This is a genomic window from Myxococcus sp. AM009, from assembly GCF_013372605.1.
GTDB lineage: Bacteria > Myxococcota > Myxococcia > Myxococcales > Myxococcaceae > Myxococcus > Myxococcus vastator.
In genome coordinates this window covers 56637-114307 of record NZ_JABXEP010000007.1, presented here as the reverse complement: position 1 = coordinate 114307, position 57671 = coordinate 56637, and the positions used below count along the sequence as shown (strand labels likewise).

The following is a 57671-nucleotide window of genomic DNA, read 5'->3' as shown; positions in this document are numbered from 1 at the left end:
GGCCGCCATCCGCCTCCGGGAGCAGCACGAGCGCATCGTCCACATCGACGGCGAGCAGGGCATCGAGGCCGTGACGACCGCGTCGCTGGTGGAGATTCGCAAGCTGCTGGCCCGCAAGCGCTGAACCGGGCTGGGCTGGTTCCTCCCTGCGACGCCAGCCCCCGCGTTCAGCTGTCCTGCTTCAGGTCCACGTGAAGTTCGGCCCGTCGCTGGCGACCTCTGGCATGGCTCTCCCCATGTCGAGCCCCGGATCCAGGTGGTGGAAGAGCGGGAGCAAGGCATAGGCGGCGCCGCCGTAGTGCGCTCCGTACGTCGCCAAATGGTTGAGGTTGTAGTTCGCCGCCACCTCGATGGTCGTGGGGTGGACAGCGTATCCCGGGTTGTAGTGGTTGAGCAGGTCCGTCAGCGCACCCTGCGCGACGTGAGGGGAGTCGACGAAGGCGGCGATCTCCCCGTCGTACTGCATGCTGCGGAAGGACCAGTTGGCGGTGCCACACACCAGCCAGCGGTCATCGAAGACCGCGACCTTGGAGTGCACATAGACGTTACCCGCGCCAGCCGGGTTGAAGCAGGAGTAGAAGTGGAGATCCCCATCCACCGCGGTGATTTTGTGAAGGGGCACCGTCGTGGTGGGGTCGGCCAGGGTCGGCTTGAACTCGATGCAATCTCGTTCGAGCCACCGGTTCCTCAGTCCGGGGGTCGGACTGTTGGTATTGAAGCTGTCCACGACGTTCCAGGTGGCACACGTCGTGCGGTCGATTTGCCGGGCCGTGCCCGTGTCATCAAGGTAGCTGACGATGCGGCAGTAGGGCGTCCCATCGGGCCTCCGGAAGCGCAGCACCATGTGCAGCCAGGCACGGCGAGTCATGTAGGCCATGGAGCCGCCCTGCATGGGCACGACGATGGCGACCCTCAGCTCGTGACCCGCGAGTCTTCGCGCCTCATGGCGTCGATAGACGGCCTGGACCAGGTCGGGGTCCGCGAAGTGGTAGTTCTCGAAGTAGAGGTAGTCGTCCGCCGCGTTGATTCGCTCGATGACCGCGTCTCGGATGTGGCGGTAGCGGGTCGACCCCACGGAGCGCGTGAGCGCGATGCTCACGCTGCGGTTGTCAGGGTGGCGAGTCTGCCGGGTGGTGTTCTCGTGGATGCTGACGGCCTGCTGCTTCACGGTCGTGCTGGACCAGTAGGCGTAGTTGCGCGCCACGACGTCGCCGCCGCTCCCAAAGGCGTTCCATACCCATTGCGTGGCCACGTCGTTGGTCCTTCTCCAGCGCCGCATCCACTCCGCTTCGACGTCATCGGTCACCGGGCCTCGGAGGCGCACGGCGGTGTCGTGCCAGGTCTGGTCCCCGTGGTGGTCGTGGGGCGCGAAGTAGTGGTTGGAGAGGTTGAGCCCGCCGACCAGGGCCGTGCGCTGCCCCGCGATGGAGACAATCGCGATTTTCTGATGGTTCGCCGCGCCGACGAGGTCCCCCTCGTAGTGCTCCAGGTACATTCGCGCGCGTCCCACCTCGGGGCCCGTGGCGATGGCGTCGGTGTCGATGCGTCGGATGGCTTCGGCGAAGGACTCGTTCGCCTTCGCGACGTCGTCCGCCATGCCGTTGAACTGCCGCTCATGCTTCGGCGCATGCCAGGCGATGACGTCGACGTCGTGGCCCGCCCGCACGATTTTTTCGATGTAGGTCAGCAGGCGGTGAGGGGGCTGCTCGAAGCAGGTCGCGTCGCCCACCGTCACCGAGGGCTCAATCATCCAGAAGGCCAGACGGACATACGTGTTCGGGTCCGGCGGCGCCTGCCGGACCTGCTCCAGCAGCAACCGGAGCTCGTGGAAGTACGCCTCCCCATCCAGGATGAACACCACCTCGTTGTCGCCCGTCTCGGCGGGCGTGGTCACGTAGGTGAAGGCGTTGTTCAAGTTCGCACGATGGGGCTCGTCGGGGTTCTGCACGGAGAGGTCGACCGCGCCCGCTGCGTGTCCCGGAAGCCGGACCTCCAGGTGCTGGGCATCGACGAACCTCACTCCAGTGAGCTCGGTGCCGCCCAGGAAGACCCGCGCGCCCTCGGTGAAGTTCTGCCCGGTGAGCGTGACCCACCGGCCACCGACAGGGCCTCGCGCCGGAGCCACCGAGATGAGCCGCGCCGCGTCCCGGTAGGTGTAGAGCCCGGCACCGATGACCGCCGCGGCGCCTGGGTTCGTGACACCGACATTCGAGGCGACCCGCACCCCACCCATGGGAGGAGGGGGCCCCAAAGGGGTCCTCGCGGTGATGGTGTTCGGCGACACCACCCGGACGTGGGTCGCGGGTTGCCCCTCGACCGTGACGGTCGCGCCTTCCTGGAAGTGGTCGCCCGTGAGGGTGAAGGGGGTTCCTCCATCGAGCGGGCCCTGGCGGGGCTCGACAGCGCGGACGACCGCGAGCCCCTGGTAGACGAAGCCACCGGCGACCTGGTTCACCGCCCCGTTGTGGCGCACGGCGATGTCGACCGGCCCGACACCGGCGCCCACGGGCGTGGTGGCCGCCAGCTCCTGCGCTGAGCGGCGGACGAGCGCCGCGGCGGCGAGCCCTCCAAACTCCACCGTCGTCCCATCCGCGAAAGGGCCGCCGCGGAGGACCACCACGGTCCCTCCCGCGAGCGGGCCGACGGCGGGCTCGATGGCGGTGATGGGCGAATAGGCGAACCCGTTCGCGAGGGTGAGCGCGCCCCCGGGGTTGTGCACCTCCAGGTCCACCGTCCCCTCGACGTGCGCGGGGGTGGTGGCGGCGAGCTCGTTGGCCGAGCGCCAGACCACCCCCGTCGCGGGGACTCCCCCAAGGGTGACGGTCGCTGCCGGGTCGAAGCCGCTCCCTCGGATGACAAGGGCCGTTCCTCCCGCGACAGGGCCCCGGCTCGGCTCCACGGCGCTGACGTCCGAGTAGGTGAAGGCGTTGGCGAGCGTGACCCAGGCGCCGCCCGCATTCTGGACTTCGACATCCACCATCCCCGCCGCGTGCGCGGGCGCGGTGGCAGTGAGGGTGCTCGCGGAGACCCTGACGACATTCGTGGCCGCGACCCCTCCGATGCGGACGTTCACCTCCGCGGCGAAGTGGTCGCCCGTGAGCGTGACGGCTGTTCCACCGGCCGTCCCGCCTCGCGGGGGTTGAACCCCAGCGGTCACCGGGGCGCCAATGGACTTGAAGCGCCGGCGCAAGGTCACCGCGGCTTCGCCCGGGTTCTGGACGACGACATCATGCTCGCCCGCTGGAAGGGCGGGGGCCGTCGCGGTGAGCGTGTTCGCGTCGCCCCAGACGGTGGGCAGGGCGTTGACTCCGCCGATGGTCACGACGGCGCCGTTGGCGAACCGCTGGCCTTGTACCGTCACGACCGTGCCACCGGCCGCCGGTCCCAGCACGGGCGTGATGGCGGTCAGCGCCGCGCCGACGTACGTCAGTCCCCCCGCCAGCGTGCCAACGGGTGCGGCCCCGACGGTGACGACCACGTCCGCGGCCCCGGCGGCACGCGCGGGCGTGCGCGCGGTGATTTGCGTCTCGGACTGAACGACGACGTGGGTCGCGGGTGCGCCTCCGATGGTGACGGTCGCACCCGCGCCGAAGTACTGCCCCTGGAGGGTGATGTCCGTCCCACCTGCCAGCGGCACCTCGCGCGGACTGACCCCGGTGGTCGCCGGGCCACTGTAATGAAAGCCATTGCCGCAGCGCCCCCCAGCGGTGCGCGCCGCGCTGGTCCAGACGTCCACGGGTACCGCACCCACGGGGTTGGCAGGTGTCTGACAGGTCAGCTCGGTGTTGGAGATGATGTTGACGGCGGCCGCGGCAGCGCCGTTGAAGTCAACCACCATGCCGGCGATGAAGCCCCGGCCGGTGACGGTCACCTGGGTGGCGCCCGCGCTGGTCCCCGCGTCGGGACTGCACTTGCTCACGACCGCGTAGTATTCGAAGAGGGTGCCCCATGAGGCCGACGTGCCGTCGGGGTTCGTCGCCGTGACGGTGACCTGTCCTGCCCGCTCCCGCTTGGGCGTGCGCACCCTTATCTGGGTGGGCGGCGTGACCTGGACGACCGTGGCGCTGGTGCCCCCAAAGGTGACCGTGGCCCCCGCCTGGATTTGCGTTCCGGTGAGGAGGACCTCCTCACCTCCGTCCACGGAGCAGCGGTCAACGCTGAGATGGGTGATGGTGATGGGCACGCTGGTTCCCTCGGGCCATGCGTGCACGGCCCATGCTTGCCGCGCCGTTGCTAGGCGAGGTGTTTTTCTTCGATGGCCGCGCGGGTGCTTGCGTCCGGCTCGCCGGTCACCGTGAGCTTTTCATCCCGCTGAAAGTCCTGCAGCGCGCGGCGAGTCAAGGCGCCCAGCTTCCCCTCATCCTTGTCGCAGGGATAGCCCAGGTTGGTCAGGCGCCCCTGCACTCCAGAGAGGGTGTCGAGCGGGTCGAGGTGGGCCGCGCGGAAGACGAACGTCTCCCGTTCGAGCCCCTGGCCCAGGGTGACCCGGACCTCGGTGGTGGTCGCTGAAACGGACTCACGCACGAAGCCGTCTCCGTCCGTCTTCCCCGTGCGCTCCTCGGTGCCATTCGGGCCGTCAATGGCTATCAGATAGGACTCTCCGCCTCGGGGCCGGTCCTGCCGGTCCAGGAAGCGGATGCGCAGCTCCTCGGCCGCATCCTTGCGGCGGATGCGATAGGCGTTCGCGGGCGCCACGTCCCGCAGCGCGAGCCGGCGCGGAGGGAGGATGACGGTGTCCCCTGGCAGGAGGATGTTCTTGTTCTTCCGCCGGCGCTTGAGGTCGCGGTTGTCCGGCAGGTCCCAGACGGTGTCCGCGTGGAGTCCATGCTGGTGGGCGAGCGTCGAAAGGCACTCGCCTTGCTGGATGACGTGGGCGGTGGGGCCCGTCCGCGCCACGGGGCGCGGCGCCGTCCAGCCTGCTTCGTCGCGGCAGGCGGCCCGCTCCGCTGGCAGGGGCGCACTGCCGATGAGCTCCCAGCGGTCCTGGTCCAAGTCGGGGAGCCCGAGCTGATACGTCCCCGGAGCGAGGCCCTGGAAGCGCAGCGTCCCCGCCGCATCGGTCCTGGCGGACAGGGCTTCGGTGGGGCTCTTGCGCAGCTCGATGAGGATGTCGTCGAGCGGCTTCCCCTCCATGTCGACGACCGTGGCCTCCAGCGTCTGCAGCGCCGCTTTCATGCAGGGCAGGATGACGTCGCCCCCGGCGGAGCTGGACGTGGCGGCGGCCTTCGCGGCCTTCAGTTGGGTGAGCTTCGCCGCGCTCGAATCCTGGGGGCTGGGAGGGGTCTGTCTCGGGCCACAGTTGCTGAAGTATGCCCGCTCCGGGTCGAAGACCGCCGAGGGCTTGAAGACGATGTCATGCGCCATGGGAGTTCCCTCCGCCGCGTTACGCGTCGATGCCGAATTCCGCGCGTGCCTTCGCGTTGCGCGCGGACGTCTCCAGCCGCCGCTGGAAGCGGGTCTCGACCCTGTTCATCCGCTCATCGGGTTCAAAGGTCGTGTCGGAGAGGGCCTCCGCCACCCAGGGCTCGTCCAGGTCGAAAGCCCAGCCAAAGAGGGCCGCGAGCCCGACGAAGCGCGTCTGCAGCTCGCCACTGGCGAGCCCGTAACCGCGGGCGCGCGTCAGCCCCTTCCGGAGCTCCTGTCGTAGCGAGTCCCCGGGGACGTCCTTGACCTCATCCGGGAAGTGGGTGTGCAGGTGCATCACCAGCTCTTCGATGAAGTTCGTCTCCCTGACGTCGCGCAGTGCTTCGACCTGTGCGTCACGGATGCGCACTTCACTCTCCCGGCGTTGCGTGGATTGAACGCTAACGGACAGTGAAGGCGAGTTCAAGCACGGCACGGGTTGACTGCCTTCGAGACCACCGGCGCCAGCGTCCAAGGCCCGTGGCGCGCGGGTGCGCTGTGAAGGGCTTGCGTCAAGTCACCGCGTGGCGGCGACTCCACAGGGCGTGCTCCTGCTCGATGAGCTGCACGGCGCGCGTGGTTCCGTCTTCCTCGCGGATGTGTTCGCCCAGCGCCGCTGCTTGAGCCCGCACCGTTGGGGACAGCGCCGTGCGGATGGCCTCCGCCAGACGTTCGGCCGTGAGCGCCTTCTGGGGCACCGGCGAGGGCCCGACGCCCGCGCGCTGGACGATGTGCCCCCAGAACGGTTGGTCGCCAAGGAAGGGGCAGATGACAGTGGGCCTGCCAGCGCGCAAGCCCGCCATGGTGGAGCCGGCCCCGCCGTGATGCACCACCGCGCTCATTCGAGGAAACAGCCAGTCATGCGGCGCGGCCTCCAGCCTGAAGACGTCCGGCGGCAGCGCAGCCGTCTTCAAGCCTCCCCAGCCCGTGGCCAGCACCGCGCGCTCGCCAGTCAAGGCCAGGGCCTTCAACACGGTGGCGCCACGCGCCTCCGCGTGCGCCGCGCCCATGCTGCCGAAGCCGACGTACACGGGAGGCGGCCCTGCCTCCAGGAACGCCTGGAGCTCGGCGGGCGGCGTCCAGCCATCCGTCTCGTCGAGGAACCAGCAGCCCGTCGCCTGCACATGAGGAGGCCAGTCCGCGGGCCGCGGCAGCAACTGCTCGCTGTACGCGTACAGCGCCGGCACCGCGGAGCCATCGGCCTTCATCATCGGGTCGGCGAAGCGTGAGCGCGGCGCGAGGCCCAGGGTCTTCACCCGGAAGTCGTTGGTCGCGCCAGCCCAGACCACGTTGGCCAACGTGATGAGGCGGTAGCTCAGCGCGTTGAGCCATCCGCCGAGCCGAAAGCTCGGGATCATCGGTACTGGAAATTCTCGCGTCGGAGTCAGCGGCAGCGGCATCGCCAGCAGCTCGGCGGCCCCGAGCTTCTCCGCGATGTGGTGACTGCCGAGCGCCTTGGAGTGGTACACGAGGACGTCCGGCTCGAGCTCCCGCGCCGCTCGCCACTCGTCCTCCAGGCCCGCCCGGATGATGGCGCCGAACCCCTTGAAGAGCCGCCGCTGCTCGGCGCGCGTGGGGGCGCGAAGGACCGCCTCCGTCAGCTCCAGCACCGCGTTGTCCATGTGCGCGTACGGAACGCCGTGGCGCTCCACCATGCCGCGAAACCCCGTGGGCGTGCAGAGCGCCACGACATGGCCACGCGCCATCAGGGCCTTGGCGAGCGCGACGAAGGGTTGAACATCACCTCGGGTGCCGTAGGTGGAGATGAGTACGCGCATGGAAGTTCCTCTCCGGAGCCTGGTCAGATTGGCACGTTAGCCAACAAGGTGACTCCTTCTCTGACACGGGGGGCGCCAAGGCGTCGCTCAGCACCTCCGGGGCGAACCTGACGCGGCCGTGACGCAGCACCATTCCCAATCGGATTCGACTAGAATCCCGCCCCTTATGGAGCGGACTGGCGCAGCGGCGGTCATCATCGGCAACGAGGTCCTGACGGCGAAGGTCCAGGACCTGAACGGGCCGCACCTCATCCAACGCCTGCGTGAGGTGGGCATCCCGCTGCTCTCGGTGGAGACGGTCCTTGACGACGTGGACGCCATCGTGGACGCGGTGTCCCGGGCCCGGCGCAAGGCGCGCTACGTCTTCACGAGCGGCGGAATCGGCCCCACACATGACGACGTCACCGTGCGCGCGGTGGCCCTGGCCATGGGGCGGAAGGTGGTGCGCCTGCAGGAGATGCTGGACCTCATCATGTCCCGCGCCACCGAGGAGCGGCAGGTGACACCGGAAGCCCTGCGGCTCGCGGATGCCCCGGAGGGCGCCGTGCTGCTGCACCAGTCCAGCACCTGGTTCCCCGTGCTCACCGTGGACGACGTCTTCCTGCTGCCCGGCGTGCCGCAGTTGTTCCGGATGCAGTTGGAGACGGTGCTCGCGCGGCTGGGCGGGTCGCCCGTGGCGGTGAGCAGCCTCTACCTCCGGCTGGGCGAAAGCGACATCGCCGCCGTGCTGGACCGGGTGGCGCTCGACATGCCGCATGTGGCCATCGGCTCCTACCCGGAGTTCGACACGGCCAAGGACTACCGGGTGAAGGTGACGGTGGAGTCCGCCCAGCGCGAGCCCGTGGATGACGCCCTGACGCGCATCATCACCGGCCTGCCAGAGGGCGCGGTGGTGCGGCGGGAGTAGGGCTCCCGCCGCGCTCCAGGAGCGCCTACAGCCCCAAGCCCAGCCGCTGGCGCAGCCGGAAGAAGTCGTCCGTGAAGGCCCACGCCAGAATCGTGCGCAGGCGCTCGACTTCGCGCACGGCCTGAATCATGGGCTCGGGCGTATCCAGCCGGGCGCCCGCGAAGTTCGGGTCCTCGCGCAGCACCATGCCCAGGCCCACCGCCACGTCGGCGCACATCAGCAGGCCCGCGCGGTCCGCCGAGTAGTCGATGGCCTCCAGCCAGGGCGCCAGGTCCACCTTCTGCGCTTCGCCCAGCGACATCGCCGGACTCTCCAGCGCCTTGAGCGCCTTGCGCGGGAAGGCCCGCTTGAGCTGCTTCACCGACTCGTCGTTGCGCCGGCCCAGCGCGCTGAACTGCGGCGCGTGCAGGCGGATGGCGCTGCCGAAGAGGTCCGCCGTCTCTCCCTGCGACAGCTTCTCCAGCACCGCCGTCTTGTTGAGCAGCCCCAGCGCCGCGCGGCCCAGGAGGAACTTCTGCTCGCGCGCGTTGAAGCGCCGCACCACGTCCTGACCAATGCACACCGACATGGGCTCCGTGGTCTCCAGCACCGTCAGCCCGCGCCGCGCCTGGTAGACCTCGAAGCTCTCCACGCCGAACACCTGCGCCACGGCGCGGATGGCCTTGTACACGGCCGAGTCCGGCTTGAGCCGGTCCGCCTTCGGGTTGACACCCACGATGTCGAAGTTGGGCGGGTACACCTTCTCCAGGTGCTCACCCATGGCGCGCAGCACCTCGAGCAGCGGGCCCCGGGCCCCCGGGTGCATCAGCACCGAGTCCACGTCCGTGTGCGTCAGCGCCTCGCGCGCCTCCTGCGCCAGCCGCGTGCGGGCCTCCATGTAGAAGGCCAGCTCCACCTCGTTGGCGGAGCGCAGGAAGTGCAGCGCCGCCGCCGCGCAGAACGCCTTGTCGAGCTGCTTCAGGCCCTCCCAGAGCTTGAAGAGCGCATGCAGGCTGTCCACGCGCGTCGGGTCCTGCCGGAGGATCTGCCGGTGCTCCTCGATGGCCATCGGCACCGAGGCCGAGTCCCGCGCGTACAGCTCCGCGAGCACCGCGCGGGCCTGGAGGTTCGCGCCATCACCGTCCACCACCTGCCGGTACAGCGCGGTGGCGCGCGCGGGCTCGGACAGCGGCCCTGCGTACAGGTCCGCGGCCCGCATCCGCAGCGTCGCGGCGCGCTTGGGCTCCGCGGCCAGCGGGCCCGCGGCCTGGGCCTCCAGGAGCTGCGCCAGCTCCGGCAGGTTGCGCGCGCGCTCGTAGAGGACCACCAGCCGGTCCACCAGGGTGGGGTTGCCCGGAGACAGCTCCAGCGCTCGGCGGTAGAGCGGGGTGGCCGCCCCCGCGTCGCCCAGCCCCTCGTCATACGTGCGCGCCAGCTCCAGCGTGAAGCGGGCCCGCGGCTCTGGCGGCAGCTCCTGCTGGAGCAGCTTGTGCAGGCAGTCCACCGCGCCCGCCCAGTTGCGCGCCTGCGTGTGGAGCCCGGCCAGCCGCTCCAGCGCCTCCAGGTGACGGGGCAGGGTGGCCAGCACCGTCTGGTAGTGCGCCGCGGCCCGGCTCGGGTCGTTGAGGTGCGCCGCGTACAGGTTCCCCAGCGTCATGTGGAGCTGCGCCAGGACGCGCGGGTCGCCGCCCAGCTGCACGCGCTGGCTCAGCATGGCCGCGGCCTCGGGGTACTGCTGCGCCTCCAGCAGCAGCGCGCCCCGCAGCTCCAGCGCCTCCGGGTGCCCCGGCTGCGCCGACAGCGCCTTCTCCAGCAGCGCCAGCGCCCGCGCGCCGTCATTCAGCGCGGAGTGGTGCAGCCGCGCCGCGCTGATGAACGCCGTGGCCGCCGCCAGCCCGTCCCGCTGCGCCAGCTTCGCCTCGGCGCGCCGCTCCTGCAGGGCCGCCAGGTCCGCGGAGCCACCGCGCTGCGCCAGCAGCTCCTCCAGGCCCGCCTGCGCGCCCGCGTGCAGCGGATCCTTCTCCAGCGCCTGCCGGTACAGCGCCGTGGCGCCGTCCGGGTCATTCAGCCGGCCCACGGCCAGCTTCGCCGCGCCGAGGAGCGCCTCGATGGCGCCGCGCGGATCTCGCGACACCCGGGCCTCGGCCTCCCATGCGGCGCGGGCGCCCGCGAAGTCGCCCCGCTTCAAGGCCACGCGGCGAGCCCCCTGAAGCGCGGGCAGGCACTGCGGCTGAAGCTCCAGGGCCTGCCGGTAGAGCGCCGCCGCCCGCTCCAAATCATTGAAGCGCGTGTCCGCCAGCTCGGCGGTGCGCAGCAGCATCTCCAGGGCCTCGTCGGCGTCCTGCGCGGATGCCAGCCGCATGGTGTACATGCGCGCCAGCCCCGCGGCGTCACCCGCCTGCCGCAGGCCGCGCTCCAGCAGGAAGGCCAGCCGCGCATCACCCGGGTCTGCCTCGAACGCGCGCTTGTAGGCCTCCAGCGTGCCCTCGGCGGGGCTGCGGTCCAGGTCCACGGCGGCGGACAGCCGCAGGGCCGTGGCCAGCCGCGGGTCAGTCACCCGGTCGGCGATGCGCTGGCGCAGCTCGGCGCGGCGCGGCCGGTCCGAGGCGCGGATGCGCTCCAGCAGCGTGAGGGCGGTGAGGTTGCCGGCGTCCAGCGCCAGCACGGCCTCGCAGCACTGGGCCGCGCGTGAGGGCTCCTGGAAGCGGTCCAGGTACAGCCGCGCCAGCTTCAGGTACGCCGTCACCTTGGCCGCGGACGTGCTGCCCACCTGCGTCTCGCGGTCCAGGATGCCGACCAGCTCCTTCACGTTGTCCTGCGCCAGGTACAGCCGCTCCAGCGCGCGCAGCGTGGCGGCGTGGGCCGGCGTCAGGCGCAGCACCTCTTGATACGTGTCGATGGCCAGCTCGGGCCGCAGCAGCTGCTCTTCCCAGATGGCCGCCGCCTGGTAGAGGGCGTTGGCGCGCTCCAGCGGGTCGGTGCGGTTGGCGGCCTCCGCGCGCAGCACCTCCACCAGGCTCTCCCACGCGGCCTGCGCGCGGTAGATGCGGGCCAGCGCGCGCAGCGCCGGGAAGTAGCTGGGCGCCAGCATCAGCGCCTCGTTGTACGAAGCGATGGCCTCGTTGTCCTGGTTCAGCCGCTGCTCGTACAGCTCGCCAATCTTGTAGATGAGCGCGGCGGCCTGCTCGGTGGACGCGGAGCTCTCCGACTCCGCCCGGTACATGTCCACCAGCTTCTCCCACCGGCCATCCTGCGCGTACAGGCGGCCCAGCGCCTTGAGCGCGGGGAGGTAGGACGGGGACAGCGCCAGCACGCGCTCATACGCGGCGATGGCGCCCGCGCGGTCCTTGAGGTGCTCGTCCAGGATCTCCGCGTTGCGGTGCAGCAGCGACAGCACCTGCTTGGTGTCGCCCGCGAGCGACGCCTCCAGGTCATGCGTCTCCAGCAGCTCGCGGAAGCGGCTGGCCCGCTCATGGAGCCGCGCGAGGTTGCGGATGGTGGGCAGGTGGTCCGACGCCAGGTCGAGGATGCGCTTCATGCACTCGATGGCGTGGTCCAGATCGCCCAGCCGGTCCTCGTACACCACCGCCATCTTGTTCAGCGTGGTGATGAGCTGATCCCGGTCGCTCGTCTGGAGCAGGTCCTGCTCGTACATGGCCACCAGCTCCGCGAAGCGGCCCTGGCGCTCGTAGAGGCGCGTGAGGGCCTTCTGCGCGGGGAGGTAGCCCGGCTGCAACTGGAGGCAGGTGTTGTAGCGGGAGATGGCGTCCTCCTGCCGTCCCAGCCGCTCCTCCAGGATTTCGGCCGCCTTGTACATGCGCGCGGCCTTCTGCTTCGCGTCCTCGGCGGCGGCGACCTCCGCGTCGAAGACGGCGACCAGCCGCTCCCAGTCCTGCATGCGGTAGTACAGCTTGCCCAGGCCCGCCAGCGCCGCCGCGTGGCCGGGGATGCGGGCGACAATGGCCTGATACCGCGCTGCCGCGTCCGACTCGCGCTTGAGGTCCTCCTCGTACAGCGCGGCCAGCCGCAGGTTGGTGGCCACCAGCTCGCTCTCGTCGTTGAGCGAGCCCACGCGCGCCAGCAGCACGTCCGCCAGCTCCTCGAAGCGGCCCTGCGTCTCGTAGATGCCGGCTAGCTCGCTCAGCACCAGCGGCTCGTTGGGGGACACCTGCCGCGCGGCGAGCAGCGCGGCCAGCGCGTCGTCCTTGCGGTTGTTGCGCTCGTAGACCTTGGCGATCTGCAGGTACGCGGGCGCCGCCTGCGCGCCCAGCGCGGCGGCCTCCGCACCCAGCGCGGCGAGCAGCTCATCCACGCGGCCCTCGCGCTCGGCCAGCCGCTTCATGGCCGCCAGGAGCAGGAGGTCCGACCGGTCCAGCGCGAAGGCCTCGCGGAACAGGGCCGCGGCGCCTTCCTTCTGCTTCAGCCGCTCTTCCAGCAGCAGGCCCGCGGCGGTGAGGTAGTGCGCGCGCAGCGCCGGCTGCTGCACGGCGGCGGCGATCAGCCGGTACACCTCCACCAGCGCGGGCGCGTCATTGCGCACGGCGTAGACGGACTCGAGCTGGGTGAGGACGACGACGTCCGTGGGCCGGCGCTCCAGGCACTGCTTCAGGCACGCGGCGGACTCCTCGTCCCGCGACAGGCGCTCCTGGAGGATGATGCCCTTCTCGAAGAGCAGCGCGGCCTGGTGGCGCGCGTCGTCGGTGGCCGCCAGCTCCGCGTCCATCAACTGGAGCACCATCTGCCAGTTGCCCACGTCCGCGAAGAGCCGGCGGGCCGCGCGGATGTTGACGAGGTAGCGCGGCGCCAGCTTGTAGGCGTTCTGGAACGCCACCGCGGCGTTGCGCGGATTCTTGAGCGGCTCCTCCCAGAGCAGGCCCACCTCATGGAAGAGCAGCGCCGCCGAGTGGGGCTCCGAGACGCTGAGGGCCTTGGCCTCGCGCTCCAGGGAGGCGATGCGCTCGCGCGCTTCGTCCTCGGCTCGGGTGTTGGCGGCGGCAGCGGGCGCGGCGGTGGCCTGGGCCGGCGTCTCAGGGGCCGGAGCGTTGGGGCTCGCGGGCGCGCCAGACACAGGCAGGGGGGCCACGGGAACAGTGGTCCTCGGGACGTCGTTGCGCTCGCTCATGGAAACCCGGCTCCGAATGGCCAATACGGGGGAGGAGGGATTGGCCATCGCCGGTCGTAACATGCGCTTGGCTAGTCCCTCAACTTCCCGTCTTTCCTGGCGATTTGGGTGCCAGCCACCCCAGGGGACGGGCAGGCGGACCCTGCTCTGGAGCTACGCGCCGCCTATTTGCGTCGAGCGCGCCACTCGTCGCGGCTCTGCCCCCAGCGGTCGACGCGGATCGTGTCGTGCGGCGGTGGCATGTGTGCCGGGCCCAGCACGCGCGACCCCAGCCGGAGCGCGACCTGCTGGGACGGGGTGTTCTCCGGCACGATGCAGTGGATGACGTCGGTCCAGCCCAGGTGGTCGAAGGCCCAGTCCATGGTCGCCGCCGTCGCCTCGGTGGCGTAGCCCCGGCCCCAGAACTCGCGGAGCAGGCTCCAGCCAATCTCCGTTCCCGGCCAGCCCTCGGGCTTCCACGGGCCTACCCGTCCCACCCACGCGCCCGTGGACTTCTCCAGCACGGAGAACATCGCGAAGCCCTGGAGCGACCACGCGCCCGCCATCGCATACAGGTTGCGCCACGCCATCAACCGCGGCTGGACGCCTCCGATGAAACGCGCCGACTCCGGGTCGGCCGACAGCGCGGCGAAGCCATCCAGGTCCTCGGCCAGGGGAGGCCGCAGGAGGAGACGCGGCGTTTCGAGCACGGGGCCCTTGCTTGCCAGGTGAGACATCTCAAACGACCTCAGAGCTGATATTGAATTCGAACCGCCAACGCGGGAGCGACGGCCGCGCGCCTGCAAGCCGGGCCGGCACCCCTCGCCGTCAAATGACGTCTACCAGATGCGGACGCGCTGTTCGGGAGCCAGGAACAGCGTCTGCCCGGGCTTGACGTCGAACGCGCCGTACCAGGCATCGAGGTTGCGCACGGTGGCGGTGCGGTACGGGCCCGGCGAGTGGCCGTCCGTCATGATGATGCGGCGCAGGTACGGCTCGCGGTAGCTGGTGCGCCACACCTGTCCGAAGCCGAGGAAGAAGCGCTGGTCGCCGGTGTAGCCGTCGATGACAGGCGCGGGCTTGCCGCCCAGGGAGAGCTGGTAGGCGTCATGGGCCACCGCCACGCCCGCCATGTCCGCGATGTTCTCTCCCAGCGTCAGCTCGCCATTCACAGCCAGGTCCGGCAGCGGGCGGTAGGCGTCGTACTGCGCCGCCAGGGCCTTCCCCGCAGCCTGGAACTTCGCTTCGTCCTCCTTCGTCCACCAGTTCTCCAGCTTGCCGCGCGCGTCGAACTTCGCGCCCACGTCGTCGAAGCTGTGGACGATTTCGTGACCGATGACCGCGCCGATGCCGCCGTAGTTGACGGCCGGGTCCGCGTTCGCGTCGAAGAAGGGCGGCTGGAGGATGGCGGCCGGGAAGATGATGGAGTTCTGCTGCGGTGAGTTCAGCGCGTTCACCAGCTGCGGCACCATGTACCACTCCTTCCGGTCCACGGGCTGGCCCAGCTTGGCGACGTTGCGCTGGTACTCGAAGCGGACGGCGCGCTCGGCGTTGCCGTAGGCGTCACCGGCCACGATGTCGAGCCCCGAGTAGTCACGCCACTTCTCCGGGTGACCGATGCTCGCCTGGAGCGTGCCCACCTTCTCCTTGGCGCGGGTCCGCGTGTCGGGCGACATCCACGTCAGCGCGTCGATGCGCTTCTCGAACGCGGTGATGATGTTGCGGACCATGGCCTCCGCCTCCGCCTTCACCTCCGGCGGGAAGTGCTTCGCCACGTAGAGCTTGCCCACCGCTTCGCCCATGGAGTGGTTGGTGGCGTCCACGCCACGCTTCCAGCGCTCCTTCAGGGCCGGCGTTCCGGTCAGCGTCTTGCCGTTGAAGGCGAAGCTCTCGTCGACGAAGGCCTTGGGCAGGTACGGCGCCGCGCGGGCCACCGCGTGGAAGGCCAGGTAGTCCTTCCACGCCTGCAGGGGCTCGCTCTGGGCGAGCTTCGACAGGGCCGTCAGCGCGCTCGGCTGCCAGACGATGAACTGCTCCTGCGTGCCCAGTCCCGCGGCGGCGAAGAACGCCTTCCACGCGAGGCCGGGCGCGCGCTTCGTGAACTCCGCGCGCGGCCAGGGGTTGTTCGCCTTGGAGATGTCCCGCGTGTCGACCTGCGACACGTGCGCCTGGGCCATCTTCCGCTCCAGGGCGAAGACGCGGCCCGCGCGCGTCTCCACGTCATCGAAGCCGGCCAGCTTCAGCATCGCCGCGATGTGCGCCTGGTAGCGCTCGCGCAGCTCCGTGAAGCGCGGGCTGTCGGCCAGGTAGTAGTCCCGGTCGGGTAGCCACAGGCCGCCTTGCAGCAGGTAGGGGGCGTAGCGCGACGGCTCGTTCAGGTCCTCGGCGACCCAGAGGCCGAAGAGCCGGTCCGTGGTGACGTCGCCCATGTTGAGCGCGTCCACGTCCGCGCGCAGGGTGGCGCCCAGCACCGTGGCCAGCTGCTCGCGCTGCCCGATGGCGGCGATGCGCTCCAGCTCCGGCTTGAGCGGCGTCACGCCCCTGGCCTCGATGGCCGCCTCATCCATGAAGCTGGCGAAGAGGTCTCCCACCTTCCGGGCCTCGCTGCCCTCGGGGGCCTGGCGCTGCGCCTCGATGAGCTCGCGGTTGCGCTGGTCCGCCTGCTCCGCCAGCGTGGTGAACATGCCGTAGCTGGAGCGGTCCGGCGGAATCTCCGTCCGCCTCACCCAGGCGCCGTTGGCGAAGCCGTAGAAGTCGTCGCCCGGCGCGATGTCGCGGTCCATGCCGGAGGAGTCGAAGCCGAAGGTCCCATACGTGGGCTTCGGCTTGGACGCGGGCGGCGCGGCGGGCGCCGCGGCGACAGGGGCGGGCGGCGCGGCTTTCTCCGCGGAGGTGGAGGACGCGCAGGAGGTGAGCAGGGCCGTGGTGCACGCGGAGGCCAGCACATGCCTGGCGCCGGGGAATCGTCGGTGGGGAGGTGTCAAGGGTTGCTCCTGAAACAAGGGGCTGCGAGCCGAAGACCGGGGATATAGACGGTCTGACATCCGAAGGCGCGGGCCGAACAACGGATTCAGCGGTTTCATCCCGAGCGGGCAGACCTTCCGCTCGGACCCGCTCCGCCACAGTCGCCGGACGTGCGGGCCGTACCCGAGGGTCGCGTGACGGACGCCTAGGTTTGCAGGGAGCCGGTGCCGCGATGTGTCCGCGCCCCGACATCCTGGAGGCTCCCATGCGGCTGTTGTTCCGAATCACCCCCGTGCTGTTGGGGCTGGCGCTGGCGGCCTGCTCGGGCATCCGCGTCAACACCAACTACGACCCCAGCGCCGTCGAGCGAATCGAGGACTTCCGCCGCTACGCCTGGCTGCCGCAGCCCCAGGGCAAGGACGCCCGCGTCTACAACGACATCGTCGACGTGCGCGTGCGCATGGCGGTGGACCAGGAGCTGAAGGCGCGCGGCTACCAGAAGGTGGACATGGGCGCGGACCCGGACTTCTTCGTGGGATGGCAGGGGGCCATCGACACCAAGGTGTCCATCGACACGGTGGACTCTTTCTATGGCTACCCCTGGGGCCCGTACTGGAGCCCATGGAGCTCCTTCTACGGGCCCTATGGCTATCCGTACGGCATGGGAGGGCCGCGCACCTACGTCCGCGAATATGACGTGGGCACGCTCATCCTCGACGGCGTGGATGCCCGCGAGCAGCGGCTGGTCTGGCGCGGCACCGCCCAGGCGGAGCTCCACCGCGACCTGTCTCCCGATGAGCTCCAGAAGAAGATCAACGACGCCGTGCACAAGCTGCTGTCGCGCTTCCCTCCAAGTCCGGAAGCGTCCTGAGCCGGCCAGGCAGGCACTCCCGCGCGTTTTCGGTTGCGAGCCCCCAGGCCGGTCGTCAGTATTAGACCAGTGGTCCAACTGGCGGTCTAGGGCGGGTGTTCGATGAATGAAGCGACGGGCTCGAAGCACGCCGAGCAGTGGGCGGCGCACTGGTACGCGGTGGCGCGGTCACCGGCGCTCGGGGAGGGACGGCCCTTGGGAATCCAGCGCCTGGGGCGGCGGCTCGTGCTCTGGCGGGACGCCGCGGGCGAGGCCCACTGCGCGGATGCGGCCTGTCCCCACCGGGGCGCGGACCTCGGGCTTGGACGCGTGCGGCGGGGGGTGCTCGAGTGCCCCTACCACGGCTTCCGGTACGACGGAGGCGGCGCCTGTCTGGCCATGCCCTGTGAGGGCCGTGACGCGAAGCCCTCGCGTGGGCTCGCGCTGCGCTTGCATCCGGTGCGGGAGGCACATGGGTTCATCTGGGCGTGGCTGGGGGGCCGGGCGCCAGAAGCCCTTCCCGCGCTGCCCTGGTTCGCGGACGCGCCGGAGCCTGATTCGAGCAGCGCCGCGGTGGAGGAGGTCTGGAACGCGCGCTTCACCCGGGTCATGGAGGGGATGATGGACCTCCACCACTTCCCCTTCGCGCACCGGCGCTATGTCCCGCCGGGCTACACGCGGCTGGACCCCTACGAGGTCCATGTGGATGCGGGGGCCATCCGCACCGTCGGCTGGCTGCGCAAGGAGGCGCGTCCGCCTGGGACGGGGTTCCGGTTCGACATCGACGTGGGCTATCCGGGCGTGCTCCACCTGCGCTTCTCGCCCCGGCTGGACGCCGCCGTGGTCTGCACGCCCGTGGATGCCGAGCACACGTGGATCGCGGCGCGCTTCCATCAGCGATATGTCCGGCTGCCAGGGCTGCGGTGGCTCGCCGCCCGGCTGGCGATTGCGTTCGAGTTCCGCTTCATCCAGCCAGACGACTACCGGATGGTTCGCTCCAGCCTGCCTCGCTCGGGCGCGCTGACGCACGGGACGCTCGTCCGGGCGGACCGCGCCATCGCCGCGTGGCACCAGTTGCATCACGCGGCGCTCGGCGACACGCCTGACGCATCCTGATAGAAGCGCTGCGTCCGATGCCCCGTCCCCGCGCCAGCAGGCTCGACCCCGAGCGCAGACAGACACTCCTCGACGTGGCCGCGGAGGAGTTCGCGGAGCACGGCTTCGATGGGGCCTCCTACAACCGCATCCTGGAGCGCGCGGGCTTCTCCAAGGGCGTCGCGTACTACTACTTCGAGGGCAAGGACGACCTGTACGCCGCCGTGCTGGCCCTCACGCTGGATACGCTGGCGCGGCGCTTCGGCGCCTGGCAGCGGCCCGCGGACGCGGACGGCTTCTGGCGCGCCCTGCGTGCGCGTTACTTCGCGCTGACGACGCACATCGTGAACGACGAGCGTTCGGCCCGGCTCCTCCGGAGCATGTCGCAGGCGCGCACCCATCCGAAGCTCCAGGAGGCGTGGCTGCGCTTCGAAGGGCCGCTGGTGGCGTGGTTCCAGCGTGTCCTGGAGGACGGGCGCGCGCTGGGCGCGGTGCGTGGCGATATGCCGGAGTCCCTGCTGCTCACGTCCCTCATGGGCATCGGACAGGCCACGGATGGGTGGCTGCTAGAACAGTGGGCGCACAGCGGGGTGCCGGCGCTCCAGCGTGGGGCGGAGCAGGTGTTCTCCCTCTTCGAGGACCTGCTGGTCCCCAGGCCCGTGGGCCCGCCTCCCGCGAAGCGGCGCTGAGGCGGACCCTGGCGGGCAGTGCGTCTCAGTAGGCGCAGGCCCGGTTCGCGCAGTACCCCTGGACGCCGCGGCAGACACAGTCCGCGTCATCAATGCACCGGGTCGACGGACACGTCGGACCGCCGCCTCCGCCTCCACCGCCGCTGTACGTGTAGCTGCACGCATTGAAGGAGCACGTCGCCGTGCGCGCCGTGGGGCACGCGTTACGGCACTCCTGGTCGGAGCTGCACCGGACCGTCACACAGGCGAGGCCCGAGAGGTCGCCCTCACTGAACTCCGCGTCGGACTGCACGCTCTGCGAGCACTCCGCCGCGCTCGCCACGGCGACGTTGGGCTCAGGGGACTCCGCGCTCGCGGCGGTCGCCGCGAAGGCCAGCAGGACGGCGACGCTCCAGGACAGACGGTGTCGGCGGGAAGACATGATGACGTTCCTCTCAATCCCCGAGGCTGGGTCCCTGTCGGTGTGCAGGGTTTTCGGGGATGTAAAGGCTATCATGGCTGAAGCTGGCCATTCGCCGGACGCGAAACCTGTTCCCCTGGCGGGCAGGGGCGTCAATCATCTGGCATATGCCCCCGCCATCATGGACTTCTCCCGTGCCCCGGAACGTGCAGCGACGGGTACGGGCGCTCGTCTTCGTCACGGTGTTCCTGGACCTGGTGGGCTTCGGCCTCATCATCCCATTGCTGCCGTTCTACGTGGAGTCCATGGGCGGGACGGCCACGACGGCGGGCGTGCTGTTGGCGTTGTTCTCCCTCGCGCAGCTCGTGGCCTCGCCGGTGCTGGGGCGGCTGTCGGACCGGGTGGGGCGCCGTCCCGTCATCCTGCTGAGCCTGCTGGGCAATGCCATCTCCATGGCCCTGTTCGCGTACTCCACCCACGTCCAGTGGCTGCCGTGGTTGTTCGCGTCGCGGCTGCTCGCGGGTGCCACCGCGGGCAACCTGGCGGCGTGTCAGGCGGCGGTGGCGGACGTCACGGAGGAGCGTGGGCGGGCCGCGGCCATGGGCCTCGTCGGCGCGGGCATTGGCCTGGGCATGGTGCTGGGGCCCGTCATCGGCAGCGTCCTCCATGTGCATGGCGCCTGGGCGCCACCGCTGGCGGGCGCGGTGATGGCGGCGGCGGCGATGCTGGGCGTGTTCTTCTTCTTTCCGGAGACGCACCGCCCGCGGGCGGAGCGGCACGAGGAGCCAGGCCGTCCCCGGGTGCGGCTGTCCGACGTCCTGGCCCGGCCCGGGCTGGGCGCGGTGCTGGCCCTGACGTTCCTGGTGTTCATCGGGATGACGAACCTCCAGGTGTCGCTGGGGTTGCTGGCCCAGGCGCGGTTCGGCTGGGGCGAGCTGGAGATCGGTCGGCTCTTCGCGTTGATGGGCCTGGTCACCTTCGTGCTTCAGGCCTTCGTCATCGGCTGGCTGACACGTCGGGTCCGGGACACCACGTTGGTGCTGGTGGGCGCCGCGTGCATGGGGACCGGGCTCACGTGCATCGCCGCAGCGAGCCACGGGGCCATGTTGGTGCTGGCCATGGTGCTGGTGGGCTCGGGGACGGGGTTGTTGCAGCCGCTGATGGCCAGCCTGGCCTCCGGGTTCGCGGGGCGCGAGCTGCGTGGCGGGGTGCTGGGCGTGGTGCAGTCGGCGGGCGGGCTCGCGCGCGTGGTGGGGCCGGTGTGGAGCGGCTTCCTCTACTCACGGATAGGGCCCGGTGCGCCCTTCACCAGTGGGGCGGTGGCGGCGGGCGTCGCGCTGTTGGTGGGCGCTTCGCTCCTGCGGCGGCGCGTTCCGGACGCGCCGCCGCCGTCGAGCTTGAAGGTCTGAGCGCGGCGTCGCCTACAGGCAGTACCGCGCGAACGCCGGGCTGCTGCACAGGCTCTGGAAGGCCGCCAGGTTGCAGGTGTCAGCGCCGGGACCGACATTGCACGGATTGCCGTGCGGGCTGCCGTAGTCGTTGCAGGTGAACTCGACGCGTTCGCCGAACAGGGAGGTGACGGCCACGGTGTTGTTCGCGTACTGGCCGTTGACGACGCAGCGGTCCAGGGTGCCCGCGTGGTCCACGGTGTAGACGCCATGGGACAGGAAGCCGGGGCACTCCACCGTGCAGCTCGTCGGCGACTCCGGCGGGCGGAAGCCGAACATGAAGGTGTTCGGCTGGCCGGTGGTCATGCCGAACGTCCCCGTGGGGGCGCCGGTGGGGCTCAGCGGATCCCCGGTGCCGTTCCAGTTCCCCTTGGCCAGCGAGTACGTGCTCGCGCCCACGGCCCACAGGGCACTGAGCGCGTCCGGCTCGTTGCCCGCGGCGCCGTAGAACATGCGGAAGGAGAGGACCTGTCCCACGGCGAGCGCGCCCAACCGGAAGTCGAGCTGCGCGCCCAGGTCACCGGGCCCCACGTTGGAGAAGTCCCCCGTGCCGCCCATGAGCGAATAGTTGAGGGCCAGCGGGTCCAGCGACACGAAGTTGTTGTCGACCGCGCCCACAACCCAGGGGTTGCCCGCGGTGCCCGCGACGGTGACGTACTCGGAGAAGGTGTTGGGCAGGATGTCGTAGTCGATGCCGCGCGTGTAGCGCAGGTCGGAGACGAAGGCCGTGCCGATGTTTTCGATGAGGACGTCCACCTGGTACAGGTGGTTCGTCACGGGCGACGGCCTGTAGATGTGCGTCACCCGGAACGTGTTCCCCACGCGGACGACGGACATGGTGGAGATGGGAGACGGCGCGTTGAGCTCCACCGTGAGGTTGGAGGACGCGCCGCAGTCCGCGGAGCTGTGGCCGGAGATGCCCAGGTCGGCGCTCGCGACACCCCAGCCTTCACACGCGCTGCCTGGCGCGGCGGCCTCGCCGTTGGTGGGCAGGTAGCGCAGGCCAATCGTGCGCGTGCCGAAGGTGCCGCTGGAGATGGGGTTGGTGGGACAGGGGAGGTTGAGGTGCCCCGCGGGCGCGACGCCGAGCCGGACGACGCCGTTGTCAATCATCCCGGGACAGTCGGGCAGCGGCGGCGGAGTGAGGTGCGGCTTGGACGCGAGGAGGCGCTCCTCGTGCAGCAGGGCCTTCGCGTTCTGGGGATGGGGCCGCGCCTTCGCGCCGGCGGGGGCAAGCGCCTCCGCGCCGGAGGCCAACGTCTGGCCGCTCCAGGACAGGGCGCAGAGGAGTGCCGCGTGCAGCAAGCGCTGGGGATTCTTCGATGCGCGCATCCAGGTTCTCCTGTGCCCGGTGGTGCCGGGCAGTGAGAGGGCCATGACGGGCCCGCCGTGCAGCCGCGGGTCCTGACCTGGATGCGCTGCCACTGCTGGCGGCGGCGCCCGGTGGACCCGTGGCGCGCGTAGCCTAGCCAGTTACGGAGCGTGCGTGTGTACTGCGCTCGCTGTTACGCGGACTGTGTGTGGAGTCCGCTCAGACGGGAATGAAGACGCGCTGCGTGCCACCCGTGCTGAGCCGCGCGACGTGGTCGCTCGCCTCCATGCCGTTGCCCAGGGTGACGGCGATGTGGCCGTGGGGGTTGCCCGGCCGGTTGTAGGCGTCGGTGACGACGATGGCGCCCGGCGGGAGTTGGTGGATCTGCGCGTCCGAGAGCCGCACCTCGCGGAAGCGCGAGTCGCGCGCCAGCACGTTCCCGTACATGTACGCGGAGGGCAGGGGGTTGACGTGGAGGCCCGCGGCCGCGAGGGACCGGTTGACGCCCTTGGCGCACCAGCCGGTCGTGTTCATGCTGGACGCCATGGAGCGGGCCGAGGCGGCCAGCCGCTCCGCGTTGGAGCCGAAGCGGCCTGGATCCGTTCCCGCGGCGCCCGCGTTGCCAGCGGCGCCCGCACGGCCCCCGCTCGCACCACCCGCGGCGGCCCCGCCGGACGCCTGGAAGTCGTCACTGCGGCCCGGAATCTTGAGCGTGGCGCCCGCGTAGATGAGGTCCGGATTCTTGATGTCGTTGGCCTTGGCGAGCGCGGACACGGACGTCCCGTAGCGGTTCGCGAGTGCCGACAGCGTGTCACCCGACCGGATGCGGTAGCTCATGATGGAGTCTCGTTCTTGGAAATCGGGAAGCTTGGCGGGATTATCGCCCGAGCCTTGCCTGGGTTGCGTCCCACCCGGCAATTTTCGTTCGAGGAATCTCTGGTGAACCGCGTCCGCTCGGTCGATGAATGGGTTGTCCTGCTCTCCACGTCATCGGGGCCCGAGCAGGAGGAAGCCCAGGAGTGGTTGGGGGACGCACTGGGAGCGGAGGACGACCTCCTCCGGGAGCGGACGGCCCAGTTCCTCCTGGATGCCATGGCCCGGCCGGGCGCCGCGGTGGGGCCCATCCTCTCCGTGCTGCAGCTGGCCTGGTGGCCTCCGCCGGCGCGGCTCGCGGACGCCTCCGTGCGCGCCGTGACGGCGGCCCTGACGGGGCTGGAGGCGGGCCACCCGGCGGTGGAGGACGCGGCGCTGGTGCTGGCGAATGTGTGCCGCGTCGCGCCCGCGCAGCTCGCCGCGGTGCCCCTGCTGCCGCGCCTGGTGCCCTTGTTGAAGGCGGAGGAGGACGTGGCGGGCGCGGCGCTGGAGTCGCTCGGCGCGCTGGCGTCACTGGCTCCGGAGGTCGCCACGCCCGCGTTGCTGGAGGAGGCGCGGACCGCGGAGGGCACGCGGCTCTACCTGGCCCTGACGTCGCTGCGGAGCCTGGTGGAGGACGCGCGCCGCAAGGGTGGGGCGCTGCCCGCGCTCCCCGGCCTTCATGAGGCGATGCGCCGCGCACTGGAGGCGTCGGAGCCCGCCATTCGCGTGGAGGCCCTGTCGCTGCTGGGGCTCACCGGCCCCGCGTCGCCCGCCGTGCAGGAGGCCGTGGCGGGGCACCTCCAGGACGCGAATCCCTCCGTGGCCGCCTGCGCCGCGGTGGCGCTGCTGCGCCTGGGGGCGCCCGCGCAGCCGGCCCTGTCGCTGCTGCAGACCCAGCTCTCCTCGGTGGATGCGCCAGAGCTGCGAGGGGCCGCGCTGTCCGCGCTGGAAGAGGTGGAGCCCGCGACGCTGGGGCAGGCGAAGGGCATGTTGCGGACGGTGGTGGACACGTCCTCGGGCCCGACGCGTGACGCGGTGAAGGTCCTGCTCGACGCGCTGGGCTGAGCCGCGGGCGGGCGCTGGGCCTGACCTGTCGGAATGGGCTATGCACGGTGTGGAATCCTCCGTTGAGGACATCCTCGACGGCCCACCTGCCCCAAGCGCCCCTCAAGCCGACCTTCGCCTCCATGAACCGCAGACCCGAGTTCGACAGCCTGCGCGGCATCCTGCTCGTGTTGATGACGCTGACGCACCTGCCGACGCGGCTGAACACGATCAGCAACCAGCCCTTCGGCTTCGTCTCCGCGGCCGAGGGCTTCGTCTTCCTGTCAGCGTTCCTCGTGGGCGTGGTGTACGCCAACAAGCTCGAAGTGGCGGACCCGAACGTGCTGTGGCGCAGCCTCTGGCAGCGTGCGCTCAAGGTCTACGGCTACCACGTGGCGCTGCTGGCCTTCGCGTTCGCGGTCATCGGGACGTTGGGCATGGCGACGCACCGGCCCGCCATCCACAACCTGCTGGGCTTCTTCCACGAGGACCCCGTCACCGCGCTGTGGAGCAGCTTGTTCCTGCTCTACTGTCCGCCGCTGCTCGACATCCTCCCGCTCTACGTCGTGCTGCTGTTGCTGACGCCCTTCATCCTGCTGGGCGCGCGCAAGGGAGGGTGGACGCGCATCCTGTGTCTGAGCGGGCTGGTGTGGTTGTCGGCGCAGCTGGGCTTGAAGCGCTCGCTCTACGACTTGCTGGTGTTCATTCCGGTGCTGCCGTGGCCACCGCTGCGCATCGAGCTGTCAGGGGCCTTCGACGTCTTCGCCTGGCAGTTCCTGTGGGTGCTGGGCGTGTGGCTGGGCGTGGGCCGTGCCACGGCGCCGGAGAAGCGCGAGGCCGTTTCGCCCGTGCTGCTCAGCGGGGCGCTGGTGGTGAGCGTGGCGTTGCTGCTGATGCGCTACCAGGTGGGCATCTTCAGCATCGACCTGGACCTGTACGGCGCCCTCATCGACAAGTGGACGTTGGCGCCCGTGCGGCTGGTGAACTTCCTGGCCGTGGCGCTGCTGGCGAGCTGGCTGAGCCCCAAGCTGTTCCGCTGGCTGCGTCCCCGCGTGCTGGAGGCGCTGGGCCGCGCGTCCCTGCCGGTGTTCTCCGTGCACCTGGTGCTGTGCCTGCTCAGCCTGGCGCTGCTCAATGAGAACGAGGACCCGCTGGCGGACTGGGAAGAGGTCGTCGTGCTGGTGGCCACGTTCACCGTGATGCTGCTGGTGGCGTGCAGACAGGCGGCGGCGCCGCGCAAGCGCCCCACCCAATAGGGGTCTCTGAGAATTCTCTCAGGATGCCCTCAAGCGGCATGCGGGCGCCCTCCCTAGGGTGCGCCGCATGTGGGTCCTTCTCGTCACGCTCCTCGCCGCGGCTCCGGCGCAAGAGTCCCCGCCGCTCACCTTCGCCGAGTCCCAGGCGATGGCCGCGAAGGCCGCGCTGCCCGCGAGCCTGGCGCGCGCCGTGGAAGCGCGGCGCGTGTGGGACGCGCGGCTGCCGTGGCTCGCCGCCAACCCCACGCTCAGCGTGGTGCCGGGGCGCCGCGCCCAGCCCGACGGTCCGGGCTTCGAGCTGACGGTGTCGGTGGAGCAGCCGCTCTTCCTGTCGAACCTGGCGGGGGCCCAGCGCGACGCGGCGAGCGCGGAGACCCGGGCGCTGGAGCGGGAGGCCGTGGCCGCGCTGCTGAACCGACGGCTGGAGGTGGCGCGGGCCTGGCTGACGCTCTGGTCTGCCCAGCAGGCCGCGGCGACGGCCGAGCAGGAAGCGACGCTGGCGGGGGCGCTGCGCACCTCCGTCGAGGAGGCGCTGGTGCTGGGCGGCGCCACCCGGTTGGAGCTGGCGGAGGCGGAGGGCTTCGAGGCAGAGGCCCGGCTGGCGCTCCTGGCGCGCGAGGCGGAGGTGACACACGCGCGGCTGTCGTTGGCGGTGCTGGTGGGCCGCCAGCCCGATGCGCACCTGGTGGTCGCGGAGGCCCTGCCGGAGGTGGCCTTGCCGCCACCTTCCGAAGAAGCGCGGTGGCTGGCGCGCGCCTCCGAGCTCCCAGAGGCGGAGGCCCGGCGGCTGCTGGGGGTGGCGGAGCGGGCCCGCGCGGCGGAGGTCCGGGCCGCGCGGGGCTGGCAGGTGACGGTGGGCGCGCAGGGCGTGCGTGAGTACTACGGCGGGCTCAGTGGCCTGTTGATGGTGGGCGTGACGCCGCCGATGTTCGACGCTGGCCAGCGCGAGCGTGGCGCGCTCCTCGCCGCCGCTGAGCGCCTGGAGGGCGAGGCCCAGGAAGCCGCGCTGCGCGCCGCCGCGGAGCTGGCCCTGGCGTTCCATGAGCGCGAGCACACCGCCGCGCAGCTCTCCGTCGTCGAGGAGTCCCTGGTGCCCAAGGCCGAAGAGGCCGCGCGGCTGGCTGACGTGCTGCTGCGCGCGGGCCAGAGCACGCTACCTGACGTCCTGCGCGCCCGCCGCGCCCGTGCCTCCGCCAACATCCGGCTCGCGCTCGCCCGTGGCGAAGCCTCGCTCGCCGCCGCGCGGCTCCACCTCCTGCTCTCCGCCCTGCCATGACGCCCTTCGTTCGACGTTTCGTCGCTGTGCCGATGCTCGCTCTCTCCGGGGCGTGCACGTCCGGTTCCTCCACCGCGGAGGCCCCTCCCGCGGCGCCCCCCGCGCGCGCGTCCGCGCCCTCGGCGTGGGTGCCCGTGCGCGCGGCGTCTCGCGTCGCCCTGGCGGAGGCCCCCGCGTTGGTGCTGTCCGGCCCGGACGCCGTCGCCGCGCTCTGCGCGCCGTTCCGCGCCCGCGTGCAGCAGGTGCGCGCGCGGCCGGGCCAGCAGGTCAAGGCGGGAGCCCCGCTGGTGGAGGTGCTGATGCCGGAGGTGGTGGAGGCGGCGGGGGCCGCCAGCGCCGCCTCGCTGCGGCTGGAGGCCTACTCGCGGCAGGTGGAGCGCCTGGAGGCGCTGCATGCCCAGGGCCTGGCGAAGCTGCCCGACCTTGCCGACGCCCAGACGCAACAGGCCGAGGCCCGCGCCGCCCTGGTCGCGGCGCACGCGGTGCTGCGCGTGGCGGGCCTCGCTCCCGGGGAGGCCCGGGGCGTGGCGGAGCGCGGCACCGTCTGGCTCAAGAGCCCCATCGGCGGAATCGTCACCGAGGTGCGCGCGGTGCTGGGGGAGATGCAGCCCGAGGCCAGCGCCGCCCTGGTGCGCGTGGCCGCCGACGGTCCCGCGCGCCTGGAGGCCCGCCTGTCCGCGCGTCCTCCCGAGGGCGCCAGCTTCGCCTTCGTGTCGTCCCAGGGCATCGCCGTTCCGGTGCGATGGGTGGGCCAGTCTCCCGTCGTCGACGCCGCGGATGGAACGTGGCGCGCGTGGTTCGAGCCGGAGGACAGCGCCGCCGTGCTGCGCGCGGGGCAGGGTGGCCGCTTGCGCATCCATGCCGCGGCGGGCGACGACACGGTGCTGGTGCCGGCGCGCGCCCTGGCCTTCGACAGCGCGCGCACGGTCGTCTTCACGCGCGGCGCTGAGGGGCAGGCCGAGCGTCGGGAGGTGGAGGTGCTGGCCACCTCCGGCGCTGAGGCGTTGGTGAGGGGGCCGCTGTCCGCCCGGGACGCGGTCGCCGCCGACGGCGCGGCCCTCCTGCAGGAGGCTCAGGCCGGTGACGGCGACGAGGTGACGCCGTGATTGAAGCCCTCGTGCGGTGGTCGGTGCGTCACCGGGGCTGGGTCCTGGCCCTCACGGGCGTGCTCGCCCTGGCGGGCGTGGCGGTGTCGCTCCGGCTGGAGCTGGACGCGATGCCGGACATCACCACCAACCAGGTGCTCGTCCTGACGCGCGCGCCCGGCCTGACGCCCGAGGAGGTGGAGCGGCTGGTGACGCGGCCAGTGGAGGTGGCCTTGGGCGGCATGCCCGGGCTCGAGGAGCAGCGCAGCCTGTCCCGCTACGGCCTGTCCTCCGTCACCGCCGTGTTCGCGGACGACGTGGACCCATACCGGGCCCGGCAGCAGGTGCAGGAGCGCCTCAACGTGCTCGGCCCCACGCTGCCCCCGGGCGTGGACCCACCGGAGCTGGGGCCGCTCACCGGTGGGTTGGGTGAGGTGTTTCACTTCACGCTGTCCTCGCCGGAGCGCACGGGCGCGCAGCTGCTCGAGCTGACGCAGCTTCGCGTGGCGCCCCGCCTGCGCTCGGTGCCGGGCGTGGTGGAGGTCAACAGCTGGGGAGGCCATCAGCGCACGCTGGAGGTGCGCGCGGACGCGGTGCGCCTGGCCCAGCGGGGCGTGACGCTCGCGCAGTTGCGTGACGCGCTGGAGCGCGCCACCGGCAGCGCCCCGGGCGCGAGCCTCCCGGTGGGGGAGCGCCACGTCCTGATTCGGGCCGTGGCGCGGCCTCGGGTGCCGGCCGACCTGGCGGAGGCGTTGATTCCCCGGCCTGGGGCCATGGCCGTGCGCCTGGGCGACGTGGCCGAGGTCACCGAAGGCGCGCTGCCCCGCATCGGCAGCGCCACCTCCAATGGGCGCGGCGAGACGGTCTACGTCATGGTGCAGATGCTCCGGGATGCCAACGCGCTCGCCGTGACGAGCGCCATCTCCGACGCGCTCCCCGAGGTGCGCGCGCTGCTGCCCGAGGACGTGCGGTTGGACGTCGTCTACGACCGCGCCACCCTGGTGCGCGGCACGGTGCGCACCGTGGGCAAGAACCTGCTTGAGGGCGGGCTGCTCGTCGTGGGAGTCCTCTTCCTGTTGCTCGGCAGCGTGCGCGCGGGCCTGCTCGTCGCTTCGGCCATTCCGTTGTCCATGCTGGGCGCGACGGCCGCCATGGTGGCGCTGGACATCCCCGGCAACCTGATGAGCCTGGGGGCCATCGACTTTGGCCTGCTGGTGGATGGCGCGGTGGTGATGGTGGAGGGCCTGTTCCACCGGATGGCGCACCTGTCGCCCGAGGAGAAGCAGCGCCCGCCCCGCGAGCACGTCGAGGAGACGGCCGTGTCCCTGGCCCGCCCCGTCTTCTTCTCCGTGCTCATCATCCTGCTCGTCTACCTGCCCATCCTGTCCCTGCGCGGCGTGGACGGGAAGATGTTCCGGCCCATGGCGATGACCGTCGTCTTCGCGCTGGCCACCGCGCTGCTGCTGTCGCTGACCTTCATCCCCGCCGCCGCGAGCTGGCTGATTCGCCCCGAGCACGTCCCCGCGCGTGCGCCGCTGCTGGTCCGCTGGTTCGAGCGCCTCTACGCCCCGGTGTTGGTGCAGAGCGTGCGCCGGCGCGTGCCCGTGGCCGCCGTGGCCGTGTTCCTGCTGGGCGTGGGTGGGTGGATCTTCGCTCGCGCGGGCACGGAGTTCACGCCGCAGCTTGACGAAGGCGACATGGTGATTCAGACCACGCGTGTCCCCGACATCAGCCTGGAAGCCGCGGTGCGCGAAGCGGGCCGGATGGAGCGCGTCCTGCTCGAAGCGATTCCGGAGGTGCGCCAGGTCGTCTCGCGCGTGGGCAGCCCCGCGGTGGCCACCGACATCATGGGCCTGGAGATGGCGGACGTCTTCGTGTCGTTGGCGCCGAGGGACGCATGGCGGCCCGGGCTCACCCGTGAGTCGCTCATCGAGGAGATGGGGCAGGTGCTGGACGCCCGCGTCCCAGGCGGAGACCCTTCCTTCACGCAGCCCATCCAGATGCGCTTCAACGAGCTGCTCGGCGGCGCGGTGACGGACGTGGCGCTCAGCATCTACGGCGAGGACCTGACCGAACTCGGGCGCCTGGCACGCCGGGCCGCGGCGCTGTTGAGCCAGGAGCCAGGGGCGGTGGACGTGCGGGTGCTCGCTCCGCCGGAGGTGCCGCTCTTCGAGGTGACGCCTCGTCCGCTGGATTCGGCCCGCGCGGGGCTGGGCGCGGTGGACGTGCTGGAGGCGGTGAGCGCGGTGCGCAGCGGCGTGGAGGTGGGCGCCACCTGGGATGGGTCGGTGCGCGTGCCCATCGTCCTGCGGTTGACGGGCGCGTCCGAGGCCTTCGCCCTGGCCGAGTTGCCCCTCCCCACGCAGGCGGGGGGCCTGGTGCCGCTCTCCCGCGTGGCGGATGTGCGGTTGACGTCCTCGCCTGGGCTGGTGAGCCGGGAAGGGGGGCAGCGCCGGCTGGTGGTGGGCTTCAACGTGCGGGGCGCGGACCTGGGGACGGTGGTGGAGCGGGCGCGGAGCCGCGTGGAGCAGGCGCTCGCTCCGCCGGATGGTTACCGGCTCGAGTGGGGCGGACAATACGAGACCTTGACGGAGGCACGGCAAAGGCTTTCGCTGGTGCTCCCCGCCGTGGCCCTCCTCATCTTCGCCGTGCTGCTGTTCGCCTTCCGCCGCATGCGTCCCGCGCTGGCCATCTTCGCCAACGTTCCGTTCGCGTGCGTGGGCGGGATGATGGCGCTGGCGGCCCGGGACCTGCCCGTGTCCATCTCCGCGGCGGTGGGGTTCATCGCGCTGTCCGGCATCGCGGTGCTCAACGGCGTCGTGCTGATGTCGCGCGAGCAGCGGCTCGAAGCGGACGGCCATGCTCCCGCGGAGGCGGTGGTGATGGCGGCGCGCGAGCGGGCCCGGCCGGTGCTGATGACGGCGCTGGTGGCGGCGCTGGGCTTCATCCCGATGATGCTCGCTCGCGGGGTGGGCGCCGAGGTGCAGCGGCCCCTGGCCACGGTGGTGGTGGGCGGGCTCATCACCTCCACGCTGCTGACCCTGGTCATCCTCCCCACGCTCTACCCGTGGTTCGCGGGTGGGACGCGCACGCAGGCGCGTGCATGATGGGGAAAGGGAGGCCGGTGCCGTGAGGCTGCTGCTGGTGGAAGACGAGGAGCGGATGGCGAACCTCCTCCGGCGAGGGCTCGGGGAAGAGGGCCACCTCGTGGACACCTGCCGCACGGCGGAGGACGCGCTCGACCAGGCGGGCGAGGTGGCCTACGACGCCATCATCCTCGACTGGGCCCTGCCCGGCATGGACGGCGTGGCGCTGCTGCGGCGCTGGCGCGAGCGCGGCTTGATGACGCCGGTGCTGATGCTCACCGCCCGCGGCACGGTGGGCGAGCGGGTGACGGGCCTGCGCGCGGGCGCGGATGACTACCTGGTGAAGCCCTTCGCCTTCGAGGAGCTGCTCGCGCGCCTGGAGGCGCTGCACCGCCGCTCCGAGGGCCAGACACCGTCCTGGGGTGGAGGGCCCATCCACATCGATGCCCGGCGGCGGACGCTGACGTGTGGCGACCGGGAGGTGGCCTTGACGGGCCGCGAGTTCGCCCTGCTGGGGGAGCTGGCCTCGCGCGCGGGCGAGGTCCACACCCGCTCCAGCCTGCTGGCGAAGGTGTGGGGCCCCAGCTTCGACGGGCCCCCCAACATCGTGGACGTCTACGTGGGCTACGTGCGCGCGAAGCTGGCCGAGGTGGGCGCGCAAGGGGTGACCATCCAGGCGGTGCGTGGCGTGGGCTTCCGGTTGGTGATTGAGGGCGCTCGGTGAGGTTGGTCCGGCGGATGTGGCTGTGGGGCGCGGTGGTGCCCGTGGTGGCGGTGGTCGCCGCGCTGGGCGTGGCCGTCCAGGTGTTCCGCGTGGTGCTCGAGCGCACCCTGGATGAAGCCCTGCTGTCGCAGGCCGCGGCGGAGAGCGTGAGCCTCTTCGACGCTCCGGATGGGCGCCCGCACCTGCACGTGGAGCCCTCTCCGTTGGCGGGAGAGGTGCGTGCCTTCGTCCCCGCGACCCGGCTCTACGGGCCGGATGGAACGCTGCTGGCCGTCTTCCCGCCCGAATCACCGACCGTCTACGACCGGGTGCTGCCCGAGGACGGGCCCACGTCGCGGCTGGAGACGCGGCGCCTCGGCACGGGGCTGCGGCTCCGTGTGTTGACGGTGCAGGTGCGCTCGCCGGAGGGCGTGCCCCATGTCCTGCAGTTGGTGGCGTCCCTGGGGACGGTGGACCAGGCGGTGGGCACCTTCACCTCCGTGGCCACGGTGCTGGCGCTGCTCCTGGGCGGGGTGCTGATTGGCATCCAGGGCTGGCAGGCGAGGGGGCTCGCGCGAAGGTTGCACGGCATCGCGGACCAGGTGGCCCACTCGCGCGATGGCGGGATGGTGGCCCCCGTGCCCGCGGATGAGCCTCGGGACGAAATCATGGAGGTGCGCCTGGCGCTGACGGAGGCCGCGGTGCGGGTGCGGGCGGCGCGTGAAGCGCAGGAGCGCCTCATCGCGCGCGCCGCGCACGAGCTGCGCACGCCGCTGGCCCTCATGCGCACCGGGCTGGACCTGGCGCTGCGGCGCGAGCGGGGCGCGGAGGAGCTGCGCGCCGTGCTGGAGGAGAACCGCCGCGAGGTGGACCGGCTGTCCAGCGTCGCCGGCGCGCTGCTGGAGCTGTCGGCGGCGGGCGGTGCCCTCGATTTGCAGCAGGGGGAGTTGCGCGGGCTGCTCGACGAAGCCGCCGCGGGGGCGTGGGCGGAGGCGGACCGTCGCGGTGTGTCGCTGCGCGTGGTGGGCCCCGATGAAGCCGGCTGCCGGATGGATGCGATGGCCGTTCGTCGAGCGGTGGACAACCTGCTGGCCAACGCCCTCCGTTACGCGCCTCCTGGGTCCGAGGTGCGGCTGGAGCTGGCGCACCGGGACGCGCACTGGGAAGTCGCTGTGCAGGATGAGGGGCGCGGCATCCCGGAGACTCACCGTGAGGACGTCTTCACGCCTTTCCACCGCCTGGAGCGGGACGCGGGAGGCGTGGGGTTGGGGCTCAGTCTCGTGCGCGAGGTGGCGCGGGGCCATGGCGGCGACGCGCGCGTGGTGGAGTGCCCGGGCCCGGGCGCGCGGGTGCTCCTGACGCTGCCTGGCCTGTGAGCCCGGGAGCGTTCGTTGGGCCCTGAGCCATCGCCCGTGTTCCCGCGTGTCTCCCACATTCGCCTCGGGTACAACGCCGCCGCAGTTCATCCCTTTCTGACAACTCAGCGTGGGGCGCATGGCCAGGGCTCGTCGTTCGAAGCAGCACCCAGATTCTTCAGGGACCGCCGAGCAGGGCTTCGTGGAGGTGCGCGGCGCGCGTCAGCACAACCTGAAGAACCTCGACGTCCGAATCCCTCGGGACGCGTTCGTCGTGTTCACCGGCGTGTCGGGCTCGGGCAAGTCGTCGCTGGCGTTCGGCACGCTCTACGCGGAGGCGCAGCGGCGGTACTTCGAGTCCGTGGCCCCCTATGCGCGCCGGCTCATCGACCAGGCGGGTGTGCCGGAGGTCGACGCCATCGACGGGCTGCCCCCGGCCGTGGCGCTCCAGCAGCACCGCGGCGCGCCCACCACGCGCTCGTCCGTGGGCAGCGTGACGACGTTGGCGAACTCGTTGCGGCTGCTGTACTCGCGCGCGGGCACGTATCCGCGGGGCCAGCCGCACCTGGACTCGGACGCCTTTTCGCCCAACACGCCCGCGGGCGCGTGCCCCAAGTGTCACGGCCTGGGGCGCATCTACGACGCCACCGAGCGGTCCATGGTGCCGGATGACACGCTGACCCTCCGCGAGCGGGCCATCGCCGCCTGGCCTCCCGCGTGGCACGGCCAGAACCTGCGCGACATCCTGGTGACGCTCGGCTACGACGTGGACCGGCCGTGGCGGGAGCTGCCGAAGAAGGACCGGGACTGGATTCTCTTCACGGACGAGCAGCCCACGGTGCCCGTCTACGCGGGCTTCACGCCGGCCGAGACGCAGCGGGCCCTCAAGCGCAAGGCGCCGCCCAGCTACATGGGCACCTTCACGGGGGCCCGACGCTACGTGCTCCAGACCTTCGCCACCACCCAGAGCGCGCTGATGAAGCGGCGCGTCTCGCAGTACCTGGTGAGCGGCGACTGCCCCGAATGCCACGGCAAGCGCCTGCGCCGCGAGTCCCTGTCCGTCACCTTCGCGGGGCTCGACATCGGCGAGCTGTCACGCCTGCCGCTCAACAAACTCACGGACCTGCTCGCGCCCGTGGCGGCTGGGACAGCCAAGGACGTGGCCACGCTCGCCCGCGCGCATCCGGAGAAGGCGCTGGTGGCCCAGCGCATCGCCCATGACGTGTTGGAGCGCGTCAACGTCCTGACGGAGCTGGGCCTGGGCTACCTGTCGCTCGAGCGCGGCACGCCCACACTGTCTCCTGGCGAGCTCCAGCGCCTGCGGCTGGCCACGCAGGTGCGCTCCAACCTGTTCGGCGTGGTGTACGTGCTCGATGAGCCGTCCGCCGGGCTGCACCCCGCGGACACCGCCGCGCTGCTGAAGGCGCTGGACCAGCTCAAGGGCTCGGGCAACTCGCTGTTCGTGGTGGAGCACGAGGTGGACGTCATCCGCCACGCGGACTGGATTGTCGACGTGGGTCCGGACGCGGGCGAGCAGGGCGGACAGATTCTCTACAGCGGTCCGCTCGAAGGCCTGAAGGCGGTGAAGGCGTCCCGGACGCGGCGCTATCTCTTCGGCGACGCGGAGCAGCACCGCGGCACGCGGCGTTCGCCCAAGGGCTGGCTGGGCCTGCGGGGCGTGTCGCGCAACAACCTGAAGGCGCTGGACGTCGACTTCCCGCTGGGTGTCCTCACCACGGTGACGGGCGTCTCCGGCTCCGGGAAGTCGAGCCTGGTGAGCCAGGTCCTGGTGGAACTGGTGGCCGGACACCTGGGCCACGCGGTGCCGGAGACCGAGGAGGAGGGAGAGGCGCTGGAGCGCACGGTCATCCACACCACCGGCGGCAGGATTGTCTCCGGCATGGAGGGCATCAAGCGCCTGGTGCAGGTGGACCAGAAGCCCATTGGACGCACGCCGCGCTCCAACCTGGCGACCTACACGGGGCTGTTCGACAACGTCCGCAAGCGCTTCGCCGCGACGCCCGCCGCCCGCTCCCGGCGCTACGACGTGGGTCGCTTCTCCTTCAACGTGGCCAAGGGCCGCTGCGAGACGTGTGAGGGCGAGGGCTTCGTCAGCGTGGAGCTGCTCTTCCTGCCCAGCGTCTACGCGCCGTGCCCCACGTGTCAGGGGGCCCGCTACAACGCCAAGACGCTGGAGATTCAGTACCGGGGCAAGAACATCGCAGAGGTGCTGGGCATGACTGTGGACGCGGCCCACGACTTCTTCAGCGAGGATCCGCTGGTGCAGCGGCCGCTCGCCGTCCTGCGGGAGGTGGGGCTGGGGTACCTGCGGTTGGGGCAGCCGGCGACCGAGCTGTCCGGCGGCGAGGCCCAGCGCATCAAGCTGGCCACGGAGCTCCAGCGGGCCCAGCGCGGCAGCTCGCTGTACGTGCTGGACGAGCCCACCACGGGCCTGCACCCCTTCGACGTGGACAAGCTGATGACGCAGCTGGAGGGGCTGGTGGCCTCCGGCAACACCGTCATCCTCGTCGAGCACGACATGCGCGTGGTGGCCGCCAGCGACTGGGTCATCGACATGGGGCCGGGCGCTGGAGACAAAGGCGGGCGGGTGGTGGTGGCGGGGCCACCGGAGGAGGTGGTGGGCCTGCCCTTCAGCCAGACGGCGCCCTTCCTGGAGGAGGCGCTGGGCTGAGCTTCCAGCGCCCGCCGGAGCCTCCGAGCCGTGGCCCCGAGGGCCGCCGGGCTCGGAGGTGGAGGCCGCGGAATCAGCGCGCCTGCGCCTGTGCCGCGGGCACGGAGAGGCCCTCCGCCTTGAGCGTCTGGCTGGCCATGCCGGACATGCTCTCCGCGAGCGACTGCACGGAGCGGGTGGCCTCCTGCGTCTCCTGCACCGTCTTCAGCGTGCGCTGCATCTGCCCGGACAGCTCCTGGATGGCCTGGGCCATCTGGTGGGTGCCCGCGTCCTGCGCGCTGACGGCGGCGGTGATCTGCCTCACGCTGGAGCTGGTGTCGCCGATGATGTCGGCCAGCTGCTGGAACTGCGCGCTGGAGGTCCGCACGGCGTCGAGGCTCAGCCGCACGCGCTCATCGCCCTTCTCACTGGAGCGGGCCGCCTCACGCATGCTGTTGCTGACGCCGTCGAGCACCTCGCGGATGCGGTGCGTGGCCTGGATGGACTGGTCCGCCAGGCCGCGCATCTCCCGGGCCACCACGCCGAAGCCACGGCCGCTCTCGCCGCTGCGCGCCGCCTCGATGGCGGCGTTGATGGCCAGCATGTTGGACTGGTCCGCCAGGTCCTTCACGGAGTCCACGATGCCGGAGACCTCGCGGGTGCGCTCGTCGAGCGCGAAGATGCGCCGGGCCATGTCGGAGACCTCGGTGCGGATGGCCGCCAGGTCCGAAAGCGTGCGCTCCAGGGCGGCCGTTCCCTCGCGGCCCACCTGTTCGGCGCTCTCCGCGGAGGCCGCGAGCGCGCTGGCCTTCTCCGCCGTCATCTGCGAGCTGCGGCGGATCTCCTTCACCGTCTGCTCCGCCTCCTGGAGCGCCACGGCCTGACGGCTGACGCCCTCGGTCTGCTCGTCGCTGGACGAGCGGAGCTGCTGCACCACCGTGGCGAGCTCGCCGGCGCCGTTGCCCATGCGCTCGGCCAGGTTGCGCACCTCCTGCGCGCGCGCCTCCAGTTGGTGGGTGTGCGCCTCGAGCGTGCGCACCACCATGATGGAGCGGCGGGTGACGATGCCCAGCAGCGACAGCGTCAACGCGACGTAGCCCCAGTGCGTGACGTTGCCCAGCGACCAGCCCACCAGGCCGATGACGGGGAGGATGGTGAGGACAATGGAGATGACGAGCCCCGCGAAGCCGCCGACGAAGAAGCGCGCGTCCGGGTTGCCCATCCACGCCTGGGTGATGGCCACCGAGAGCACCACCAACAGCACCACCATCGCCATGGGGAGGTAGGGCACGAGGATGCGCTGCCCGATGCCCAGGTCCAGGAGCGTCGCCAGGGCGCACAGGCCCGCCACGGGCGAGAACACCATGGCCGCCTTCTGGAACCAGCCGCGCCGGTTGTCGAGCAGCGCGTCCGAGACGAACTCCATCAGACCGGCGACGAGCAGGAAGATGCCCACCGTGGTGCCCAGCGTCGCGCCAGCGGACGAACCCCACAGCGCCGTGGGCATGCCGCTCAGGCCCAGGAGGATCATGCCGCCGCTGGCCGCGGAGACCGCCAGGCCCGCCAGCATCCGCCGCCGCCAGTGGAGCGCGAAGGCGCCACCCGCGCCGAGCGCCACCGCCATCAGCAGGCAGCAGATGACGAAGGGCGCCTGGCCCTGGCGCGTCACGTAGACCAGCAGGTCATACCGCGAGCCCACCTGCGCGGCCTGGGCCACGCCGATGTTGGGATTGCTGGACTGGATGCGCAGCAGCACGCGCGTGCCCGGTATGTCGCGCGGCAGGGGCACGATGTGCCAGGACAGGTTCTCTCCAATCTCGTAGCTGTCCGGCCGGATCTTGCCGCTCGTGTAGATGTGCCGGCCGTTCGCGTACACCTCGAACGCGTGGGTGACCTCGCCCAGGTACAGCGCGGGCTCCGTCCAGCCGCCATCGGGGATGGGGATGCTGAGCCACATGAACTTGTGGTCGCCGCGTCCCTCCGGCGCCACGAGCGCGGGGGTGGTCCGCCATTCCTTTGAATCCCCCGTTTCCTTCGCCCACAGGGGCGTGCCATCGGAGCCCACGGGGGAGTCACCCCACCGGAAGCGCCACCCGTCGAGCACGTTGACAGGGGGGCCCGCCTCGGCCGCGTGGGCCGAGGACGTGAGGGCAAACATCAGCAAGAGGGCGGAACAGAAGCGGAAGCCAGCCATGGAGGGCGTATGGTCTTCCGCCTAGGCACTGAATGTAAATGGGTCTTCCCGACCTCTCGCGAGAATCGATTGACGTTGCTTGGAATTGACGTCCGCAGAGAGCGTGTCATGCAATGAATGCCGTGAATTTTATACTTCCAGTGAATTCTTCGGTCCGGCAGGTCGTGGATGAAGCGACCGACTGGCAGGGTTGTTCCTGGAAAGCCGGGGTTTGAACAGCGACCCGGTGCGTCATGTTGAGTCCGAGGCGGGCAGGGGCGTTGGCCGGGGGGCCCGCCCTTCCCTTGAGGTGGGCCATGCGGCGACACTGGGGCCATGGCGCATCTGGAGTTGATCCCCAAACGGGACCTGTCGAGCTTTCGCAAGCTTGCGATTGGAAGTTGGAAGACGGCGTACGACCCCACCGTGTACGGGACGCTGACGGTCCGCATGGACAAGGCGATGGCGTACATCGAGGCCTTCCGCCAGCGGACGGGCGTGCGGCTCACGGTGACGCACCTGGTGGCCAAGGCCATGGGAGAGGCGCTGCGCCGCTGCCCGGACGCGAACGCCATCCTCCGCTTCAACCGCATCTACCTGCGCCAGCGCGTGACGCTGTCCACGCTCGTCGTCCAGACGGACGGCGGCAAGGTGGACCTCACGTCGGCCCGCATCGAGGACGCGGACAAGAAGAACCTGAAGGAGATCGCCAACGACCTGGAGGAGGCGGTGCGCCGCGTCCGCGAGCGCCGGGACGTGGCCCTGGAGAAGGGCAAGGGCACCATCCAGAAGATTCCCTACCTGTTCCTCAACACCTTCACCTGGCTCTTGTCCTTCTTCATGTACACGCTGAACCTGGACATGAGCCGGTTCGGCATGCCGAAGGACGCCTTCGGGTCCGCCATCATCACCAACGTGGGCTCGCTGGGGCTGGACACGGCCTACGTCCCGCTGGCGCCGTACACGCGCGTGCCCATCTTCGTCGCGCCCGGCGCGGTGAAGGAGGTGCCGGTGGTGGAGGACGGCAAGGTGGTGCCGGGCAAGGTGATGAACATCAACGCCACGTTCGACCACCGCTTCATCGACGGGTTCCACGCGGGCGTGCTCGCCAACACGCTCCGGGAGATGCTGGAGAACCCGTTCGAGAGCTTCGACGCGCTTGCGGAGCCCGCTGATGCGGCTCCGGTCGCCGCCGCCGTGGGGTAGGGCGGCTCACGGGCCGCTCGCGTCACCTCCGCGAAGGAACCCGGACCAGGCGGAAGCCGATGTTGGGCGCCGCCCCGGTGGCGCTCGCGGAGCGGAAGCTGACGCGCAGGGCGTCCGCGCAGTCCGCCCACGAGCCGCCGCGCAGGACGTGGATGCGCTCGGGGATGTCCTCCCCCAGCACGCACAGGGGGGACGTCTTCGGCGAGCGCCGGTAGGAGTCGGCGTCGTAGTGGTCCTGGCACCACTGGCTCACGCCGCCCGCCATGCCGAAGAGGCCGTAGTCGTTGGGCGGGAAGGCGCGCATGGGGCGCAGCGAGAAGTCGTTGAAGCGGTCGAAGTCCGCGCGGCTCGCGTCCGGAGGTTCGTTCCCCCAAGGGTACGCGGCGCCCCGGAAGCAGCCCCGCGCCGCGCGCTCCCATTCGGCTTCGGTGGGCAGGCGATAGGTGACGGAAGGCGTGCTCAAGCGTCGCGCGAAGCCTTCCGCGAGCGAAGGGGCGACCGCGACCATGGGCTTCTGGTCATAGCGCAAGGGGCCCTCGCCCGCGCGCTCTGGCGTGCCGAACAAGTCCTGTGACGTCTTGACGACGCCGTCACCCGCTCTCCACCGAGTGTGGATGTCGTGGGCGTGCCAGTCACTGGCCTGCAGGGTGTCGTTCTCGCAGTACTGCAAACGAATCTTCGAGTCGTTGAAGTACTCGAAGCCGTCGGCGAATCCGCCGAGCTGTTCGTCCGTGGGGAGCTCGGGCGGTTCGGGCCAGTCCAGGACGCGGGCGAAGGCGCTCCAGGACAGCGGCGTGTCACTCATCCAGAACGCGGACAACGTCACCGCGTGGGCCGGGCGCTCGTCCGGATCGCCGTCGTCGCTGCCCATGATGAACGTGCCTGCGGGGACATAGCGGAACACGAAGCCGTTCTCGATGACGGTGAGCTGCTCCAACACGTCCTGGAGCAGGGGCAGGACGTCCTCTCGCGCCTGCCAGGCGACCGCATCCAGCGTCGCGGCGGCGCCTTCCAGGTCTCCACTGGCGCGCTGGGCCCGAGCTTTCCCCAGCGCGGCCTGGATTACCGACATGCGCCCCCCTGTCCCCGCGCCGCGCCGAGCACGGGCAGTGGGTCTGACTTCTGGCCAGGGCCCTGAACCTGGGCCTGCCAGGGGTCCTCCGCGAACGCGGAGCCATTGTAGAACTGCGCACGCGCGCGGCAGCCTCCGGTGAAGCGGTCTCCCGCCTGCTTCGCGCGGAGGCGCTGGAAGGCCTGACCGTCACGCCAGATGTCCTCGAACGGTCGCGTCCGGATGTTGCCGGACTCGAAGGCCCGGCCCAGGAAGCTGCATGGATTCACGTTGCCCTGGACGGAGACGGAGGCCACCGTGTTCGCCGCGCCGCAGCCCGGGCCCTCCGTCACCACGCCGCGCAGCTCCTCCCTCGCTGAAGGACTGAAGGGGTCGAGCGCGAAGAGGTCCGAGTCTGCTTCGACGCGCTCCAGCCGCGTGAGCGCGTCCACGTAGCCGTCGAACGTGGGCATCAGCTCCGGGTGCCGGGTAGCGGTGCCGACGGGGTACAGCGGGCGGAAGACGGCGGTATGCGCGCCCACCCGCCGGGCCAACGCGACGCAGGCCTCGACTTCCGCCACGTTGTCGCGCGTCAGCGTGAAGGCGAGGGTGAAGCGCGCATGCTGGCCGAGCAGCGCGAGCTTCTCCATCACCCGGTCGAAGACGCCAGCCCCACGCACGGCATCGTTCGTCCCCGCCTGGGCGCCTTCCAGCGACACGTTCAGCCACACCAGCTCGCGCCTGCCGAGCTCACGCGCCCACCGTTCGTCGATGAGGAGCGCGTTCGTGGTGATGCAGGGGTGGAGCCCATGGCCCGTCGCCGCGTCGAGGATGTCCAGCAGGTCCTTGCGCATCAGCGGCTCGCCGCCGGTGAGTCCCAGCCGGAAGCTGCCCAGTCCAGCGAGCTGCGCGAAGAGCGCGTCCATCTCCTTCACGGAGAGCGGGGACTGGTTGCGCGGCAGCTCCCCCGCGAAGCAGTGCGTGCACGTGAGGTTGCACGCGCCAATGACCTCCAGGTGGACGGCGAGCGGGCCCAGCAGGTGGTCGGGAGGGGGCGTCCGGTCGATGCGGGCCGCCGCGAGCCGGCCATCCAACCGCAGGTAGCCCTTCGTCGACAGATGCTGGACGAGCCCGATGACGGCGTCCCGGTCGTCATCTTCCGCATCGCCGATGACGTCGTCCGCGGTGTGCTCGGTGAGGCGGGTGAGCACGGCCGCCGCGGGTGCGTCGAAGGGCATGTAGCGAGAAGAGCGCCGGTCGAAGAGGAGGGCGCCGAAGTGCTGCGGAATGAGCACCAGGGAAGGGCGGCTCATTTGAAGCCCTCATCGTCCACGTGGAAGGACCACCGCACCCAGGCCTTCGTGGCGCTCGAAACCAGGCCCAGGCCCGTGGCGTCACCTTGCAGCATCTGCCACCGCCAGCGCTCGTTCGAATTCGGTTCGGGAACGGGCCGTTCCACCAACGGCGCGAACCCCGCGTCGGCGAAGTCTGGAAGGCGCCAGCCCTCGGGCGGTGGCCGTGTCGTGGCCGTCCAGCGGCCATCCGGCGCGGAGGCCAGCTCCGTGCGAACCGCGCTGGCGATCTCCGGGTTCAGCCGGGCCCGCATCAGGACGAAGCCCGCGTCGCCGGGACGATTCACTTCGAAAGACAGGACGTGCGCACCCGCGGTGACGTTCATCCGTTGCTCCACCAGGGGATTCCCATCGAGGAACAGGCCGTCCGGGACGCCTTTCACGTAGGAGGACAGCGTCAGGCCGATGGACGCGCCGGGCCTTCGCCAGCGAAGCACCACGCCGCCACAGCCCGCGGGCACCTCGCAATGGCTGTGGACCTCCAGCGCGAGCTGGCTCGACGTCTTGCGGTAGCGCGCCAGTGCATTGAGACGGAAGTCGTCCGAGTCCGACATACCGGCGTTCTACCGCGCGCCCTGCACCTCCGCGAGCCACGCCAGATCCGGGGATTCAAAGCATCCCTGGAAACTATCGGGTCAAATGTCGGACATCAGCGGAAAATTGCGCCGGGTGGACGCAACCTCGCCTCAGGCCAGCCGATACTCGGGGAGCCCCCACTCCTCGCACGAACAACGGCCGAGCCATGACCTCCCGGATCCATCAACCGAGCCGTCCCGCCACCGCCAGGTCCTCCGACTCCCAGCGCGCCGCTGAGCCGCGCGCGAAGGAGCGTCCAGGGGCGGCCACCCCCGTCGCTCCCCCGCGCGCCCCGGTGAAGGACTTCTTCGACGACGCCCGTCAGACGCGCAACGCGGAAGCCCAGCGGCACACCGCCACGTTGGCGGGCAGCCGCGGGACGGGCGCGCAGTCGCTGCCACACACCCCTGGGGCGCTGTTGCCAGAGCCCCTGCGGATGAGCGCCACCGCGGTGCCCACGCAGCCCTCCAGCCGCCCTGGCATGGGCGCCATTCCCTACGACGGCGGCACCCTGTTCCGCGTGTGGGCGCCCAACGCCCAGCGCATGCAGGTGGCGGGTGAGTTCAGCAACTGGCAGGCGGTGGAGCTGCAGCGTGAGCCGAGCGGCAACTTCTCGCTCGACGTTCCCGGCGCCAAGGCGGGAGATCAGTACCAGTTCGTCATCCAGGGCAAGCACGGTGACTGGCGCTGGAAGGGTGACCCGCGCGCCAATGACGTCACCAACTCCACCGGCAACTCCATCGTCGTCGACCACAACGCGTACCAGTGGAAGCACGACCACGACTTCCGGATGCCGCCCTGGAACGAGGCGGTCATCTACGAGATGCACGTGGGCACCTTCAACGACGAGCCCGGTTGGGGCCCCGGCAACTGGCAGAGCGCCATCGACAAGCTGGACCACCTCACGGACCTGGGCATCAACGTCATCAAGATGATGCCGACGGCCGAGTTCGCGGCGGACTTCAGCTGGGGCTACAACCCGGCCTATCCCAACGCGCCGGAGAGCGCCTACGGCACGCCGGACGACCTCAAGCGCTTCATTGACGAGGCCCACAAGCGCGGCATCGGCGTGGTCATGGACGTCGTCTACAACCACCTGGGCCCCAGCGACCTGCCGCACTGGGACTTCGACGGTGAGACGTACGGCAAGGGCGGCAGCTACTTCTACACGGACTGGCGCGCCAAGACGCCGTGGGGGGACACCCGGCCCGACTACGGCCGCCATGAGGTCCGCGACTACCTGCGCGACAACGCGATGATGTGGTTGCGCGAGTACCACATGGACGGCCTGCGCGTGGACGCCACCAAGGAAATCCGGATGGCGAGCGGCGTGGACAACCCCGAGGGGTGGCAGCTGCTGCGCGACATCAACGAGGCCGTCAACCGCGAGTTCCCCCAGAAGATCGTCATCGCCGAGGACCTGGGCGCCGACGGAGCCCTCACGCACCCGGACGGGGCGAACTTCGACAGCCAGTGGGACGCCAACTTCGTCCACCCGATGCGTGAAGCGCTGACGGCGTTCTCCGACAGCGACCGGGACATGAACGCCGTCGCTGACGCCATCCGCTTCAAGTACAACGGCAGCGCCCTCCAGCGCGTCATCTACACGGAGAGCCACGACGAGGTGGCCAACGGCAAGCAGCGCCTGCCCAGCGAAGTGGGGGGCTGGGACGCGGGGGGCTACCACGCCAAGAAGCGCTCCATCATCGGCGCCGCGCTCACCATGACGAGCCCCGGCATCCCGATGATCTTCCAGGGCCAGGAGTTCCTGGAGGACGGCCACTTCCAGGACGCGGATCCGCTCGACTGGAAGAAGAAGGAGACCTTCGCCGGCATCAACCAGGCGTACACGGACCTCATCAAGCTGCGGCGCAACTGGAACGACAACACCTCCGGCCTGCGCGGTGAGAACGTCAACGTCCACCACGTGAACAACAACGACAAGGTCGTCGCCTTCCACCGCTGGGACAAGGGCGGCGCGGGCGACGACACCATCGTCGTGGTGAACATGGGCGGCAAGCACCTGTCCAACTACGACCTGGGCCTGCCCGCCGACGGCACCTGGAAGGTGCGCTTCAACAGCGACTGGCAGGGCTACTCTGGTGACTTCGGAAACGCCCAGAGCTTCGACGTGGGCGGCCGGTGGAACGGCAAGGACGGCATGCCGGCCAGCGGCACCCTGAATAACCTGGGGCCCTATAGCGTGCTCATCCTCTCCAAGGACAAGTGATGAAACTCGAAGGCTCCTGCCACTGTCGCGGCGTGCGGTTCAGCGTGGAGACGCATCACCCGTCTCCCTTCATGCGGTGCTACTGCTCCGTGTGCCGCAAGACGCAAGGGGGCGGGGGCTTCGCCATCAACCTGTCGGGGGACGCGAGCTCGCTCAAGGTGCGTGGTCGGCAGCACCTCAAGGTGTACCGGGCGCGCATCCAGAATCCGGAGGACGCGAAGGCGCACAAGAGCAAGGGGCAGCGCCACTTCTGTGGCCGCTGCGGCTCCGCGCTGTGGCTGTATGACCCGACGTGGCCGGAGCTGATTCACCCGTTCGCGTCGGCCATCGACACGCCGCTCCCGGAGGCGCCCGAGCAGGTCCACATCATGCTCGAGTTCAAGCCGGACTGGGTGCCCGTCCAGGCGGGCAAGAAGGACAAGAAGTTCCAGCGCTATCCGAAGGAGTCCATCGCGGAGTGGCATCAGCGCCACGACGCGGAAGTGGACTGAGGCGGTCCGACGGGCCACTTGCTGTCCGGACGGGCGGCGCGGCGTCGCCCGGAGCGTGGGTTGTGGCGGGTGCCCCGGGGGCCCAGCGTGTCTCTCACACGCGGAGGCGACCAATGGCCCAACACCCGGCATCGCGCCTTCACCGAGCGAGCCGCCCGCGCGGGGGTGCACGTCCTCCGCGAGAAGCCCATGGCGACCTCAGTGGAGGACTGCGAGGCGATGATTCGCATCGCGGACGAGCGTCACGTCAAGCTGATGATCGCCTACCGGCTCCACTTCGATGATGTCGGCGCTACTGACGAGGAGCAGGACCCTCGCTTCAAGGGCGTGGATGCCACGGCCTTCGCGCTGATGCGCTTCTCCCAGGGCCGCATCGCGCAGTTCGGAATCGGCCACGCCGCGTCGGCGGTCTCCAGCTACCGCGTGGTGGGGGAGAAGGGCGATCTGCTCGTCGAGTCCGCGTTCGGCTACGAGAAGGAGCGCAAGCACGTCCTCACGTTGGAGGGCAAGACAGAGGAGCGCGTCTTCGCGACGCACGACCAGTTCGCGCCGGAGCTGCTCTACTTCTCGAAGTGCGTGCTGGAGGACCAGGAGCCCGGGCCGTCCGGCCGCGAAGGGCTCGCGGACGTGCGCGTCATCACCGCGATGCTGGAGTCCGCGAGGACGGGGCGCCCGGTGAAGCTGGAGGCCTTCCCGATGAAGCGACGTCCGTCCCTGGACCAGCTCATCGTCCGCCCCGCGGCCAGTCCGCCAGCGCCGGTGAACGCGCCCGCGCCAGCGCAAGGATGAACTTGCGTCCCCTGGAAATATTTCCCGCGTGCGCGCTTCTGCGTGCGCTGGATGTGCGGGGACATCCGCCTCCGCAAGTCGTGTCAGACCCCTGATGCATTCATTGCCGCGAACCGGGAAACCAGGGGACGGCCATGACAACCTACGCAGCTCATCAGGGTACCCACGCGGTCGAGCACGTTCTGGAGCGGATTCGCCGTTGTGCCGCGGACGTCACGCGGTACCCCGTGGATATCTTGACGGCGGACGCACAGCTCGAGGATGAGCTCGGCGTTGATTCCGTCAAGCTGGCGGAGATCGCGGCCGTGGTCGGGCGCGAGTTCAACATTCCGCCGGAGCGGCTGCCACGGGGCGCGCAGGCGCGGACGTTGGGCGCGATGGCGGACGTGGTGGCGCGGTTGCTCGCGGACGCGCGGCCTGCCGCTGTCGCGACGCCCCCACCGGCGCCTGTCGTGGCTCCCGTGTCCCTGGTGGCGTCAGCGGGCCCGCCAGAGGCGGACCTGGAGGCGCGGGTCCGTGCCGTCTTCGCTCGGGTGACGCGCTATCCGGAAGCGCTCTTGGCGCCGGAGGCGGACCTGGAGGACGAGCTGGGCATCGACTCGGTCAAGCAGGCCGAGGTGATGGCCGTGCTCATCAAGGAGCTGGGCCTGACCGATGCTCCGCAGCCTTCCCAGCGGCTGCGGACGATTTCCGCTATCTGCGACATGGCGCGTGCGCGGCTGGCGGTCGTGGCGCCGGTGGCCGTGCCCCCCGTGCGCGAGGACCGAGCGCCGCGTCAGTCGCCGCCGCCAGCCGTGCTGCCCTTCGCGGGGAAGGTCGCGTTCGTCACCGGCTCCGGGAAAGGGATTGGCAAGGTCATCGCGGCCCGCCTGGCCAGCGCGGGCGCGACGGTGGTGGTGAACTCGTTCCATTCCCGTGACGAGGGCGAGCGGACGGTTCAGGAGATTATTGACGCGGGGGGGAGGGCGTTCCACGCGTGGGGGTCGGTGGCGCAGGAGGAGCACCTGGACCGGATGTTCGCCAGCATCGAGGCGCAGTTCGGTGGGTTGGATTTCCTGGTGTGCAACGCGTCCAACGGCCTCATCGGACCGTTTGACCGGATTGCCCCGCGCGACTGGGACAAGGCGTTCCGTACGTGCATCACGGGGACCTATGAGTGCGCCATGCGCGCGCGGCCCCTGATGGCTCGGCGTGGAGGCGGCGGCATCGTGACGATGTCCACCTCCATGTCCCAGCGGTACATGCACGACCTGGGCTGTCAGGGCGTGGTGAAGGCCGGGGTGGAGTCGTTGACGCGCTACCTGGCCGCGGAGCTGGCGCCGGATGGCATCCGGACCAACTGCGTGTCCGCGGGACCGGTGCATGGAGAGCTGCTGCGCATGTTCCCCGACGCGGCGAGCCGGGTCACGCGCTGGGAGGCGGCCACGCCAGGCGGGGAGCTCTGCACCGCCGAGGATGTCGCCGACGTCACCGAGCTCCTCCTGGGGCCCAGGACGCGCCGGGTGAACGGCGCCATCTGGGTGGTGGATGCGGGGCTCTCCGGCACGGTGGACGGCCTGCTGCCGGACGCACGGCGTCCCGTGGCGCAGCGCTTGGCTCACCCCCATGACCACGACGTGCGAGCGCTCCTCGCGCTCGACTCCTGAACCCTCGTACCGGAGCCAATCGCCATGGGTTACTTCGCGGTCCCGTACGACATTCATTTCGATGACACGATGGCCTACGGGAGCCATCACTTCCTCACGAACTTCAAGTTTCAGTGTGCTGGGCGGGAGCACCTGCTCTTCAGCCCGGACGTGTTCGACGTGCCGGAGTTCCGGCGCGACTTCGACCAGGTGCTGCTGCTCACCTACGAGGGCTACTCGCGCAACCTGGCACCGGCCAACCTGGGAGACCGGTTGGTGGTGCTGACGACACTGGAGGAGCGGGGAGAGGTCTCCATCCGCTTCTGCTTCCGGACCTTCAAGAGCGATGGGTCGCCGGTGGCGTGCGGCTTCCAGACGGTGCTCTGTGCGGACCGGACGTCGGGCGCCCTGTGCTCTTTTCCCGCGTCCTTCCTGCGGTGCTTCGACTCCCTGTCGGGCATCTTCGAGCGCGCCGGGGCACGGAGCTTCCGGGACTGCGTCCAGCAGGGAGGCTCGGCGCTCAAGGACGTGTTTCCGGAGCCTCTCCGGGCGCTGGCGAAGTCGCTGCTCGCGGACCCGGCGTCCCTGGGGACGTCCCGCATCGTTTCGCTGGAGGGGGCGCCCGCGGCGCGTGCCGCCGCGCGGCCCGATGCACTGGTGCTGCCGCCGGGGGCGACGGCATTCCTGTTCGCCGGGCAGGGTTCGTTCGAGCCCGGGCTCTACCTCCAATTGAAGGCGCTTGAGCCTGACTTCGGAGACGAGCTTCAGGGGATCGCCGCCGCATGTCGGGCGGCCGGGGTGGAGGCGGAGCCGTTGCTTGTCGCGCGTGACGTCTCGGAGGTCCGGCGTGCGCTGGAACAGCGGCCTCAGCTCGACCAGCTGGGCATCTACCTGTCCGGCGTCCTGGGGGCTCGGTGGATGCAGCGTCAGGGGGCGCGGCCGGACGTGTTCGTGGGGCACAGCTTCGGGGAGATTGCCGCGATGACGGCGGCGGGTGCGCTCGACTTGAGCGCTGGCGCGCAGGTGGTCTGCCAGCGCATCCGGGCGCTTCAGGTGCTTCCCGACGACTTCGGGACGCTGGCGGCGGTGGCGCTCGGTGAGCCCGAGGCCGCCCGCGCCATCGCGGAGTGCGGCGCGTCGGGGTTGCACATCGCGGGACGCAATCATGCGCGGCAGACGGTGGTCGCGGGAGCGCGCGGTCCGCTCGAGCGTCTCCGCGCGCTGCTGGAAGGCCGGGGGCAGGGCTTCACCTTCGTTTCGAGCCGGTACCCCTTCCACCATCCAGACCTGGCGCCAGCCGCGAAGGCCTTCCGCGAGCTGCTGGGCCGTGTGCCCATGCAGGCGCCGCGTGGCCGCGTCTATTCGCCCATTGAGCGGCGCGCCTATGTGGGCGGGCAGCCAGAGTTGGCGGATGCGCTCGCATCGCACCTGGTGCGCTCGTTCGATTTCCTGGGGACGGTGGAGACGCTGTCCCGCGCGGGGTGCACGCGCTTCGTGGACTGCGGAACCACGGGAGTCCTGGCGCGCATCGTCCAGAAAATCATCCCGGCGGAGACGGCTGCCGAGGTGAGCGTCATCAGCAAGCTGCTTCCGGTTGAACCGAAGTCCGTGGATGTCGCCGCGGTCGACGACAGCGGCATTGCCGTGGTGTCGCTGGGCTGCATCCTCCCCGGGGGAGCGAAGGACCCGGAGACGTACTGGCAGAACATCCGGAAGGGCATCAGCGGCATCGTCGACCAGGGCCTGCTGAAGCCCGAGTTGGTGACGGACTTCGCGGGCCCCGCGGGGACTCCAGACCGGACGTACACCCTGCTGTCGGGGTGTGTGCGGGACGAGGACCTGGTCCCGCCGCCGGGCTTCGACTCGGCGCGTTTCCAGCGGTACGTCCGCGAGCAGAAGCTGCTGGCCATCGCCCTTTCGCAGGCCGTGCAGGGACTGAAGCCCATGGCATTGAAGGCGCCCGCGCGCATCCAGTGCCTGCTCGGTTCGACGGCGGAGGGGTCGGCCGAGTACGACGCCGCGCTGAGCGTGGAGGCTGGGGAGGCCCTGCTGTGCGCCCGGGGCGAGCGGGTTCAGGACGTCGCGGCGCTCGCGAGCGCGGCCCGTGAGGCATTTGGGGTGGACGCCATCTCCAGTGACCTGGCGCCGCATCCCACGTTGCAGGCCGTGGTGACGGACGTGGTGGGGCAGGGCGTCGCCACCACGCTGCTGGACGCTGCTTGTGCGTCGTCGCTCTATGCCATGGCGCTGGGCATGAAGGCGATCGAGCGTGGGGACGCGGACCTGATTCTCGCGGGCGGCGTGTTCTCGCCGGGGCCTGGCAACAGCTGTCTGTTCTCCCAGTTCAACGGACTGTCCGCCACGGGGAGCCGGCCCTTTGACGCGCGCGCGGACGGCGTCATCTTCGGTGAAGGCGCGGGCGTCGTGGGGCTGATGCGCTTGAAGGACGCCGTCGCGGCGGGGCACCGGGTCCATGCCGTCATTCGCGGCGCGGGGCTCTCCAGTGATGGCCGGAGCAGCTCGGCGAATGTGCCCCGGTCGGAGGGGCAGGTGGCCGCGATGGAGGCGTGCTATTCGGGAGCCCAGGTTGACCCGGCGAGCGTGCAGTATGTCGAGGCGCACGGGACGGCCACTCCCGCGGGGGACGCCACCGAGCTCAAGTCGATTGCTCGCGTCTTTGGTGGCAAGCGCAGCGGCGTTCAGCTCGCCAGCGTCAAGGCGTTGATTGGCCACGTGGGCTGGGCCGCGGGTGCCGCTTCGGTCATCAAGCTGTGCAAGGCGATGGAGCATCGGACCTTCCCGGTGCAGTCCAACTTCGATGCGCCCGGTGCCGCGCTGCGAGCCATGGGGCCGGGCTTCGAGGTGAACACGCGCGAGCAGCCCTGGCCGGAGAACGGCGAATTGCCTCGTCGTGCCGCCACCAACGGTTTTGGCTTCGGCGGAACCAATGCCCACCTGGTGCTGGAGGAGTACCGGGGGCCTTCGTCAGCGCCGAGGTCGCGCGAGGGCATCCCGTCGGACGCCGAACTCGTGGTCGTGGCCGCGGAGGGATTGTTCCCGGATGGACGCGGGCGACCCGAAGCAGGTGTTCCCGTCGAGCCAGGCACGCGCTTCGACCTGCAGGCACTGCGCCTGCCGCCCACTGTGCGCCTGCTGCCCGACATCTCCGAGGACATGGATGCGACGCATCACCTGGGGCTCGTGGTCGCGAGTGCGCTCGTCCAGAAGCTGGGGACGTTCGACACGCTCCGCGCGGGGACGGCCATCGTGTTGGGGCTCGAAGGCAAGACGCGCCGTGGCGTCGAGGCCGTCCAGCGCGTCCTGTCCTTCACGCTGCAACGGCGCTTGCGGGAGAAGGCTCATCGCGAGCCAGCGTCCGCCGCGGTGCTGCCCCTGGCGGAGCGTCTTCACTCCGCGGTGATGGGGAGCCTCCGTCCCTCGGGGCCGTACACGCTCCAGGGGATGATGCCGAACGTCACGCCCGGCCGTGTCGCGGGGGCGCTCGACGTCAAGGGGCCCAACTTCGTGGTGGATGCGGGGGCGGCGTCGTCTTCGGCGGCGCTCCAGGCTGCGCGAGGGCTGCTGGAGAGCGGCTTCGAGCTGGTCCTCGTGGGCAGTACGCACATCGGCAGGCCGGGTGAACTCAGGGGGGCACAGCCGCCCGAGGAAGGCGCGGCGCTCTTCGCCGTGACGACGGCGGAGAAGGCCCGAAGGCTCGGCTTGACGCCCATGTGCCACCTCCGGCTTTCGACTCGTGGCGCGAAGGGGGCGGGTGCGGGTGTCGACCTGCCACCGCACTCGGCGGCGGAGAGCCTGGCGTTGCTGCGCGCCGTCCAGGCGGCGGCGGAGGGCCGTGCTGGCACGCTGCGGTTCCACCCCGATGCCGCGACGGGTGTCCGGCTGGAAGTGCAGCTCCGGCCGATATCGCTTCGGACGCATCCTGATGCCGTGACGGACGGCCGAAGCGAGCTGCCATCCCGGCCACCAGAAGGAATAAGACTGGGTGCCTCCCGTCCCGTTGAATCCGCGTCGTCACCAGTCGACGGCGCCTCGGGAGGCTTCGACCATGCCGCGCCCATTCAGTACCTGTCGCCCGTGCTGGTGGAGCGGCCAGCTCGGAAGACGCGGCCGTCATATCTCAGAGGTCGTCGGGTGCTGTTCATCGCGGAGGACGTGACACTCGCGCGCGAGCTCGCGGCCCGGGCCGATGCCCTTTGTGGAGCGGAGCACCTGATTCTCTGCCCGGGAACAGGTTCGGATTCGGGACGCCTCCGGTACGTCGACCTCACGACTGACGCCTCAGCGGAGGCCGGACTGGCCGCGTCTGGCTTCGAGCCCGAGGTCATCCTCGCGGTCAGCCGCAGCGAGGCAGGGGCGCTCGAGGCCGCGGTGGTCGCGGACACCGCGATGAAGCACGGGGCCCTGGAGTTGCTCTTCCTGGTCGCCCGTCGCGCGTATGAGCGCCTGTCTCGTGGTGAAGTGGAGCTGGTGAGCCTGTGCATTGGCGCCGTGGGTCCACGGCGATGCCTGCATCCAATGTCGGGACTGTTCGCGGGAATGCTCAAGTCCATCGGGCGGGAAGTGCCTGCCCGGAAGGTTCGGGCCATCTCCACCACGGCCATGCCGGTCCAGGAGGCGCTCGAGCTGGCCGAGGCTGAGCTGGGCTCGGAGGTGGACGGGAATCACTCCATCGAGGTCTGCTTTGATGGTCCGCTGCGCTGCGTCCGCGTGCTGCGGGTGACGGACATCACGGCGGACCCGGTGGCGACGCTCGATGCGCGCTCGGTGGTCCTGCTCACGGGCGGAGGGCGGGGCGTCACGGCGGTCCTCGCGGGGGCCCTGCTCAAGCGGTTTGGATGCAAGGTGGTGCTCGTAGGCCGGAGTGACCCGGATGAGGCACCCTTGCGCGTGCTCCAGACCCGTGAGGAAGACCTGCCGGCGGTGGAGCGGGAGTTCTACGCCTCGGAGCTGGCCAGCAACCGGGGCGTGCGCATGCCAGCGCTGCGCAAGCGCTTCGAGCGCTTCCTGGCCGCTCGCGAGCTGAAGGCCACGCTGGAGGGCCTGAGCCGGCTCCCGGGCGAGGTGCTCTACCGGGCCGCGGACGTGACGCGCGCGGCGGACGTGGATCGCGTGGTCCAGGAGATCGTCGACACGCATGGGCGGCTGGACCTGGTGGTGCATGGGGCGGGCACGCAGACGTCCAAGAAGCTGAACCGGAGGCAGCTCGGGGAGCTGCGCACGAACCTGGGCACCAAGCTGCTGGGGCTCCGGAACCTGCGGGAGGCCTGCGTGGGCCGGCTCGCGCGGCCGGTGCCGTTCCACGTCCTCACCTCCGCGTTCAGCTACATCGGGAATGACGGGCAGGCGGACTACGGCGCGGCGAACGAGGCGCTGGACCGGCTCTGCGCCTGGGTCAGCGACGCGAGCCAGGAGGTCCGTTGGTGCAGCGTGGGCTGGCTGGCCTGGGACGGAATCGGCATGACGCGGGGCTCGGAGTACCGCGTGCTCGGGGCCAGCCGGCATCTGCGTGGCATCCGAGCGGAGGAGGGCGAAGCGCTCTTCCTCCAGCTCGTGGATGGGCGGCCTCGACAGGCCATCAACGTCCAGCTCACGGAGAGCGAGCGTTCCTACTACGCACTGGAGGTCCTGCCCGCGGAGGAGTCGCGTTCCGCGTCGGCTGGGCCCGTGCAGCGCGAGCTGGTCGTGGACGCGGCGAGTGTGCCGTGCCTGGAGGACCACCTCGTGCGTGGCACGCCCACGTTGCCTGGGGCCTGGGCGTTGGACCTGATGCTGCAAGCGGCGGTGGGCAACGGGCGGCCGGAGCTGCGCACCGTCACCATCGAGGACGTCCGGTTCTCGCGCTTCATCCGCGTCAAGCCGGGGGGCCGCCAGCGCCTGCGCGCCGAATGCACGCCCCTCATCGATGTGCCCGGACGTCTTGGCGTGCGGGTCCGGCTGATGGGGGACATCGTCCATGCCTCGGGGGTCGTGCTGGAGAAGGACCTCGTCTATGCGGAGGCGCGGTTCACGCTGACGGCGGAGCCGCCTCGGGGCACGCCGGAGCTGGATGCGGCGGTGCCGTCGGGACAGGCACTGCGGGTCCACGACCCGCACTGCGCCGCGGGAGCGCCCATCGAGCTGCGGAAGATGTTCGACTGCCTGGAGGAGATTCACATCGAGCCGTCGGCCCGGTTCGCGCGGCTGGGGCTGCCGACCGAGCCGCGTCAGGCGGGCAGCACCGTGCCCGCGCTCGTCCTGGATGCCGCCTTGCGGCTGAGCGCGATGCACGTGGATGGGGAGTCGAGCGCGGTGTTCGCGCCCATCCAGTTCCAGCGGGCCACGTTCGACCGGAGCCTGGTGGACGTCCGGGGTGGCGCGCCGCTTCGCCTCTCATTGAAGGCTCTTCCGCCGCGAGTGGATGGCGACCTGCTGGAGTGCGGCAGCGTCGCGGCGCTCGACGAGGCGGGGCGGCTTCGGATGTTGCTCGAGGGCGGCCTTGCGCGGCCCATGGCTTGAGACCTCCTACCTTCGGGTGAACGCATGAGTTCTTCGATTCCGCAGGCGGGCTTCATTCCCGCCGATGACCCCCGGCGGCTGCGGTCCGAGCTGCGCCGGGTGATGCCGCCGGAGTCCTTCCAGCCGCAGCCCCTGCGAGGCGTCATCGCGCTCGGGCTGGTTCCGGTGATGGGGGGCTTGATGTGGGCCGCGGGAAGCGGGCGGCTGCCGTGGTGGGCGTGCCTGCTCATCTCGTTCGTGCTCGGGCAACTGGTAACGGCCGTGGGGCTCGCGGCGCATGAGGCGCTGCACCACGCGGTGTTCCGCAGCAGGGCGCTCGAGAGTCTCCTGGGCTGGGTGGGCTTCAGCCCATTCCTGGTGACGCCTGGGAACTGGCGGGCGTGGCACGTCCAGGCACACCACAGCGCGGCGAACGTCCTGGTTCGCGACCCGGACATCCTGCCGCGTCAGAGTGAGTGGCGGACCCAGTGGTTCGCCAAGGTGTTCCACGCGATGTCCCCGGGTTCGGGCTCGTTGCTGAGCTTCGTCAGCTTCAGCTTCTTCTTCACCGCGCAGGGACAGGCGTTCCTCTGGCACCACAGCCGGCTGCCGCAGTTCCAGCATGTGCACATGCACCGGACGCGGGAGCGCATCCTCACGGTGCTCGTGACGCTGGGCTGGGTCGCGGTGGGCTGGTGGATGGGGCCGCTAGGGGCGCTCTATGCGCTCATCCTTCCGCTCCTCATCGGCAACGTCACCTTGATGATCTACATCGCCACCAACCACTGGCTGCTGGCCGCGCACGAGGAGTCCGACAACCCCTTCGTGAACACGGCCAGCGTGGCGACGCATCCGGTGATGGACTGGCTGCACTACAACTTCAGCCACCATCAGGAGCACCACATCTTCCCGGCGATGAGCCCGAAGTTCGCGCCGCTGCTTCGCAAGCAGCTGCGCGAACTCAACCCCGAAGCGTCGCAGGTGTACCCGCACCTGCACGCGCTTCGGATGTTGTACCGGCGCCCGGCGCTCTATTCCGAGGATGGACAGACGCTCATGACGTCAGAGGGGACGCCGTCGATTCCCACGGACGAGCTACGCCGCCAGCTCAAGGCCCCGGAGGTCGCCAGCGCCCGCTAATCCTGCTCGTGGTGTACCCCTACGCTGCTCCATAGGTGAGCACCAGGTTTCCACAGCGGAACGCGCGCTGATCCAGGAGCCGCAGCTTGCATGGCTTCGTGAAAACCGTGCGCCCGCCACCCAGCGCGACCGGGACAATCACGAACTGGTACTCGTCCACGAGCCCTGCCTCGCCGAGTTGCGTGGCCACGCTGCCGCTGCCGAGCAAGGTGATGCCGGGCCCACCGCTCGCTTTGAGGGCGCGCACGGCCTCAATCAAATCGCCCTTCAGGAGCTGCGTGTTGCTCCACGTCGGCTGGATCGTCCTCGACACGACGAACTTCGCCGCGGCGTTCATGCCCTTGGCGACGACCGGCATCTGCTGCATTGCGAGCGGCGTCGGCCAGTACGCCTCCATCATTTGGTACGTCTTGCGGCCGAACAGCAACGCGCCGCGCGAGCGCGCGTTACTCCCAACCCAGTCGGCGAACTCAGGATCCTCCCGGCCAGCGTGCGCCCAGCTCATGTCGCCGCGAGCGTCAGTGAAGTACCCATCGACCGAGATCGATTCGAAGACCCGAAGTCGCTGCATCCCTGCCTCCCGTGGAGGGAGGCATACTTTAGAAATATCTTGATTGAAAAGCGTCCGCGACGAATGGCCCCGCGTTGGCGCATGCGGTGCCGCGCACGGGCCCCGCCCGTCATCAAGCCTTCCGGCACGACGTCCACCGGACGGCTACGCCGAACGTGAAGTGAATGGCCTGGATGCAACGAGCGGAGGTGCTCGGATCCAGGCCTTCACCAGCGGTGGGCGCTCGACGTTTTTCGTCCTGGCATCAGGCCGTGGCGGAGCGCACCGCCGCGAGCAGCTCGCCGGAGTCGACGAGCTGGGTCACCGCCTCGATGTCCCGGTGCAGCTCGCGGTCCTTGTCCATGTGGGGGACCTTCGAGCGGACCAGCTCGTACGCCGCGAGGGCGCCCTTGCCGGGCTTCAGCGGCAGGCGGAAGTCCAGGGCCTGCGCCGCCACCAGGATTTCAATCGCGAGGCACGAGCGGGCGAAGTCGCTGACCTGACGGCCCTTGAGCGCCGCCGTCATGCCCATGGACACGTGGTCCTCGCGGCCCGCGGACGACGGAATCGAGTCCACGGACGCGGGGTGGCTCAGCACGCGGGACTCGGCCACCAGCGCCGCGCTGGTCACCTGCGCGATCATGAAGCCGGAGTTCAGCCCGGAGTTCTTCGCCAGGAACGCGGGCAGGTTGGACAGCGCCGGGTTCACGAGCTGCTCCACGCGCCGCTCGCTGATGGACGACAGCTGCGTCAGCGCCATGGCCACCACGTCCATGGCCAGGGAGATGGGCTGGCCGTGGAAGTTGCCGCCCGACACGATGCGCTCCGTGTCCGCGAACACGAGCGGGTTGTCCGTGGCGCTGTTGACCTCCACCTCCAGGATGCGTCGGGAGAACGCGATGCCCTCACGCGCCGCGCCGTGCACCTGCGGCATGCAGCGCAGGGAGTAGGGGTCCTGCACCTTGCTGCAGTGGATGTGTGACTCCACCAGCTCGCTGCCCACCAGGATGCGCCGCAGGTGCGCTGCCACGTCCTTCTGGCCCGGGTGCGCGCGCACGTCGTGAATCTCGGGGATGAAGGGCTTGTGGCTTCCCAGCAGGCCCTCCAGCGTCATGGCGCCCGCGACGTCGGCGAGGTCCGCCAGGGACTCCGCGCGGAGCTGGAGCAGGGTGCCCACGGCGCACATGGCCTGGGTGCCGTTCACCAGGGCGAGGCCCTCCTTGGCCTCCAGCACCACCGGCTGCAGGCCCGCGCGCTCCAGCGCCTGCTTCGCGGGCATCCGCTGGCCCTGGTAGAAGGCCTCGCCTTCGCCGATGAGGACGAGCGCCAGGTGCGCCAGCGGGGCCAGGTCTCCGGAGGCGCCCACGCTGCCCCGCTCGGGGACCACGGGCACGACCTCCCGGTTCAGCATGTCCAGCGCCAGGGCCAGCGTCTCCATGCGGATGCCGGAGTAGCCCTTGGCGAGCACATTACAACGCAGCAGCAGCAGCGCTCGGGCTTCCGGCAGGGGGAGGGGCGTGCCGACGCCACAGGCGTGGGACAGGATGAGGTTGCGCTGGAGGTCGCGCAGGTCCTTCTTGTCGATGCGGACCTCGGCCAGCGTGCCAAAGCCGGTGTTGATGCCGTAGGCGGGCGTGTCTCCGGCGGCGACGCGGTCCACCAGGGCGCGCGAGGCCCGCACGCGGGTGGCGGCGTCGGGCGACAGCTCCACGGTGGCCTCGTTGCGAGCCACCTGGAGGATTTCCTCGAGCTTCAGGGTGTCACCGTCGATGAGGATACGGGGGCGCGACATTCGGGGCTCCAAGGGGTGCGGCGAAAGGGCGGGCACCCTAGCGTAAACGGGTGCGGGGGTGCTGGCCGGCGCTTTACACCCAGCGGCCGGGCTCGTATAGCTCCCGCCCGTCTGAAGAGGGAGGTTGCAGGCGCCGTGGCACTCATCGTCCAGAAGTATGGCGGTACCTCCGTAGGTGACGTGGCCCGCATCAAGAACGTGGCCCTTCGCTGTCTGGCCGCCCAGGAGGCCGGGCATGACGTGGTCGTCGTCGTGTCCGCCATGTCCGGCGAGACGAACCGGCTGCTGAAGCTGGTGACGCAGATCACCGACCGGCCGGACGAGCGCGAGCAGGACGTCGTCGTGGCCACCGGTGAGCAGGTCACCATCGGCCTGCTGGCCATGGCCATCCACGCCCAGCAGGGGAAGGCGACCAGCTTCCTCGGGCACCAGGTGCGCATCGTCACCGACAGCACCTTCTCCAAGGCGCGCATCAAGAGCATCGACGCGCAGCCCATCCGCGCCGCGCTGGCCCGGGGGCACATCGTCGTGGTGGCGGGCTTCCAGGGCGTGGACGAGTCCGGCAGCGTCACCACGCTGGGCCGTGGCGGCTCCGACACTACCGCAGTGGCGGTGGCCGCCGCGCTGAACGCGGACGCCTGTGAAATCTACACGGACGTGGACGGCGTCTACACGACCGACCCCAACATGGTTCCGTCCGCGCGCAAGCTGGACCGCATCACCTACGAGGAGATGCTGGAGCTGGCCAGCGTGGGCGCCAAGGTGTTGCAGATCCGCTCGGTCGAGTTCGCCATGAAGTACAAGGTGCCGCTGTGGGTGAAGTCGTCCTTCACCGACGACCCCGGCACCCTCGTGTGTGAGGAGGACAGTTCCATGGAGGATGTGCTGGTCCGCGGCGTCGCGTATGACCGCAACGAGGCGAAGATCATGGTGTGCGGTGTGCC

Annotated in this window: 38 protein-coding genes (2 of these 38 cut by a window edge); 22 read left to right on the top strand and 16 right to left on the bottom strand. The window is 70.5% G+C overall.

What is annotated here, in order from left to right; genetic code table 11:
* On the top strand, positions 1-124 hold the final stretch of the coding sequence (gene tmk / locus HV824_RS03520) for a dTMP kinase (RefSeq protein WP_176415427.1). Its footprint begins 542 nt before the window's first position; 124 of the gene's 666 nt are visible here — the last part of the coding sequence; its start codon lies beyond the left edge, outside the window; it ends in the stop codon at positions 122-124.
* Between the two features lie 57 nt (positions 125-181).
* Here the strand turns inward: tmk and HV824_RS38130 are convergent, their stop codons facing one another.
* From HV824_RS38130 to HV824_RS03500, 4 genes are all read right to left on the bottom strand, one after another.
* On the bottom strand, positions 182-4210 hold the full coding sequence (locus tag HV824_RS38130) for an IPT/TIG domain-containing protein (protein WP_176422652.1): 4029 nt from the start codon (positions 4208-4210) through the stop codon (positions 182-184).
* Between the two features lie 23 nt (positions 4211-4233).
* Positions 4234-5364 carry a peptidoglycan-binding protein gene (locus tag HV824_RS03510; protein ID WP_176415429.1) on the bottom strand — a complete coding sequence of 377 codons (1131 nt, stop codon included), beginning with the start codon at positions 5362-5364 and terminating at the stop codon, positions 4234-4236.
* Between the two features lie 19 nt (positions 5365-5383).
* Positions 5384-5773 (bottom strand): hypothetical protein, encoded by a 390-nt coding sequence (locus HV824_RS03505; RefSeq protein ID WP_176415430.1) that lies wholly within the window; start codon positions 5771-5773, stop codon positions 5384-5386.
* A gap of 142 nt (positions 5774-5915) precedes the next feature.
* Positions 5916-7181, bottom strand: coding sequence for a glycosyltransferase (locus HV824_RS03500; protein ID WP_176422651.1), 1266 nt, complete (start codon positions 7179-7181; stop codon positions 5916-5918).
* A gap of 166 nt (positions 7182-7347) precedes the next feature.
* On the opposite strand from HV824_RS03500, the gene HV824_RS03495 reads away from it, so the two are divergent.
* On the top strand, positions 7348-8088 hold the full coding sequence (locus HV824_RS03495) for a molybdopterin-binding protein (RefSeq protein WP_176422650.1): 741 nt from the start codon (positions 7348-7350) through the stop codon (positions 8086-8088).
* Between the two features lie 25 nt (positions 8089-8113).
* On the opposite strand, the gene HV824_RS03490 is transcribed toward HV824_RS03495, so the two are convergent.
* From HV824_RS03490 to HV824_RS03480, 3 genes are all read right to left on the bottom strand, one after another.
* Positions 8114-13189, bottom strand: a complete 5076-nt coding sequence (locus HV824_RS03490) for a tetratricopeptide repeat protein (protein ID WP_176422649.1) — start codon at positions 13187-13189, stop codon at positions 8114-8116.
* Between the two features lie 164 nt (positions 13190-13353).
* Positions 13354-13905, bottom strand: a complete 552-nt coding sequence (locus HV824_RS03485) for a GNAT family N-acetyltransferase (RefSeq protein WP_176415434.1) — start codon at positions 13903-13905, stop codon at positions 13354-13356.
* A gap of 102 nt (positions 13906-14007) precedes the next feature.
* On the bottom strand, positions 14008-16152 hold the full coding sequence (locus HV824_RS03480) for a M13 family metallopeptidase (protein WP_176422648.1): 2145 nt from the start codon (positions 16150-16152) through the stop codon (positions 14008-14010).
* Positions 16153-16397: 245 nt separating this feature from the next.
* Here HV824_RS03480 and HV824_RS03475 point away from each other — a divergent pair, with 245 nt between their 5' ends.
* From HV824_RS03475 to HV824_RS03465, 3 genes are all read left to right on the top strand, one after another.
* Positions 16398-17003, top strand: a complete 606-nt coding sequence (locus HV824_RS03475; RefSeq protein WP_176415436.1) for a DUF4136 domain-containing protein — start codon at positions 16398-16400, stop codon at positions 17001-17003.
* Positions 17004-17105: 102 nt separating this feature from the next.
* Entirely contained in the window at positions 17106-18098 is a 993-nt protein-coding gene (locus HV824_RS03470; RefSeq protein WP_176422647.1) for an aromatic ring-hydroxylating dioxygenase subunit alpha, read from the top strand.
* Positions 18099-18115: 17 nt separating this feature from the next.
* Positions 18116-18766, top strand: a complete 651-nt coding sequence (locus HV824_RS03465) for a TetR/AcrR family transcriptional regulator (protein WP_176415438.1) — start codon at positions 18116-18118, stop codon at positions 18764-18766.
* A 25-nt stretch (positions 18767-18791) separates the two neighbouring features.
* Here HV824_RS03465 and HV824_RS03460 read toward each other — a convergent pair whose 3' ends face one another.
* Positions 18792-19187, bottom strand: coding sequence for a hypothetical protein (locus tag HV824_RS03460; protein ID WP_176415439.1), 396 nt, complete (start codon positions 19185-19187; stop codon positions 18792-18794).
* Between the two features lie 173 nt (positions 19188-19360).
* Here HV824_RS03460 and HV824_RS03455 point away from each other — a divergent pair, with 173 nt between their 5' ends.
* Positions 19361-20575: an MFS transporter gene (locus HV824_RS03455; RefSeq protein WP_176415440.1), complete on the top strand. Its 1215-nt coding sequence runs from the start codon at positions 19361-19363 to the stop codon at positions 20573-20575.
* A 12-nt stretch (positions 20576-20587) separates the two neighbouring features.
* Here HV824_RS03455 and HV824_RS03450 read toward each other — a convergent pair whose 3' ends face one another.
* A complete protein-coding gene (locus HV824_RS03450) occupies positions 20588-21946 on the bottom strand; it encodes a hypothetical protein (RefSeq protein ID WP_255207728.1) in 1359 nt (452 codons plus the stop codon).
* Positions 21947-22145: 199 nt separating this feature from the next.
* Positions 22146-22763 (bottom strand): LysM domain-containing protein, encoded by a 618-nt coding sequence (locus tag HV824_RS03445; protein WP_176415442.1) that lies wholly within the window; start codon positions 22761-22763, stop codon positions 22146-22148.
* Between the two features lie 102 nt (positions 22764-22865).
* On the opposite strand from HV824_RS03445, the gene HV824_RS38030 reads away from it, so the two are divergent.
* The 8 genes from HV824_RS38030 to HV824_RS03405 all read left to right on the top strand — a co-directional run bounded on the left by HV824_RS38030 (position 22866) and on the right by HV824_RS03405 (position 35278).
* Positions 22866-23846: a HEAT repeat domain-containing protein gene (locus HV824_RS38030; protein WP_176422645.1), complete on the top strand. Its 981-nt coding sequence runs from the start codon at positions 22866-22868 to the stop codon at positions 23844-23846.
* Between the two features lie 122 nt (positions 23847-23968).
* The gene (gene opgC / locus HV824_RS03435; RefSeq protein ID WP_255217012.1) at positions 23969-25081 is read left to right on the top strand and encodes an OpgC domain-containing protein; all 1113 of its coding nucleotides are present in this window, start codon (positions 23969-23971) and stop codon (positions 25079-25081) included.
* Between the two features lie 67 nt (positions 25082-25148).
* The gene (locus tag HV824_RS03430) at positions 25149-26357 is read left to right on the top strand and encodes a TolC family protein (protein WP_217917051.1); all 1209 of its coding nucleotides are present in this window, start codon (positions 25149-25151) and stop codon (positions 26355-26357) included.
* 32 nt (positions 26358-26389) lie between these two features.
* Entirely contained in the window at positions 26390-27463 is a 1074-nt protein-coding gene (locus HV824_RS03425) for an efflux RND transporter periplasmic adaptor subunit (protein ID WP_255207726.1), read from the top strand.
* On the top strand, positions 27460-30549 hold the full coding sequence (locus tag HV824_RS03420) for a CusA/CzcA family heavy metal efflux RND transporter (protein ID WP_176422642.1): 3090 nt from the start codon (positions 27460-27462) through the stop codon (positions 30547-30549). Before HV824_RS03425 ends, HV824_RS03420 begins: the two co-directional genes overlap by 4 nt.
* A gap of 22 nt (positions 30550-30571) precedes the next feature.
* On the top strand, positions 30572-31252 hold the full coding sequence (locus tag HV824_RS03415) for a response regulator transcription factor (RefSeq protein WP_176415447.1): 681 nt from the start codon (positions 30572-30574) through the stop codon (positions 31250-31252).
* Entirely contained in the window at positions 31249-32607 is a 1359-nt protein-coding gene (locus HV824_RS03410) for a HAMP domain-containing sensor histidine kinase (protein WP_176422641.1), read from the top strand. The genes HV824_RS03415 and HV824_RS03410 overlap by 4 nt, the downstream gene beginning before the upstream one ends.
* Before the next feature lie 118 nt (positions 32608-32725).
* A complete protein-coding gene (locus tag HV824_RS03405) occupies positions 32726-35278 on the top strand; it encodes an excinuclease ABC subunit UvrA (protein ID WP_176422640.1) in 2553 nt (850 codons plus the stop codon).
* A 73-nt stretch (positions 35279-35351) separates the two neighbouring features.
* On the opposite strand, the gene HV824_RS03400 is transcribed toward HV824_RS03405, so the two are convergent.
* Complete coding sequence (locus HV824_RS03400; protein WP_255207725.1) at positions 35352-37451, bottom strand: methyl-accepting chemotaxis protein; 2100 nt, start codon at positions 37449-37451, stop codon at positions 35352-35354.
* A gap of 315 nt (positions 37452-37766) precedes the next feature.
* Between HV824_RS03400 and HV824_RS03395 the strand changes: the two genes are divergently transcribed.
* Complete coding sequence (locus tag HV824_RS03395) at positions 37767-38636, top strand: 2-oxo acid dehydrogenase subunit E2 (protein ID WP_176415450.1); 870 nt, start codon at positions 37767-37769, stop codon at positions 38634-38636.
* 22 nt (positions 38637-38658) lie between these two features.
* On the opposite strand, the gene HV824_RS03390 is transcribed toward HV824_RS03395, so the two are convergent.
* Genes HV824_RS03390 through HV824_RS03380 form a run of 3 tightly spaced genes read right to left on the bottom strand, consistent with a single transcriptional unit; the run spans position 38659 to position 41593 of the window.
* Positions 38659-39708 (bottom strand): SUMF1/EgtB/PvdO family nonheme iron enzyme, encoded by a 1050-nt coding sequence (locus HV824_RS03390; protein WP_176422639.1) that lies wholly within the window; start codon positions 39706-39708, stop codon positions 38659-38661.
* Entirely contained in the window at positions 39699-41000 is a 1302-nt protein-coding gene (locus tag HV824_RS03385) for a radical SAM protein (protein WP_176415452.1), read from the bottom strand. The genes HV824_RS03390 and HV824_RS03385 overlap by 10 nt, the downstream gene beginning before the upstream one ends.
* Positions 40997-41593: a hypothetical protein gene (locus tag HV824_RS03380; protein WP_217917050.1), complete on the bottom strand. Its 597-nt coding sequence runs from the start codon at positions 41591-41593 to the stop codon at positions 40997-40999. The genes HV824_RS03385 and HV824_RS03380 overlap by 4 nt, the downstream gene beginning before the upstream one ends.
* 188 nt (positions 41594-41781) lie before the next feature.
* On the opposite strand from HV824_RS03380, the gene HV824_RS03375 reads away from it, so the two are divergent.
* The 6 genes from HV824_RS03375 to HV824_RS03350 all read left to right on the top strand — a co-directional run bounded on the left by HV824_RS03375 (position 41782) and on the right by HV824_RS03350 (position 54385).
* Positions 41782-43845 carry an alpha-amylase family glycosyl hydrolase gene (locus HV824_RS03375; protein ID WP_176415453.1) on the top strand — a complete coding sequence of 688 codons (2064 nt, stop codon included), beginning with the start codon at positions 41782-41784 and terminating at the stop codon, positions 43843-43845.
* Positions 43845-44336, top strand: a complete 492-nt coding sequence (locus HV824_RS03370) for a GFA family protein (RefSeq protein WP_176415454.1) — start codon at positions 43845-43847, stop codon at positions 44334-44336. The genes HV824_RS03375 and HV824_RS03370 overlap by 1 nt, the downstream gene beginning before the upstream one ends.
* A gap of 69 nt (positions 44337-44405) precedes the next feature.
* Entirely contained in the window at positions 44406-45125 is a 720-nt protein-coding gene (locus HV824_RS03365) for a Gfo/Idh/MocA family protein (RefSeq protein WP_368738013.1), read from the top strand.
* A 134-nt stretch (positions 45126-45259) separates the two neighbouring features.
* A complete protein-coding gene (locus tag HV824_RS03360) occupies positions 45260-46771 on the top strand; it encodes an SDR family oxidoreductase (RefSeq protein WP_176415455.1) in 1512 nt (503 codons plus the stop codon).
* Between the two features lie 24 nt (positions 46772-46795).
* Positions 46796-53266, top strand: coding sequence for a type I polyketide synthase (locus HV824_RS03355; protein ID WP_176422638.1), 6471 nt, complete (start codon positions 46796-46798; stop codon positions 53264-53266).
* Between the two features lie 24 nt (positions 53267-53290).
* Positions 53291-54385, top strand: a complete 1095-nt coding sequence (locus HV824_RS03350; RefSeq protein WP_176422637.1) for a fatty acid desaturase — start codon at positions 53291-53293, stop codon at positions 54383-54385.
* A 19-nt stretch (positions 54386-54404) separates the two neighbouring features.
* Here HV824_RS03350 and HV824_RS03345 read toward each other — a convergent pair whose 3' ends face one another.
* Both HV824_RS03345 and hutH read right to left on the bottom strand, forming a co-directional pair.
* Positions 54405-54956, bottom strand: coding sequence for a dihydrofolate reductase family protein (locus HV824_RS03345; RefSeq protein WP_176422636.1), 552 nt, complete (start codon positions 54954-54956; stop codon positions 54405-54407).
* 244 nt (positions 54957-55200) lie between these two features.
* Complete coding sequence (gene hutH / locus HV824_RS03340) at positions 55201-56727, bottom strand: histidine ammonia-lyase (RefSeq protein ID WP_176415458.1); 1527 nt, start codon at positions 56725-56727, stop codon at positions 55201-55203.
* A 135-nt stretch (positions 56728-56862) separates the two neighbouring features.
* On the opposite strand from hutH, the gene HV824_RS03335 reads away from it, so the two are divergent.
* Positions 56863-57671, top strand: the 5' portion of a protein-coding gene (locus HV824_RS03335; protein WP_176422635.1) for an aspartate kinase. Its footprint extends 469 nt past the window's final position; only the first 809 of its 1278 coding nucleotides appear in the window; the start codon lies at positions 56863-56865; its stop codon lies beyond the right edge, outside the window.

What these genes read in the sequence shown, in the direction of transcription:
- HV824_RS03395 (WP_176415450.1), top strand. Translation starts at nt 37,767, where the DNA reads ATGGCGCATCTGGAGTTGATCCCCAAACGGGACCTGTCGAGCTTTCGC.
- HV824_RS03460 (WP_176415439.1), bottom strand. Translation starts at nt 19,187, where the DNA reads ATGTCTTCCCGCCGACACCGTCTGTCCTGGAGCGTCGCCGTCCTGCTG.
- HV824_RS03425 (WP_255207726.1), top strand. Translation starts at nt 26,390, where the DNA reads ATGCTCGCTCTCTCCGGGGCGTGCACGTCCGGTTCCTCCACCGCGGAG.
- HV824_RS03465 (WP_176415438.1), top strand. Translation starts at nt 18,116, where the DNA reads ATGCCCCGTCCCCGCGCCAGCAGGCTCGACCCCGAGCGCAGACAGACA.
- HV824_RS03360 (WP_176415455.1), top strand. Translation starts at nt 45,260, where the DNA reads ATGACAACCTACGCAGCTCATCAGGGTACCCACGCGGTCGAGCACGTT.
- HV824_RS03510 (WP_176415429.1), bottom strand. Translation starts at nt 5,364, where the DNA reads ATGGCGCATGACATCGTCTTCAAGCCCTCGGCGGTCTTCGACCCGGAG.
- HV824_RS03470 (WP_176422647.1), top strand. Translation starts at nt 17,106, where the DNA reads ATGAATGAAGCGACGGGCTCGAAGCACGCCGAGCAGTGGGCGGCGCAC.
- HV824_RS03355 (WP_176422638.1), top strand. Translation starts at nt 46,796, where the DNA reads ATGGGTTACTTCGCGGTCCCGTACGACATTCATTTCGATGACACGATG.
- HV824_RS03375 (WP_176415453.1), top strand. Translation starts at nt 41,782, where the DNA reads ATGACCTCCCGGATCCATCAACCGAGCCGTCCCGCCACCGCCAGGTCC.
- HV824_RS03390 (WP_176422639.1), bottom strand. Translation starts at nt 39,708, where the DNA reads ATGTCGGTAATCCAGGCCGCGCTGGGGAAAGCTCGGGCCCAGCGCGCC.
- opgC (WP_255217012.1), top strand. Translation starts at nt 23,969, where the DNA reads ATGAACCGCAGACCCGAGTTCGACAGCCTGCGCGGCATCCTGCTCGTG.
- HV824_RS03490 (WP_176422649.1), bottom strand. Translation starts at nt 13,189, where the DNA reads ATGAGCGAGCGCAACGACGTCCCGAGGACCACTGTTCCCGTGGCCCCC.
- HV824_RS03380 (WP_217917050.1), bottom strand. Translation starts at nt 41,593, where the DNA reads ATGTCGGACTCGGACGACTTCCGTCTCAATGCACTGGCGCGCTACCGC.
- HV824_RS03370 (WP_176415454.1), top strand. Translation starts at nt 43,845, where the DNA reads ATGAAACTCGAAGGCTCCTGCCACTGTCGCGGCGTGCGGTTCAGCGTG.
- HV824_RS03500 (WP_176422651.1), bottom strand. Translation starts at nt 7,181, where the DNA reads ATGCGCGTACTCATCTCCACCTACGGCACCCGAGGTGATGTTCAACCC.
- HV824_RS03350 (WP_176422637.1), top strand. Translation starts at nt 53,291, where the DNA reads ATGAGTTCTTCGATTCCGCAGGCGGGCTTCATTCCCGCCGATGACCCC.
- HV824_RS03345 (WP_176422636.1), bottom strand. Translation starts at nt 54,956, where the DNA reads ATGCAGCGACTTCGGGTCTTCGAATCGATCTCGGTCGATGGGTACTTC.
- HV824_RS03405 (WP_176422640.1), top strand. Translation starts at nt 32,726, where the DNA reads ATGGCCAGGGCTCGTCGTTCGAAGCAGCACCCAGATTCTTCAGGGACC.
- HV824_RS03495 (WP_176422650.1), top strand. Translation starts at nt 7,348, where the DNA reads ATGGAGCGGACTGGCGCAGCGGCGGTCATCATCGGCAACGAGGTCCTG.
- HV824_RS03385 (WP_176415452.1), bottom strand. Translation starts at nt 41,000, where the DNA reads ATGAGCCGCCCTTCCCTGGTGCTCATTCCGCAGCACTTCGGCGCCCTC.
- hutH (WP_176415458.1), bottom strand. Translation starts at nt 56,727, where the DNA reads ATGTCGCGCCCCCGTATCCTCATCGACGGTGACACCCTGAAGCTCGAG.
- HV824_RS03400 (WP_255207725.1), bottom strand. Translation starts at nt 37,451, where the DNA reads ATGGCTGGCTTCCGCTTCTGTTCCGCCCTCTTGCTGATGTTTGCCCTC.
- HV824_RS03430 (WP_217917051.1), top strand. Translation starts at nt 25,149, where the DNA reads ATGTGGGTCCTTCTCGTCACGCTCCTCGCCGCGGCTCCGGCGCAAGAG.
- HV824_RS03445 (WP_176415442.1), bottom strand. Translation starts at nt 22,763, where the DNA reads ATGAGCTACCGCATCCGGTCGGGTGACACGCTGTCGGCACTCGCGAAC.
- HV824_RS03450 (WP_255207728.1), bottom strand. Translation starts at nt 21,946, where the DNA reads ATGCGCGCATCGAAGAATCCCCAGCGCTTGCTGCACGCGGCACTCCTC.
- HV824_RS03475 (WP_176415436.1), top strand. Translation starts at nt 16,398, where the DNA reads ATGCGGCTGTTGTTCCGAATCACCCCCGTGCTGTTGGGGCTGGCGCTG.
- HV824_RS03485 (WP_176415434.1), bottom strand. Translation starts at nt 13,905, where the DNA reads ATGTCTCACCTGGCAAGCAAGGGCCCCGTGCTCGAAACGCCGCGTCTC.